The following is a 57,671-nucleotide window of genomic DNA, read 5'->3' as shown; positions in this document are numbered from 1 at the left end:
TAAATGACGCAAAGATAGTGATACCGTTTTCTGTCGAAAGCACCTCTTCCCGTCTGCTATCTATTTTTCGTTCGAAGTCAGCGGCGGTGATCCCTGAGGTACCAAACATTTTTTCGATATTCGTCGACTGGCTGCGCATTACTTCTGGTTTATTTTCGACAGACTTCAGTGCTGAGTCGTTCAGCTGAATATTTCCCTGAATTTCATCACGTCTGCGAATAATGTCATTAACTGCTTCAGAATTATTATTCTGAGCGCGTATAGCCTGAGTATGATCGATAACCGCCTGCACACTGTCAGCATTCATACCCGGTACATAGCCCCGATTCGTTGGCTGACTGATGTCCCTGTTTTGCTTCAAAGCTTCAGCCTGGCGGACGTACTTCTGGACATCCGGAGAATCCAGAGAGCCTGACGAGAGCGGGCCTTCTGCTGTTTCCGGCGGCGTTGACTGAGCGCCCAATACTTGAGCTTGCCTAGCAATGTCGTCAGCAACCTGTTGATACTGGGGGCTAGCCGTAGCGGTGGACATCAAGGCGTAAAACGCCAGGCAGGTGGCCAGAGGCTTAATCGTTGTTTTTAATTCAATAGATCGCATATGTTTTCCCAATAACTGAAGTCAACTTAACCGGCCCCCAAAATCGTGAGTCCCATGAGTGATCCGTTTGGCCAATTAAAAAAACTTCTCCTTTCGGAATAGTTAATTCTCTTTCAATAGACTCAGCAGGTATGTTGTATTTCATTGAAATACGTCTGGCATTAGCTTTATAAAACTTGCTCCCGTTATAAACGCCATCCATTGTGACTCTTAGGCGATCTCCGCCTACCCCCGCCACAATTTTAATAACCTTCTCATTTTCACGTATAAATCGGACTGATTTTGGCATATGAAATGCAATGATGTTTCCTGCCTTGACAGATTTATCCTTCAAGTCAATCATGTAAAAATCAGCAGGTAAACAACCATTTAATAGCCCATGTCCAAATGTAAATCGAGTAAAGAAGATGGCCAGTACCAGTATCAGAATTGCCAAATTGATCGGCACGTACCAATCAAAACTCAGTAACCCACGCTTCTTAGGTATGTATTCGCTCATAACCTGCTTCTCTCAGATACCGGAACCAAAGGACTAATTTTTACATTACCTTAATACCTATTATCCATGTTTTGGACCGTCATTATTTCTACAAAGCCAGTTATTTCTGATAATTTACGCCCCTCTTTTTCTTTCATTATTGCCATTGATTGGTGATTCATGAGACTTGTATCACCGTTCATGCAAAGTAACTTTTCCGACGAAATCAATTCAAAAGACCAAAGACAAAAAGCCGGGACATTACTGTCCCGGCTTCTATTTCAGTACATAAATTTGTCTTACTGCGATGTACCAGTTGTTTCTACAGCCTTTGATTTTTCCTCATCTGGGCCATATACGACCGTGCGCTGTGTTGCTGAATCTCCACTATCATCATATGCGACTACACGGATATCTTGCTTCCCACGATTAAGATTTTTCGATAGTGTCGCAGTGCTGCCAAAAACATTCCTTAGTTCATCATTGATATACCATTCATAACGAACCAGTTTGCCATCAGTATCGACACATTTATTTGTGAAACTCCAGCTCATATTGGATTCTGTATGGCTTAGCACACATTGCGGAGCGGCGTTTTTTACAACATCAAAATCTACTGATGCTGTACCACGCTGTCCCATTTTACTGACAACATCCAGCGTGATTTCATATTTTTTCTCAGTAAGACCGGGAATTCCCTGAGCCCAATAGTTTTTACTACCCTGGACAACCTCTCCATTTACTTTATACGTCACCGTATCAATACTGTCAGCAGAGTGCGCCAGTTTAATATTAGATCTTAGTGTGACATCAAGAGGAGCCCTCATGAACTTATTAGAGAATTTTGGGGTCATTTCAACAGTCATCGGAGTTTGCTCATCGACGACGAAGGTATTTTCAATACGCTGTTCGTTATTACGGTTATCGCGGAAAACGATCATCAACGTATATTTACCCGGCTTCGCAATTGCAAACTCTTTCGTATCTCCTTCATCTTTTGAAATGGAGATATTTTCCTTATCGTAGATCCACTCCCGTGAATAAGTTACTCCCGGATAGTCACCGTCTTTTATTCCGGTCAGGGCGACGTGTAAGGTCGACGGGGCCATAGTGTATTTTAGCTTCGTACTGACTTTCATTTCAGGGAACTTATACACCCAGGACTTAATCGATACTTTCCGCGTGGAAATGGTACTTTCCTTGCTGTCAGCGAGCCATGCACTGTATGTAAATGCCGCATAGCCTTGCTTATCCAGCATCTCCTCTGTCAGCGTCATCGACAACTTAGGCCCTCTGATTTTCTGTCCGTCAGGGGCAGTCCATTCTTCAATGACGTCATTTCCGTTCTGGTACCGACTGTTCGGGTTGGAGTATTTACCATCTAAAGTAACTTTACTTCCCACCTCTACCTTTGAAATGCTGCTCACTGAAACGGAAAGGCGCTTGGGTTTAGCGACCGTTAACCGCGCAGACGTCTCTTTCCAGGAGGACTCTTCAGCCAGGTCGTCTGAATCCAGATAGCGCATCCGGGCGTAGATAGTTGGCGGAAGCTTCTCAGCGGCAGTCACGGTATAGGTAGTGTCACCCGCGACCCAATTAATTTTATCTTCCGACCACATTACTTCAGCCGTACCCTGCGGAATCGGCTCATCATTATCCAGCAACGAGACTGGTAAATCATCGCCTTCAAGAATTTCCGCAACATCAATACTTAGCTTAGGCTGTTTGTACGTTACAACTGTCAGCACGTCGCTATAAGACACTTTTGACGTAAACTTGTTGGTCATCTTGGCCCTGTAGAGCCACTTACCGACGTCAGTTTTTCTGATTGAAATACTTCTCTTCCCAGTCATGTCCGAAAGCATCGTCCATGTCTGCCCATTGTCTGACGACTCCTGCCACTCGGTAGGAGCAAGCGCATCAGAGTTAGCTGTGCTGGCCGATTTGAAGTTCACAAGCGTACTGAGCGGGATACGGCCGATAATCAGGCTCTTTGAGAGATTACCCTCCAGCTCTTCACCCTTATACACACGTATGCCGACCGCACTTGTTTCCCGGGTCAATTCAAAATCAGCGAAAGGCGAACGGACTTTAGCTATCCCGACAAGACGCATGTTCCCAAGGTCCATATTCTCGATTTTGATTTTTGTTTCGACTACCCCGGCATCATTCACCGGCAATGCCTCGGTTAATGGGGTACGTTCATACGTCGTTTTAAAACGGCCTGTTTCTGGATCTTTACCATAGATACTTTTCTGAGCGTAAATGGTTACATCCCAGTCACCCATTGTCGTCCGGCTAAATGAGCTTTTGCGAGTTGAATTGTTATAGCGCCCAACTGACACCTTCAACGGTAATTCCATTGTAGTAGCCGTCTTTTTGTCTTCGACTTCCATCGTAGCCCGAATGCTGAAGTCGGGGACCGTATACACGTTAAGTGTATCGGCGGTCCGCATTGTCGGGTCCTTCGAGTACTCTACAGCAATGTCGAATACATTTTTCGTCCACAGTGGGGCTGCGGCTACTTTCAGACGCTGAACGAATGTAGTTGCATCGTTGTTTGATGAACGGTTTTTAAACGTCGTTTTTGTGTTCTCACCCCCGTTTTGCGAAACATAGACTGTCACATCAGCAGGTACCACTTTTGCCAAGAGGCGAGCAGCTTCCCCACCTGTCGTGTACGCTAGTGCAGTGTTAGGGTTGATCCCAGTTACCAACTTATTTTTCTTGTAAGTAAGGATTGGGTTATATGGCAGTTGAGTTGTCAATACGCGGCGGTATTTGGCCGACACAGCTTTAGAGCCTCTACCGTTTATCATATAGACTTGGTAATCGAGCAGGTTTTCGCCAGTTTTATTGAAGAACCCCGTAAGTCCTGGCGTCCTGCCTTTAAAGTAAAATTCAAGCCCGTCCGGTACATTGTTCCACTGAGGGTAACAGGCAGTGATATCAGATTTGCCGCCATACCACTCAAGATAAGCCTGCGCGTTCTCTTCCGTAGTAAAGAGAGTGCATTTATCACCGGCTGTCTGACTCATCAGATCGGTATATTGCCGAACGCGAGAATACAAGGTGACGTCTTTTTCTAAGTTTTTAAGCGCAAACCCTGTCGGTTGATACGTGAAAGTGGTATTGAATGTCACAATCTTGCCATACAGGTTTTCCGCCACGACTGTGATTTCGTGGTCAGCATTCACATCTAGATCATCCCCCACCGGCAGATAATAAATGCCTTTGTAGTTCGTTGGGGTGAGTTCAACAACTTTGTTATCGATAGTAACGGCTTTAATATCCGCAACCCCGGCCTGCCCCTGGAATGCGGCAACAATAATTTCATTTAAGAAATAAACAGGTGCTCGTTTTGCCAGCGCTGCCCCATCCTTAAGTACCATGAGTGTGGGGTTATCAGAAAGCATCAGTTTGCTTTCGGGCTCATTGTACGTAGACGTATTCTTGCTAGTATTCTCTATAGTGAACGTGGCGGCATAAGAGCCATTCGTCAGGTCTGTTAAGTCAAAGATATACAGATACTCATCGCCGACCTTCTGGGGTCCGCTCACGGGCTGGAGGGTACGCCGTATCGGTGTTACCCAGGATTGCTTAAAGTCGATAACCGTACCGTCATCCAAAGTTACTTTTGTTGTCGGCTTGAAAACCCCGTCCGGCACCATCGTCAGCGTCATAGCTGTTGGTAGCCACCACTCGCCTTCAGTCTCTTCCTGGGGCACTTTGACGGCTACAGCTACCGTTTTAGCGCCGGTATAGATTTGCTGACCGCCAATACTGATAGTTTTAGCTTCATCAGTGAAATTCCAGAGAGTATGGTCAACAACAGGAGGACGGTAGTCCCAGGTCAGCGTAAGCTTTTGCGCTTCAGGAGGGGCAAAGTAATTATTTTTCGAATTAGCGGTGACAGTTATTTCCCGTGAACCTATCAATAAATCCGAATCACTTACTTTAATACTTCCTACATCGATCGTGCAACTGGTCCCACCAATAGGGACTTCACAGGCAGAACCCGATCCGATAGAAATATATTGCACAAAATTGCGGGGTTCTACTGAGACGGCAAAACTCCTGATCACTTCATCCTTAATATAAGATTTAAGTGTGTAACCCTCTTGAACCAGCCCATTCATAGACGACTTTAGGCCGGTGATCGTCGGTTTAACCGGTACGAGAGCATTAACTGTATACTCCCCTTTCACTACTTCTACTTTTTGCCTTTCTGTACCGGAAAAATAGGAAATTTTGTAAGGGAGTTTTAGGTCTCCTGAGCTGTTTGGAATCCCGGTTAACGTGAACCCGTTAGCAGTAAATCCAGAGCTATTTGGAAGCCACTCAAAGAAGCAGACAAGATTATCCACCGTTGATGTCGCACGATCATCAACCGTCACATTACATGCGGTTCCAGAGCCTGAGGCAGTAATTATATTATTGTTTACGAATGCAACAAAATCGCCCGGGCCGGGATTAAACGTGACGGCAGGCATATCAGCCTGGAGTTTTCCGGAAATCATAATTGCCTCGGCATGTACCGACTTAATCGAGGCAATTAAAGAAAACAACAGGGTTAAACATAAACCTGATTTTCTCATGACGAACACCTGTTTTTTTTACGCAGAATTAAAATTACTCTACGATAAAAAAATCTGAAATCTTGTTCGTTAAGAGGAAAAAAAAATATTAATTTTTTGCTAAAAATTGAAGATTTTTAACTCACTGACAGCTTTTCGACTCCGAAAGGCGCAGAGCAGTTATTATCGATTCTGAGGATACCCATGGCATCTTAAGCGTCAAGAATCCAAGCAAAAAAAGTCCTGTTGAAACACAATCCATTTGCGTTACGGGAAGATTATAATTTATGGGTTTAAATGAACCCCTTTCGACCGGAACAATGCCTGACGTGACTAACAAGCCCCCACGGTCATTTGGGCCGATAGTGATATTTTTGTAAGCCTGGTGTGTGCGATGCGTGGTTTTTCTCTTTTCAATTTTAAGTGTAGGTTTAATTCTCAGGAAGACAGAAGCCAGCGCCATGGCTTCGTTTTGGGATAGTTTCATGAGAATACTTCCCTCTGAATTCCACCCATATTCTCTATTGTCAGCCGGAGGGGCGAATTGGAGAGTAAGGTAATATTTTTCAGCCTCGCTTATGAAGGCTGAATTATCAGCAGACCGACTTATGTCGACGTTCACTTCAAATGCCATCGCCACTGACTGGCTGAAGACCCTAGCCCGTAGAGCCTTCGTTCCAATAGCTTCCAGTTCTTTCATTGCTATGCTCTCTTCTTAAAGAACCATATACCGGAGATGACTTCATTATCCTGGATGCGTATCAAATCCGAAATAACAAAACCACCTTTTCCTTCCGAAATTATCATGGTGTAAGAGCTCGTATGCACAAGCCGAGCATTTTTGATTGGTAACCCAGCACACTTAACAGAAATTTCATCAGGCGAAACTTTTTCAACAAAAGTAACTTTTGATGCAACACCATTGATATGTATGTTTCCGTTATCTGCAATTTTAACGTTTAACGAAGGTGTGGATTCTTTATCACAGGGTTGGAAAACAGACGTGGCTTTAAGAACTTTGCCAGTAAAATCGTACAAGTCGGGCTCCGCCGGTCTTGCGTTGAAAAGCGAGTAAGCCCCCGCAATTGTTAAACCGAGCACTACAAGAGGTAATAGTTTCTTGTAATTAACTTTCATCCTCCAGTTCCTCTCCAATCAGGTGTAAAGCACTCACGCACATAAGCCTAAGCTGATACAGCAAATTGTCGGCGGTGATACCACCAACAAATGTCACTGTACGGCGTATCGATACACCACCAGGCTCGCATTGAATATGGCCAATACCCGCATCGCGAAGAAAATCATTCTCGGCGCTTACGAGGTCTGCTTCCGCAGGTGGAATGACCACTTCGATGAGTATTGTATCAATTGGAGCCCATTCCCAGTCGTACTTAAGGGAGGAAATTGGAGCGATAGAAACATGAAATTCATCAATATTAAAAATTACAGGTTTTTTGCCCGTTGATTCAGGCTGAATGAAGGGATTCTCGACCAGGACAACTGGGAATTCAGAAATAGACAGAACTTCGATTAACTGATCTCGACGTAAACCATGTATTAGTGAGTTGCGTGATAACATTCAGTCAGCCTTCATTATAATAATCAAACAGTTACACATGATGCCGTTAGTTTCTTTACGCTCATCCAGATTGCACGGCAGAAACTCTTAGGATCATAGGGTGCTAGGGTAACAAAAAAACCTAACTTGACCAGTAAAGCATAGAGATTTTTTACATAAAATAATAAATAAGTACCAATTTTAGTAAGATATTTCTTACTTCAACCAATACTTTAGGACAAATCTGTACCCGTTTTAACACCTGTTCTTAAATCGTGCAAACGAACAACCATAAACAGGAGCTAAACCACCTTTTTTTTAGTAGTATACATAACTAAAATTAGGTTTCATAAAACAAACTGGTTAGACCTGAAACAACCAAAGAGGTTCATAATGAGTTTTTGAGTTGGATCTATAATTCTACGAAATTATTTAACTTGCTATGCAGCATTGAGTGTTCCATTAACTACATGTAACCGGTTCACCATCCAACCTCATCTACTAATAATATACCAACAAAAAAGCCAGCTGGTAAGCTGACTTTTTTGAGAGATTACAAATTTTAATCAATTGATACTTCTATATTTACTTTGCAAGATTTGCGAGGTTTGCATTTGCCCTTTTCTTCTGCTTTGTTGTCACACCCTGCACTTGCGCTTGTTCACTGAGCGCCATGGTTTCGGTTTGAGCTAAGTTAACGTCCGGAGAACCATGATTAGTTTTTAGAACTGAATCATTCTGATTTGCGATCGCAACAGGCGGCAAGGTCTCTACAGTCACAGGCATGGAGTTTTTGGCCAGTTCTGTAGACATTAATTCCAACCGCTGTTCCTTTGCTGTCTCAGGCTTTACTGCATCACTGACATCAGTTTGACAATTAGTTGAAAATACAGCAGCAGGATTCTTGCAATTATTAATCTTTAAAATTAAATCGTTGAATTTCGAATCAAGCATAAGACTTATTTGTTCTTTCAACTGTTCATTACTTAAATCACTCTTTTTAAATTCATCATTAAAAAACCGATTTAGATCAGCAGCCGTTAATCTCTCATTCAGTCCATTAATAAAACTTGATAGCTCGGGGAAGAGGTTATTTAGCACTAACCCCGTAGTGATTGCAGACCTTATTATGGAAAGCTGTTCGCCACGATGTGTTAAGTCACTTTTTTTTAGAAAATTATAGGCATACGGAGATTGCCTTTCCGATAACCAAAACGCGCTAATCTGGATGCGATCGTTTTCCTTCTCAGTTTTTTTTGTCATACCCCCCCCCCTTTACAAAACCATCATCACGCAAAAACAGTATCTGCAATAGCCAGTGAGAGAGCGAATTGCGGATTATCTACCATGATGATTTTCGATTTATCAAAATGTTCACGCACTGCCGGTTCAATCAGGTAAGAACCCCCACCGACTAGGAATACATTGTGCGGACGTTCTTCCACCTGAGTGACTGCTTTGATCACTTTTTCTTGAAGTTGCGCTACGGCACTATTTACGGCTTGGAAGACACCATCAAGATCATCGGAAGAAACCTTTAGTGAGGCTTTGTTATCACGATTGTCGACCAAGTGTTGAATATACGCGTAGCTTGCGTTCAGCTTTGAAGAATCCAGATAACGACGGACTTCATCATATACGATAGAACAACCAATACGGTCAAAACCCTTGACTCGGGAGATCTGTTCCAGCTGACCAGTAATGCTTGCTACATCAAGTGTTGTCCCACCTAAATCGATAACCAGGCTTGATTCAAAAGATTCAATTAACTCAATTTCATCTGCACGAGTTACCGCCGGAAGTGACTCAGGAAACACGGTAACTGAAACAACATTAAATGAAACACGCTTACCATCAATATAACGTTCAACCGGCTTCATCAGGTTGTCTTTTTTCCGTTGGATGTTTTCGTCATTGGTTTCACCCAAAGCGGTATAAAACTGACTAAGTGGCAATGTTACATAGAGATGAACATCCTGCGGCTCTAAACCAGAGGAATGAAGAGCATGGTGAACATTCAGACGACTGATCTCATCGTACTGATGCGCAACGTCGGTAGTTTCAAGGGCATTACTAGATTCACTGTGATGAGAGAATCGTTGAAGGCCATCAATAAGGTAATTAAACGGAATAAGCCCGTCATGGCTTACCCGGAAATCTGCAACGAAACTATTTTGAGTCAATAAGGGAACAAGGTCACCTTGATTGTTAACACAAACCAGTTTTGCCGCTTTACTACCATCATCAATAACAACTTTAAGTGTCTCTAATTCAGTAGAGTTTGATTCAGCTACAGCCAGTTTTGTTTTTACTAATTCAGTCATGCAGAACCCCTCGAATTGGTTTAATTAACCCACCACTTTTGATATGGGATTTATACACTAATGGTTGCTTTAGGTCAACAAAAACGAGGCAAGAAACACACGTAAGTTATTGTTAAAAAAGAATCCTTCGTTTTTAAAAATTGTCTTGCTCTACTTTATGTACACTTGATAAAAACACACATAAATGACGTTTTCTTCAGCTTTACGACACTAAAAAATCCTATCCAAAGACGGCACTTAAAAGTCTCTCTGTGCGGATACTACAGATGAATTCAACTTCTATTTTGCCTAAGCGCAGAAATTAGCCCTCTTAACGAAAATATTGCCGACACTCATCCGGTATTATTACTGTACTTTCTAGAAGAGGCATTTATGGCATCTGAGCACGTCCAGACAATTGACCTGACTAATTATTCCGGAAGGGTTTTCTTTCTGGCAGACCCCCATGGACATTATTCGACGCTTTGTAATCTTATCCATTCGATATCGAGCCCAGATGAGGAACTAATCATTTTCCCTACCGGGAATCTCTTTGATTATGGTCCTGAGCCCATGGAGTTAATGACAGCGATAAACACTGGTATTTTTGATGGACGTTCTGTGCGAGTGTTCTCAGCAGCCGGGGCTGGTGAAGAGATGATGAAGAAGCTCTTACCCACAAATAATGATCGTAGGACTTATTACCCAAGCACATTTCTTAACGAACGGTGGTGTGCAAGAGGCGGACGTTGGCATAAACAAATTAACCGCAGTTATCTTGAAGAGGAGATCAGCAAACTGCTCTCCACCCAGCTGGCCACGGTGATGAAGGTGCTTTTTAAAGGAAATATTACTATCGGTGTTTGTCCATCCGACTACACGGACATACGACAGGGTTTCGACAATACCTATAACGCTCTCCTCGCGTTTAATCAGGCAAACGTGAATATCTTTCAGAGTCAGTTTCTTTTTGGTATGGATCACGCAGTCAGCCCAATGAATATTAGCGATGTCAACCTCGTTGTACTGGGTCGGAATCCGGTCAATAGCATCAGAAAGGCTCATGGGTTACCTTTGACTAACTTACCTGTACTCGTCGGCAACTGTCTCCATATCAATACTGGCTCGCTGTTCATGTCAGCAATTAGCGATCCAGCACTACTAGCCCCAGGTATACCTCGTACTACAGTTCCGGCAATAACGCTGGTCGAGTTGATACTGGCCTCAACACCAACCCTAATTTGCCACCAAATGATCCTTAATAAGAACGGCATTTACACACAAAACACAACACCACTTGACCTGGATTTAAAAGATAACAACATAGAGGCTGCTTTATAATGCAGAAATTAAAACTGATAATTTTACCGGTGCTGGCATTTGTGTGGCCATCAATCAATGCAACCGCATCGACTAAAACACCAATGCCTACTTCTCAGCAGTCAGTTGCTAAATCTGAGGCTAACTATGAATTTATTTCTATTTCTGCAAAATATGTCGACGGTATGTGGCTTGTTAATGGTCAACAAAGACCTGTAATTAAAACAAGCATGACTAAGCGTAACTATCTCCAGATCGCAAATCAGTCAACACTTACGCCTTTGAACCTTGTGATACCCAAAATTGCATTTGACGTTATAGCCAAAAATGGCGTTTTGTTATCAAATATTGTATCCCTGGATGAAGATGCAGCCGGTAAAAAAATTCTATGGTTAGAGCCGGGTTCCAGCCTGACAATCTCTTTCGTCAATGACCTATCCAGTACCCCATTACAGGCGATAGTGTCCGTAAGTAAATTGAATAAAAGCGTTATTGCGATTTTTGGACCAGACCAGGGTAAAAAATTCACCCTCCCCCAAACTTCAAAATCACAGGATTTTTCAAAGGAGTATGACCCTTCACCAGAAGTCGCACTACGTCTCAATGTGCCCAAAAAAATTCACTCTTCCGTCACAATCCCAGATGTCGCGACTGCATCATTACCGTCCTCACATACCTACGAGATTATAGCGACTGATAAACTCAGGTCTTTTATGTTTTCAGAGTTTGTTTGGGTTGGTAAACGTAACAGCTTCCTCGTTGGTTCTAATTATTTCTCCAAAAATTTGACGGTTTACCCAGGTGAAGAATTCGATATCAGCACCATACAGAAAACGATTATGAGGGCTAGTAATGATTAAAGCAGCCGGAGTGATTTTTATCTGTCTTTTGACTGGCTGTCAGTCGGTTGGAAGCAAAATTGCAGACCTCCCCTCAGTAGGTTTCGACCCTGTGATGAGCAACAAAAGTGAATCCTATACCGACGGAAAAGTTACTTTTCTGATTGAGAGTTCAGGCACTGATGTCTGGCTGCTCGCCAAGAATGGTACCAAGGAATTTATTGAGTTATCGGATCTAAATCTAGCCGGAAGCCGTTGCACCTATTCATCGCGTGGGAAACTGTTATTAACACCTGGTTCAGTTTCATTGTTTACTGTTCCGACTGTTGGTTTACTCGGCCTTTGCTACGACAACACTGACCAATTAACGTTTATTAATAACGCATTTACCAAAATTTCACAAAAGTCGAGTGATGGACCCACATTGCCATTGTTGTTCAGTATTAGATATGAATTTCCCGGCTCGGGTGAAACAAACACAACGCTAGTTACGCAATCATTAAGTCTTGCATTTTTGGAACAGGAGCAATCATGAAATCTATATTGGCCGTCATCTGTATTTGCTGCTGCGAGGTGGCTTTTGCTTATCCTTATCGCATCTACACAGCACCTGATGGTGCCATTGTGAAAAATATACTGACCAATGAAGTGATCGGTAGGACACCGGTTGAAGTTGATGTCAGTAATACTGAAGCAGGCTCCACGTTCGGGATATCTATGTATCGGCATGAGAATGTTGCAATAAAAATATTCACAGTAATGCCAAGCGCGGAAAATAACTTTACTGTTTCAGGTCCCGACGTTGCAACAATGTCTTTACCAGGTAAAGCCCCTTTAAACGTAATTAATGACAGTAATGCAGCAGCAGTTCACATAGATCTCAGGCCTTTTCTTTCTGAACCTGTACATCAACCCATTCAATAGTTAATTTAGGTCCCTGTCATGGGGACCTGCAATCTCATTTATAAGGATATTTGTTCTAAAGATCATGCAGTTACACGCATCTAGAATGATTAAGGCTTTACAGTATTGATAATGGAGGGAATGAAATTAAGGTCAACATAGTAATAAATCCGCATCCTTGCGATGCGGATTAATGCAAAATTTAATTATTCTTTTTCTTTCAACTTCGATTTTATAAACTCCTCAATTTCTGCGATCAATTCGCTATTAATTCTATTAAATTCAAACCTAATTTTTCTTCCAGACGCATTTTTGCTAATCCTTGCATATTTATCTTTATTATCAAACACGGCTAATTCACGAGTTTCCCACCCCTTGCTAGGAGGTTTTATGTCAAGCTGTTCAACTACTGTAGTAATTTTATCTATTACTGTCTTCTGTGCTTCGGAAATATCGGTTACATCCAAGCTCCTTATTTCCTCCCGAACATTATCTACAACTTCCTCAAGAGAGAATAAATTCTTTTCGACGTACTTCTGTAGTCGGGATAAGCGATTGTAATACGAGTTAGGAATACCTTCATAGTCAGGAAAGAGAGCAATAAGAGAATTATCTATCTTCGCCGCCTGGATACGCTTAGAAACAGATACATGGCTGATTCCGAGATAATTAGCAAGCTCTTCATTAGTTGCAAATCCAAGGTCTTTCATTTTCTGTAAATACTGGAATCCAACTTCACGGTAAGAAAATCTCCGTGATGTCTGTGCTGCTGTAATGATGGAATTAATATCTTCCGGGGATAATTCATCCGGCAACACCCATAGTGGCAAATCCTTCGCAGATTGAATACAACAGAAACGCCTACGACTGCCCTCTATAAGCAGATACACCCCATTTCGTTTGACAGCAACGCCTTCTGTATCAACACCACGTACCTTAATTTGTTCCAGGATATCTCGAACTGCATTTACAGTGAGAGCTTCCTGGTTTCGTGGGTTCATAGGGTGTACTGCGGTTTCCAGTTCCACCTTCTCAGCCGGTACAATGATGTGTTCAGCTTCCAGCTTACGTCCATTATGTAAAGCAAACAGCTTCCTCAGTCGAGGCTGTGATTTCAGGCCTGGAAGCCCGGAGCGATGGCTGACTTCAGTACGCTTAGGTGCATTAATATAACGGGATTTGTCATTCCCGATATGCTGCTCATCACTCATGCGTTACTCCTTTCTTTCACAGAAAAACTCTTAATCTCATTTATAAATTGCTGGTAGACCGCCATTACAGATTCTTCAGCCACATCAAGCTGCTTAGGTGAGCAAAGCTCTTCAGACTTTTTAATATCCAATACGGTTCTGCCCCTTGATGCTGCGGCTTTAAACGCTTCGGAATTTTTAATATTTGCAGACATAAAGAGTTCCTGCACTGTTCTTACCAGTTTATCAAGAACAATTTTTTCATATGGACTCTTATCGTCTACGTTAACAGCCAGCACTTTGAACCACCTCAGATTTTCGCCCTTGCTCGGCGATTGTTTGAAACGCTCGCTGATGGTCAACATGAAATCAGTTGTGGAAGCATAATCGTATTCACGAGGTGATACGGCAACAAGAATGCCATCAGCGGCTTCATCAGCTGCCCAAGTGATTGGCGAATCCTCTGGTGGAGTATCGATGATAATCAGGCCGTATTTTTTCTTCAAAACAGGCAGAATAACTTCTTTGAATCGAAGTAATAGCTCTGTTCGTTCTTCTCTGGAACACTGCCAGTATTTATCTTTAAATCGCGCATCTGTAGGAAATGCTGTAATAACATCAAGATTCGGTAGGTGTGTCGAAAAAGGCATACTCTCAATGATTTCTTCTTCCGAATACCCTAAATCAAGGTATTTTTTGTAATCTGAGTCCTCTTCATAAACCCCTAAGATGGCGTCAATAGCAGTGAGGAAAACATCATCTTCCGCTACACTTTGTATCATCCCGCTACCAATTGAGCCTTGTGGGTCCCATTCGATCAAAAGTGTCCTTGCGTTTAGATGCATATCAAGCGCTGCGGCTACAGCAAGAGCCCCTGAAGTTGTACTCTTACCCGTGCCGCCCTTATGGTTCTGCGTTACGATTGCACGGCTATGGTAATAGTCGCTGTACCGAGGACAGCCCAGAGCATCCATGATTTTTTGGACGTCCCACCTGGTATAGAGATGGTTTTTGTTCTGAAAGATAGGAGCACCAACCAGACCTCTATCTTCAAGATCGGCAAGGATTTTATTAAAGGTGACGCGTGACTTGCCAAAAAAATCTGACAGATTTTTTTTATTCAAACAATGGTTATAGATGAGGCGATCTACACCTTCAACACTATCATCCGAGACCGAAACCCTTGAAGAGACCAATAATGACTCCTTCAGGGAAATCTGCTCGCTCTTCATTCGTTGACCGACAAGGGCGATCTTATCAATTAGATTCATTCTCTTCCGATCCCTTTTAACCTAAATAATGAAATTAAACGCATATATGTACACTTTACGCATAATGCGTACATTCGTGCCTTATGCGTTTAATTGTAACCGTAATTCTAACTATACGCTAACGTTCTGTTTCTTTTTCGTCGATTATGGGATATCAGCCTCATCGGTTTACTTTGTTATGTGTAAAAAGAGAGTTATAAGGAATGACTTTCAACATTGGCGATAGCAAACTACCGACTTAACAAGAGTCAGCTATGTGGCAACTAACGTCAATTCCCCTGTATTCAAAAGCATCTCTTTTTGGGCTGGCGATTAACGGGGTTAAATGTTCCGGCACTCAAACAGCATCCCGCCCTGGGCTGGCGATTAAGGGGGTTAAATGTTCCGACACCCGGACAGCGTCCCTCCCTTGGCTGGCGATTAAGGGGGTTAAATGTTCCCGCACCCAAACAGCATCCCGCCCTGGGCTGGCGATTAAGGAGGTTGAATGCTCCGGCACCCGGACAGAATTCGGCCTTGAGCTGGCGATTAAGAGGGTTCAATGTACCGCCGCTCCGACAGTATCCCGCGCTGGGCTGGCGATTAAAGGGGTTAAATGTTCCGGCACCTGGACAGTATCCGCCTTGAGCTGGCGATTAAGGGGGTTAAATATTCAGGCACCCGAACAGTATCCCGCCCTGAGCTGGCGATTAAGGGGGTTAAATATACAGGCACCCGAACAGCATCCCGCCCTGGGCTGGCGATTAAGGGGGTTAAATGTGTTCCGGCACCCGGACAGTATCCCGCCTAGAGCTGGCGATTAAGGGGTTATATGAATCAGTTCCCGGGAGGGATCTATACATGACCTACGATAAAAGCAAAACAACATTAAAGTTTGGTTGTAAGAACTGAAAAGTACAAAGTTGAAATATGAAACGCGGGTTGGACCTCTCTAACGTTAGTGGTAATGACTTATGGTGCAAACATAAATCTACATATTTATGGGAAGCTGGTTAGACGACGTCCGGTCTGAAGCGCACAGACTGAAAGAGTACCGTGTGGTTCGGCGTGAACCCAGACAATAATGTTAATTCTTCGCAGCAAAATAAGAGGGCGTTCTCACAAAAGTTGTGGAGACTTGTGCAGATTACTTCTTCTGAAATCTCGTAGGCCGTTCTAATTATCTCTATGTTACTAACATTTAATTTCCTTTACCTTTTCTAGTGTTTTCGAAATAAGGTTTCGGTGTGCTAGAACTTTGTTGGAATTTAAAGCCTGGACTCTAATACCGGGCAAAAGAGTAGAATATGCCAGGCCCCCGCAAAATTTTCGACGGCTAAGGCGCCATTCAGGAATGAACTAAATCCTTCCTGCTTACCTCGTGATCCAAAAGATGGCATTCAGAATACTAAGAAAGCACGCCGAATCTGAGCCTATAACCCTTTGGCTAAATTATGCAAAGCAATGTTACTCAACACCCGGGATAAACTTTAAGGTGTTTATATACCAATTTTGGAGATTAAGGCGCACATACCCGGCGGAGCGAATTGGTTGGATCGTCAGTAAATTGTTTTATTAGGAATAAACTTCCCCAATTTCAAGATGCGAATTTCAGGTTTTTTGGTAAATGGCACTACGCTTGTTTTACAGATAGCAACCAGTTACAACATCTCGATTAACCATATTCTAGTAATCACTTGAAGCTGAAAATGGTTGACTATACCAACCTAAATAGAAGGCATTTCATTTTAGTTCAAAACAAAACTGCAACTTAATAGTTATGGTTGGTTTAGATAACCACAAATACGAAAATTGACTAACAAAACAAAAAGAAACCAACTCACAAATATTATCTCTAACTTGTTAAACAAACCAACAAGACATGAGTTATTGTTTGTTTTTCAATGCCTTACCAAACTTTAAATCGATACATAAGAAATTATGGGTTGCTTAGCTAACCATAAAGATAGTGTTTATATCTAATATACAGTAGCGCGACAAATTTGGTTATCACTTGCAACCACAACATCCGTATCCAAGGCAGGAAATTTAGCTCAGCACAGGCCGAGCATGATTAAACATCAGCCGTATAAAAGCTACATCACCAATCAACTTAAGTAGAAGCCCCAGAGAAGCCAATCAACAGTATCTACAAATAAAATTTAGGGATATTTAGGGATATTTAGGGGAGTTAATTCGATCCAGAAATTCTGAACCTGAACAATTGTTGCGGGGGAGGGCAGTGTAACACAGTTAAAAACCTGTATTTTGAGTAAAGTACGGATACCTCATCCAGTAAAGATGAGGTATCCAGTACTACTTAAACGTTATGCAGCTGCATTGCTAGCAACTTCCTGTTCATACAGTATCTCAATTGCTTCGCCGTAAGAGCAATCAAGACGGCTTTGTATTTCCCATAGCTTTCCACGGTCGGTACTGTCAGTCGTAAAACAAAGCTCCATTTTCCTGTCTACATAGAGGCGACATATCTCCTGGAAATTCTCGAATCGGACGAGCATCTCAGAAAATGCACGCTTTATCGTTCGTATGTTTTTCATACGCTCATATTCAGCATCAGTCGTGGAGAAGTAGTTATTAGCCTTCATGGCTTCTATGCTCTCCTTTTCCTGCTTCATGATGATCTTCCACGGCGAGTTGGCCGTCAGGGCTCGACCTACCGAGGAGGTGAAGTAATCTTCAAAGGACTGGGTAATACAAATACCAGCACAGTTCGTTTTCCTGAATCGGCGCCAGGCAGCTTCAAGGAAAGATGAGAAAAACTGATTTGACTGATTACTGGAGCCTGAAGCATTATCCGGGCGAATATACTCCCATGCCTCATCAAGGATGAACAACCGGCGGCGACCGTCCTTTTTGATAAACATTGCATGCTGAGCAGCTTGAATGATCGACATGAGCACGACTGTCTGGAGGTGAGGGGTACCCTTCAACTCTTCAAGCTCAAGAACTATAAACCGACTACCGAAGTTTATTGGCGGGAGCTTTTCGGTAAATCGATTTCCGTAAATGCCTCCTTCACACCATTGCCCTAATTGCTCACCGATATCTTTAATACGCTTATCTTCATGGGCAGAACAGCGGCGTGCAAATCCTGTAATAGAGCCTGTACTTCCGACTTTACGTGATTCGTTATATTCATCACCAATCAGTTGAAGCATGACCGATTGTTGAAAGTCGTCAATATTTCCTTTTTCAGATGCCATTATTTTTAACTGATTCAGGACCATAATGGTCTGTGCAACTTTATCCTTTTCTTCATCGTTATTATTTGAGTCGTCATTGAAAACAGGCGCTTCATCAAAAACTCGGTCTGCAACAGTGACATCGGTCAAAAATGCGAACGGATTCAGAGTAAAATCAGGCTTTTTACCAAAATCTATAAACTGACTATTTGTATATTGCTCCGAAATACCCTGATACGAGCGACCAACGTCAACTACAAAAATCTGGGCTCCATCAGGGTCAAATGCATCATAAGCATTGTTTTTGAAACCTTCAAAAGTATCACGATAATGGATCAGATTATTAGAACGCGGCCCTGCACCAAGATAGTTATTAATGATGTATGCAACCCAGAACGATTTGCCTGCACCAGAAGTCGCCCCAACAACCATATTATAGCTGGCAGAAGTCTTGAAGATATCAAGCCCCAACAGCTGGCCCTCTCGTGAGACGAGGTTAAGTACAGGTCTGTCAGTATTACCTTTCCATGGGCCGAATAGAGGGGTCATATGCGCTGCACCAGTATTACTGACTACCTCAAAACGGTCCAGATCTAGTATCGTCTTGGGGTCATTACACATTGGAAGGCAAGAGACAAAAGATGGAAAGATGATGTATGAATCATCAGCCACTTTAACGCGACTTTCCAGATAAAATGATTTTAACTGGTCTGCGGCAGACTGGACATCTAATGCTGAATTCCCCATGACGGTAAATGTCAGATAACTGTGTAAAAGACGGGCCCCATCTTCCAGTTCACGTGTTACCGCCATGTAATCATTATCCATGTCCTTCAGTCTTGGACAAAACGTTAAGACGGTTGGGATACTAGCTTGTTTGTTAGTAATTGCCTTATATCTGACGTTATCTCTAGCTAATTTTAAGGGATCGGCGAAATGGACTGTTTGAGTTATCATAAATGGGCTAAATATAGTTTTACGCCCATTCATCCAATTCACTACAAGTTCATACATGCTTCCAAAATTTACATGTTCTGGGAACTTGACCACAGATAATTGTTTGAAATAACGATGTTCAGAAACATCAGTACTCTGCGTTGTAGATGAAAAATTATTTTCAGTTACTGTATATTTTCGCCCCGGAACATTTAGCTGTTCGTTAAGACGCCTCATAGTGTTGACTTCAACATGACCTTCAGCCCAACGTGATGTTTTTCCCGGATGCATTAATTTATCCATGCAATAAAGCCAGTTTTCGGCGCTAACTTTATGTGGAAAAAGGCCCAGTGTGTTCAACTTACTGATTAGGTCAGAGTACAGTGCATCGATGCGATTAATTTCAATTTCAGTAGGAAGCGCAGATTTCAACGGAATAGAAAATGACATCCAGATCTGAAAGTCACGAAGCATTAATTTATCATGATCCGGTTTTAAGGGTTCATTTAGACTTCTATCATAATAATCCAGCTGGTAGGCCGTGAGTAAGTCCCCCTTAAGCTTATCATGTCCTTCCATTCGACCACCACGAACTGCCGACCAGGCACTTAAATGCAAGGTCAGGTCCGGCAGTGCTGTTAATGAGGTCTGACAGATAGTGTCAGTAGGAAAATCCATTTTAAATAATTCAGCTAACACATCCTGCTGATTATCAAAAACACCAGGTGAGGGGTTACAAATAAACATAAACCCAAGCCGATTACCGTCTATTAGAAAATAATTCGTGCCAGGAATCTGGTCGTATACAGGAATAAACCCACCAAACTGGTGGCGACTTAATTCTTTATTATAGATGTTAGCAGATTTCATTCGCGACCTCAGAGTTGTCTGATAATACCGTTAGACGAAACTGCTTTCGTTGCTCGCTGTTGCTGTTGCATATTTTCACGAGCGGCATCCTGAACTTGCAAAGGAACTATTCGCGCCGGATTTGATGTCGAATTTTTACCCGCAATCCAAGTTTGGGGTTTGACATTCACATAGACAAAGCCAGGCAGGTTTAAAGCGTCATTATCGTCCGTGTATGGTGCAAAGGTGATTCTCATGACGCGGCCTTGCTGAAGTACAGCAAGCGGTTCTGGAGCTACCACAGCCTGTTTATACCCTTGTGTACGGTATTGCTGGATCTGGCCAGAGCTGAGCGTAGGGTTTACAGGCTGTCCATTATTAACGGAGTAAAGGTCTTTACTAGCACTGATATCGGAATTTGGCGCAACGTAGCGCGGTACAGGTGCCGGAGATACAACCTGTGTTGTTTGCTTCATGACATCAGCAGTCGGATGGATAAAAGGGTTACCGGATGCACCTGTTGAGCTGTAGCTCGTTGTCATCCTTACATTAGAATTAACTGGAACGCCGCTTATCGGCCGTGGCCCGATTGTTGATGTTGGCGCGCCCATTTTTAATGTCTCATCGTACATAACGGGGACTTGGCCAGCAGGTTTAATTTGCGTCGTCTTGTATGTCACAGGCTTATTTACCAAGACGGCAGACTTAGGGTATTGCACAGCGCCAGGCGGCGAAATTTGGGCAGGGTACTGGCTGTCATTGACAGCCGATTTCTCCTTTCCCGAATTAGCTTCTTCCTCCGCAAGGCCGGAAAGATCATCACGGTTATTCGTTAGTTCCATAACTTCACGAGGGCCTTTACAAACGACCCCTTTTTCAATTCCCGGACATTCTGATTCTGAGCTGCCGATAGTACAACCCGCTAGGTATGAAGATGAACCAACAACCAGAGCGCTGAAAATAACTTTTTTAATGTTCATTTCATTACCTTAATTAGTAGCAAATGGGTTTTTGAGTAAGGGTTCGACACTTTGTTTTAACCATGAATCAAAATCTTTCGGTATGCCATTACCGGCAAGTCCGTCTTGTCTCACAACTGAAGGTACGCCCTGTAATTTATAAATACCTGCCAGCATCAGAGATCCTACCAATGGCTCAGCCGGACATGTTTCTGCCTCTTTTTTTGTCAGGAGCCTTTGTTCTATATCGGTCTTATTTCCCATAAGCCAACGCAAGATATCAAGGTCATTCACTTTGCCTTTTTCTTTACTGCACCATAGTTGACGTAATTCTTGCTTTGGCTCACCGGGGGAGGGGATTAAAATGATGTCAACCCGGTATTTTTCTCTTTCGTCATAGAATTTTTTTATTAAATCTTGGCAACCATCACAATCAAGCGTGATAAAAATAGCGGCTTGTCTTTTTAGTTTTGGGTTTCCTAAAGGGATCAATGCCACAGTATCAAGAGGAAAGGGGGCGTCGTCTAAATTAATAAAGTAGGATTTTCGTACATCTTCTACGGATAAGACTGACTTTCTCTGAAGAATGTCCATGACGCTACCACCCGTTATTGTATAACGTCCATCAGTGGTCACAGCCATCAACTGCGAACGTTCATCCTGGAACAGATAAAGACCTCCAGTCGGGATGTAAATAACATCTTTAGGCTTATAGCTTTGCATTTTCGCCAGTACGCCCTCTAAAGGTTTCGTGGACACTCCACCTTCTTTTGCTTTTTCCATTAATGCAGCTGCATCAGTGTTGTTTAATACATTTTCAGCAGCATTTGTAAGGGGTGGACACACTGTGATCATAGAGACCAGCAGAGATAAAAGTAACTTTTTCAATTATCGTATCTCACTTTCTTTTGTTTCGCCTTGTAGAGATTGTACCTCACCAAAACTTCCACCAAGGTCGATATAAGAGACTATTTGAACATTATCTGGAATTGTTACTGCTAATGATGCATCAATAACCAAATAGCCACGAGAACGGTAAACTTTCATTAATGCTTTAAAGTAATTTTCAAAGTTGTTTTTAGACTGTACCAAATCCGGCTCAGGATTCTGCTTATTAAATTCTTTCCTTAAAGTTTGCATATCAAGTACTGCAATTTGGTAGGACGGATTCGACATTGCTTTGACGCTTTCATAAACAAAACTCGCCCCCTTGTATCCATAGATCACGAAAAGCACAGCTAGGCCAGCTAGCATCAAATACTTGAGGGTTTTCTCGATATCTATTTCCAAAGTTACTTTTTTGGTTGTACGTATACCCCCAACAGGTTTAGCCGCCTCAAGCTTCACGTTTTCAGCAGAATCACTTTTTGTTCCTGGTTCAATGTTATTTTCCATAATTAACCTCAGCGACTCGTCAGGTTTGTAGGTATTGTTGCGCCTGATTGAACGATAAACGTAATTGGGCGCCCTGGGCTAACTTCGACTATTGGCCACTGCTGCTCAGCAATTGATGTGTAGTAGTCCACAAGACGGTTTAGACCGCCCTGAGCTGCTCCGGCTCCGGCCAACGCTCCTAATGCCCCGATGTTCGGCGATTGGTATTCAGCCGTTGAGTTAGGATCGATATTTAACGAAGACACCTTAGATGGGCTCAGACTACCAGCCAGTGCTGACAGGCCTCCTGCAAAAGCAGAACCTGCGATCGCATTTCCATTTCTACTTATCAGATTTCCACGAATACCATTTTTCCCGTCATTTTCACTAACTGCGTATGCTTCCAGTTTGACGTCGAAAGCTTTTCCTTTCGAGTTCACACAAGATATTGATGTTGCCCGAATGTATGCTCGCTGTGACGCCAGATCACCCACAGCTGAACCCAACAAATTACAATCCCGCAAATCCATCGTGAAATTGTTTGGCATGATGATGTCTTTTTTAATACGCATAGTGACTGGCATGGGTTCAGCTTTAGACGACAGACTCGTTGGGGCTTCCAGACCATTAATTAGCACCCCTGTGATAATTGACGTCGCTGGGAGAAACATTTCGTCTTTACGTGCCGCATGCCGAGCTTTACTGTCTACAGGAGCGGTCCCGTCGCCGCGAATAGTTCGTGTCGGGGCTTTGTCACCGCCAGCAACGACCTCACGCCCCTCTCTTATCCGGCTTTCGGATATCGGCATAACCTGAATGACACCATCAGAACCATTTGTCTTAATTGAACTCTGCGTGATAGTCCGCATTGGGCTATTTCGGGTCGGTGTGATCGGAGCGTATCCGGAACTAGCCCCATTCACCGCAGCATTTGGATTTAGCTGGTATGGCGTTGCTGGGGCCTGCTCATTGACGTTTTTGCGTGACCCACCTGCGTCGAGATTACGATTACCGTTTCGTGAGGTCTGCATGTCAGTCAACTGCGTCGAGAGCTGCTGGACTTGTGAAGCAAGGTTGGCAATCTGTACTTTGCTTTCTTGCTGGGCCTTTTCAGCTTTATCACGATCTGCCTTTGCCGCATTCTGATCAATGCGGTTCTGCCTGACCATTTCGTTATAAGTCTTCTGGCTTTCCTCGTTACTCAGCTTAGTCATTTGTGAATCATCAATCAGGAACCCAGTTTGCATATCTTTTTTCTGGGTTTTCTTCTCTTTTTTAACCGGAGTGGAAAAAATTGATTGACTAATAACGATAATCAATACAATCAACGCAGCACCAATTACTGAGATTCTGACAGTTTTATTTTCCCAGGCATTTTTAATGTCCATTATTAACTCCACTCTTTGGTTGCTGGAAGCGCTTAACTTTCAAATTTCGTTCGTTTTCTGTCATCTGAGGCACGATATAAGGTTCACCCGCCCTGGGCCATTTATCTTTAAAATTCAATCCTGAATTATCGGATTCAACAGGGGCAAAATCCTTACCATTATTAAGCGAACCAACTTCTTTAATTTCCTTAACTCCGCGCCGACTTTCAAACTCGGTTGAGCTTCCAACGAATTTTTGCGCAAGGGTAGGGTCGCTTATAATTATCGTATGTTCTTCAAACGCATCGTCAACTGTCTCACCCGGTCGGTGGTCATCGGGAACTATATTCACTGTTCCTTTTGGAATGTACTCAGTTTGGTAGTAATAACTGGTACCCAAAAAAACGACTAGTCCAAATGAGACCCCTGTAAGAAAAGTAGCTTTTCTCATTTTATCTTTTAATCAGGCTTGGTCGTGTGGTTACACGAGTCTGGCGCTCTTTAAATAATTTATCCCGCACAATGTAAAGCTCGGTTTCCTCTCCAGGCTGAAGAAATGCTTTATCGAACAAAGCACTTGCAATTACTCCTTCAGTTATACATTGCTGATCAGCGACAACTTGTCCGTAAGGCTTGTCATTTTTAACAAGAATGACATCTATCAATTCCCTAGATCCCACAAGTCTTTGCCCTAACTTTGAATACATATTGAAATTACACGGGGACTGCTCTGAGCTCGGTATACGTGACAAGCGGTCTTCTTGTAAACTAAAACCAGAAGGAACCTCACCTAGCGCAACCGGAGTCAGTAAATCAATGATCCGCTGTTTATGGTCATCCTGACGAGGGTCAGATGGTGCCAACTCTTCTGACTGGGATCGTGCCAGCATCTCATCATAATTATGTTTATCCAAAGATGTCTCACGTTTCGCCTGCATTGTCGGGCTCAAAGAAGTTGTGACCGAAATCATTGCACCAGGAACATCCAGTGGAACCAGTGTCAGGTTATAAGTCGATTCAGGCACTGAATCTTCTGAAAGCATTATTCCAATTGGCTTATCCGTGTTTGTTGAAATAAATACATCGCCGCCGTTAACGAAAATACTGGCTTCATCACCTGGCGTTGAAGTACTTACAGATGCGTTTTTAAATGAAGTTGAAATTCTGTTTTGCAGACCCCGTGAAACTGGCAGTACAATATTCCCACCCGGTGGGACGTTTACTCGCTGCACTTCTTTGTAGCGATTACGAGCCTCTACATATAACTCATCTGCTTTTGAAGGGGCCCCGGTGCTTTGTGCATTTTGTTGAGGCTCTTTCCCTGCCGGTCTTCCGTAACTATCAAAATTTCCGGATTTAACCTGTTGCTGATAACCGACAAGCGTAGGGTTTTTTGACAATGCGCCAGTTATCTCATTGACAGCTGGGGAGGCACTACTTGCAGGTGAAAGACTTGGTAGTTCAGTGGTCGGTTTTGTTGCTTGTGACGTCTCAGGCGCGGGGCCGGTGCCAGATTCTTTAATAATCGCATTTTTCACACCATTCTGAAATTCATCTGCCCCGACAGGCATAACAACCGGGTTATTTACTGTCGCCGGTAACTGATAGTCTTCAGCAAAGACTACATTCGAAGTTGCCAGCAAGATCATTGCTGTAATCGCGTGACAGCGAAAGCCCTTTTTAGAAGTCATAATTAGTTACCTGTAGACGGCGGGGGATTATCGAGTGTTGCCAGTTGTTCTTTGCCGTTGATTGTAATTTTCTTAATATTTGGTGTACCAGAATACTGATTTACATAGGCTATGCGTGGTCGTCCGTTTTTCATACCCAGCACCCATTCAAACGTCCATTTTGATGATTCTGTTTTGTCCGGAACATTAATCAAACGCGTTGATTTCGTTCCCCAGACATAGACCATGTCATTTTTGGTGTCATAATACATATCGATCGGTTTAAATGACTGTTCAACACCACGAGCTTGCATAATATTGGTCTGCTGCTGTAATGACTCACGGGTTTTCGCCTGTAAATCCGGAGAAAGCGCATCCAATATGGTTGTTGTTACAAAGCCTATGTTTGTTGGGTTTATGTTCCCAATTAAAGTACTGAAGAATAAGGCCCATTGAGTTTTATATGACTCTGAGGCTTTATTTCCCACAACTTTAACTTCTTCCGTCATATTAGGCGGAAGCACAATAGTCACAGGATCGGTAAGAAATTGATTTTTTACCACTAAAACTGCGATGACTAATATAGCAATTGAATTCACACGTAAGAGTTTTTCGTCACGTTTAATCAATGCACTATAAGTAATTCCAATTTCAGAAGCTTCAATCTCTTTACTAAAGCGAGCTTTAGAATCCCGAAAGCGTCCTTTTGAGTCTTCGCCTCCATTTTGCGAAGTCTCGTCCTTTTTATCAAAATCGCCATTACTGGCACTTTTAATGAATGGAATTTTAAGCTTGCTGAGAAGTTTCATTCTTAGCTCCATCAAGAATAGAGGTTTCTGATAAATGGATCGGTAAAGTAACGACTACTAAACACTGATTTCCCTGGAAACAAGCCGAACCACCACAGTTTGTGTTTGAGTTTTCCTCTAACTCCTTCTTCAGCTGCTTTTTTATATGCAAACCAAAACACAACCGCAACAACTACAGAAGTTATAAAGAAATCAAAAATATTACCACTCGCGATAGTCACGAATGTTATACCCAATTGCTTTGCATCCCAGAATAGAATCAACAAAGGCATATTAATTCTGTAAGGGAAACGATAGGTATGTGGAGGTACCTCGTACTGACTTGTCATAAAAACTCCAGAGAGGGGGAATATCCCCCTCATCGTTATTGTTCTAACAAATCACAGCGGGATACCAGCATCCAGGAACGTGCTGATAATTTTTTCACCGTTTGCCATAATCAGCATCATTAATGCTGAAACCAGCGCCAAACCAAGGTTAGGTTTTACAACGCCGAAATAAGCTACGGAGAACAACATGCCGCAAGCGATGATTTTACCCGGCGCACCAGTTAATGCTTCGCTCATGTAGGCCCAGATATCGCCGAAGGCTCCGTCGTCGGAACCCGCGTACGCTAAACCGCAACTTGCTAAAAACAGGAGAATAAACAAAGGCACTTTTGCATGTTTAGACTTCAGAAATGCAAAAGCGTTAGTTTGTTCTCTTTCAACGTTAGTATTCAATGTCAGTTCCATAATTACTCCGTGTTGATTTGAGTTCACGTAAACGCATTTGCATAATACTTTTTATTTTTCTTTCATTTTTCTGTTAACCACCCTTTTTTTCCCTTAATTGCGCCTGGTGTTTTTTTAGCCTATGAATGTCACATGTGAATACCGTGTGTATATCGGATTGAAGAAGGTGAGGCAGGTTATTTTTTCTTTATAGGGAAGAAGTTCATCGTCTATCTCTTCACCATTTTTGTGATAACCATCCAGTCCGATATTTGAGAAAGCTCTGTGTAAGGATGTCATTCTAAAAAAGTCACTTTTCCCATTGATACAAGTGCTTTTCAGCCACATCCTGTGTGTCGCCCCATTCATGCAAATGCTTTTCAAACAATGCGCCTTTTCCAGCCTCATTCATGCAAATGCCTTTGTAGCAAAGACACATATCCGAAACCCATTCATGCAAATGCTTTTCGACCAAAGGAACCTTTTCCGGGCTCATTCATGCAGTTGCTTTTCGACCAAGGGCAACTTTTACTATTCCATTCATGTAAATGCTTTTTGGTGAAATTCAGCTATCGAATCCCATTAAGAGAGGTACTTTCAGTCCAAAGGCACCTTTTCAGGTCGATTCATCCAAATGCTTTCCGGTCAAAGACACCGTTACGGCGCCATTCATGCAAATGCCTGTCAACCAAAAGCACCTTTTACTATCCCATTCATGCAAATGCTTTTCGACCAATGCCCCGTTTGCTGCACCATTCATGCAAATGCTTTTCGACCAATGCCACCGTTTGCGGCCCCATTCATGCAAATGCTTTCAGCTAAAGGCACCTTTTTACTGTCCCATTCATGCAAATGCTTTTCAGCTAAAGGCATCTTCCCGCCTCATTCATGCCAGGGGTTTCCAACGTAGGCACCTTACACAAACTCATTCAAGCAAATGCTTTTATACAAAAGGCACTTTTCTGTCGCCATTGAAGCAAGTGCTTTTCACAAAGGTCACTTTTCTCCCCCCATTGAAGCAAATGCTTTTCACCACCACTATGGGATTTTTAAACGATTTGCTTTTATTTTCATGAGGTTATGTTTACTTATGGGACCTCTGTTTTGAACTGGATATTTATCAAAACGCCTCTGTTCTAATCATGTCCCAGACAATTACAGGCTTTAATTTTCTGTGCAAATCTCAGTGTGACATGAGAAGGACAGGGATTTTTCACGTATAGCCACTATGCACAAACGTTGATGGGTAGTTTTATCTAAAGGCATCTGGATGAATGACTTCTGATTAAATCATTCAAAATCAATTGCTTAGTATTCGTTATCTAACTCAGTGAAAATTAGTTAAATAAAGCATTCGATCGAATGCTCAAAATTCCCAGGGTGCTTAAGCAAAAGTAAGAAAGGAAGCAGGGAAGCAGGGAAGCAGGGAAGCAGGGAAGCAGGGAAGGGTATTCATATCAGCAGAGGCGTCCAAAAAAGCATTTGGATGAATGCCCGTACGCCTCATTACATCCAAAGTTACTTTTCTGCGAACTGAACCAGAGGATCAGCTTTGTTTTGCCAGAGCAAGCTTTGGACTTCTCTTAAAAATCTGGAACTGAATATCTCTACCTTTCTTAACCTCTTGATATTCAAGGTATCCTATTGATTTTAACTCCAGCATAGCCTTTCTGATGATCTGGTTTTGAGTACGTACTGGAGTCGTCAAAAGAAGCCGCTCACGCAAACGCTTCATGTTAACGAATAACGTTCCGGCAGGCATTGCCTCAAAATAGATGTACAGGCTCTGTGCAGCTTCTTTTTTGGCGAGAACCGACAGTACCTGTAAGCTTAATAGGGTTTTATGATCATACCGGTAAAGCTCCCACATCGAGGGATCACCCACGAGCTCTACTGTGTCCTTCTTAGGGTCAATCATAGCTTTCTGCACAAGGTGTGTGACAGTGAAGCGTTCAGTTTTAGAATCACGGAAAGAAATAACAACGGACGCGAGGTTTGCCAGCGCTTCCTGAAATCGTGAACGGGTTCGCTTGTTGATATTTGTAGAACTGATACCACACATTTTTGCAAACTCATTGAACGACAATGTTATTTTCTCGGAGGCGAATCCATATTTACTGAACGCCATAATGCACCCAAGCCAACACTTGAAGTCCGTGGACATCGAAAGCTTAAGGCCAGTGATCCGGATGTCATCGTATCCTTCTGACCGGGCCAGTTCCATGCTCGACAACTCATCAGAAGCATCAACCTCAAAATTTCTGAATCGCTTCTCTTTAGTTCCCACCGGGGTAAAAACACTTAAGCGCAGTAAAGCAATGGGTTGGACCGATTTCGAAGAGTTTGGACTCAGTTGATAAGTCCTCCCTGTATCCGTGTTGGTCACATCAAACGGATGTGCTAACTCATTGTTATCACTCATTTAAACTTACCCACCATGTTTTTCCCTTTCTACATTTAGCTGTGAATAGATTATTCGTCCAAATGCTTTTCACGCATTAAACTAAATGCCTTTTCAATTCAAGTAAATGCTTTTCTTATTCGATCAAATGCTTTTCGCATGCACCTGAATGCCGGATCATTGCTATTTCTTTTAAAAATCATCACGTTACAATGGTCGTGATCTTTATTGTTCTCTATTGATCTCTATTGATCTAAAGAATTGATCTATCTTGTGGAAAACGGGGATAAATTCCCTCTGAGAAAGAGCTCTGGCCCTACAAATTTAGGATTGGATACAAACCCTGTATAGAATGCAGCCGGGAAAAATATCAGTTAGCATGAAGTTATTAAGAAAGATAAATTCAAACTATTCAGATTTTCTTTTTAATTTAATTTTTAAAACAGCCTATTTTTGAATTAGTAAGATACCTAACCACTAAAAGAAATTTTGTTTTTTATGCCTTCAGAGTTGTTTGAATCTGAGAGCATTAATGTATCATGTAATAAAAAAAGGTGCTTATATGAATCATTGCGACTATCAGATTATTGAAATCAGCCCAAAAGATCTTATTATCGAGCCTGGATTTAATCCACGGGAAGCGGTAATCGGTGATCTTTGTTACGAACAGGAGCCAGTAAAATCGGCAATTATTTCTCTCAAGCAAGCCTATAAAGAGGGGCGACGTGTTGATTTAATTAAGGTAGTAAAGAAGGACTCCAAGTACGTTGTCCGGCAAGGGCATTGTCGTTACAGAGCATTATTGCTTGCTCTCGCGGAAGGAGCTGACATCCAGCTCTTTTCAGTCGTACTTATGCACTACAAGGATAAAATCGAAGAATACCTAGAGAACCTTGATGGGAACAGGAATAACAGTCTCAATCCCGTTGCACTAGCTTACGCACTCGCAGAGACCCTGAAGCTTGGCTCTACCGTTGAATCCCTTGCTATGCGCTATCAGCGGTCTGGCACAGCGATTCGCAATCAGCTTAAAATCCTTGATATGCCTTTAGAACTGCAACGTTTAATCAGCCTAAACCTTATTAAAAAAACACTCGCGATTGAAATCATGTTGAAGTATTCCAATGATCATGCAAAAGTCCTTGCACACTTGGAGTCCTGTTCTTTTTTAGTGCCATCTTCTGGCGTACTTGATTTATCGAAACCAACAACCGTTGAAACAGCAACAAACAGTGAGCCACTCGAAGAACAGGAAAAACCTCCTGTACATATTAACCCTAAAGACATTAAAACAAAGTCTATCACTCGCAGTTCGTTAGGTATTAAACGTCTTTCACATAAAAAAACTGAACGGTTAAAAAATGAATTTATTGGTTTGATTGATAATGTAGGGTCAACAATGTCAGACAATAATAAACTGACAGAATTAATTTTAGACGGACAGCATTCTAATTTATTTATGAACGTCAGTAACACTTTAATCACAAAAACAAATGAAAGTGTAAAGATCACTTTAGATGAAGCAAAACTTCAACTTGTATTAAGTCTTCTAAATGATGAAAATACTGCAATCATCATTCCAAAATCTAAGGTTACAGAACTGAACGAAATTCGTGACCTTTTGACAAATGAGTAGATAGCTGAGGATAATTTATGGACAAGATTGTACATTTTACCGTCATTAATACTTTTAACGATTTACTTATTGCGAAAGCCTCGCTCGACCGTAACATTGTTGAGATCAACGCTGGTAAGCGCTTTGATCATTTTGAAGAAGGACATGATCAGTATGTACAGAAAGTGACTGACGCTTTACTTATCGTGGAGGGACGTCTGGAGAACCTTAAAAAATGAAACATTCAATTTTTTTTACTCACGATGGTTATTTATTGCCAGCGGTCGTAAAGCCTTTCCACGGTAACGATGGGCACTATTATGCCATGATCACACGTGAATGCTTTGCCTGCGGAGGGACAGGAGAAATCGCAAACGCCGTCTGCGTGACATGTAATGGAAGCAAAACGTCACCGGCCACAGAGGAAAAACTGGTACTGAAAGAGGGCATCGAATTTCTTGAAACTATCCCGGAATTTCGCTGCAATCCCGATCTAGACGCTTGGAAACGTAGGCACAGCGGGCACCTGGCATTGTTACAAGCCGATAATTCTAAGTTTGCAGTAAGCATTTCACAGCAGTTAAACAACAATCTCTTTTTAACAGTTCGTCAGTTAGAATCTTTCTACTCAACTTACCAACCCGTTTCTAAAGATTTGCCAGAAAACGCTGATGTACCTGTTGAGCATTCTTTCAGCATTGGTGATGTAGTGAGTATTGATATCATTTTTACAGAAGTGCGAGCTGCTTTTTCAAAAGGCTCCCACAGCTACTTTTTTACTTTTACAGGCAAAAAGCAGAATGATGGATTCGCATTAACAGGTAATGTGCAGGATCATGTTTTATTGGGGCATAGCTATCATCTTTCCGGAAGGGTGAGAAAGATCCACTATTTTGACTCTGTGCCCTACGCATTACTGACGGTGTTTAAATTAACCACAAAGCCTAGTGCGTAGTGAACAGAACTCCCAAATACAGGGTGTTTATTCATTAGCCACAGGCTTTCTGCACTGTCGTGCCGACTCACTCACGTCAAATTTGTTGCTCACGCATCGGGTTTTTACCCGGTTTTAAACTCCGAAAAATATGCCTATTTCTTTAAATTCAACACCCGTTATTAACTAATCTTTTAAATTAAAAATGATAATCTTATTAATTATATATTTAATTTTATTCTCCTTAACATTCAGGTTAAGGCGATTTTGTTAAAACGGAGTGATGTATGCAAAATGATCTTGGACTTGGGTTCATCTGCAAGTCAGCAAGAGCGTCAGCAAAAATTATATCCCGGAAAGTTACTTTTCCGCTAAATGGCTCGAGTACTACAAAACTTACCCTAACGGGACTACAGTGTCATCCATCCTGCCGGTTTCCGTTTTACCAGCTGTCTATGCTAATCCACAACCAGCTCGCTGATCATGCCGCCAACGTTGTCGATGAAAATGCTCCGTTCACTGTATCCATTAACATACATGAATGGCTGAGTCGTGCCAGAGTGGCATTTATTGATTATCACGGTCTGCGTAATACCGATAAAACAGCAATGATCACATTGGATCATCTGGAAGAATTACTTACTCACTTGTCGACTACATTGGCCGTATATATCCCGTATTCAAAGAAGCGCCTGAACTTTAGCTTTCTGACGTCCTTTACACTGATCAAAACATCACAGTCTTATACTTTGATGTTCCCTGGTGTGCTGCGGCCGATCTTGGTGTTACTTGGGGGGTTAATTCAGGAATTTATGACCGAGAAGTTATTGAAGAGACGTAATACCCAACTTGTCATTTTTGAATATTTGCGAAAGTCTCGGCGCCATTCCCATAAAATTACCGATATTGCTAACGCTCTTCAGTTGCAGACGGTGAACGTACGAATCATGCATGTTCTTACCCAACTTGCAGATCTGGGGCTTATATCGTTTATTTGTGAAGGTAAGAGAGGGGAGCGGTCCATCGAAGAGCTTCAGTTTATTCCTTATGCCAGTCGGGACCATTCCGAAGTTTTGAGCTTTGAGGAATGGATAAGCCCGATCGACTAACCACTGACTGTCACTTAACGAAGGACAGCCAGGATCTCTTTTTCCTTTTTTCGCGATTTTGATTGACTGCCGACAGAACGGTAAGCATTGAGAGTATGAATTTCAAAACCGCGTTCTTCATAGAGCTCCAGCGTAAAGGGAGTCAAGCTGTTGGATATGGCCACTGAAGCCCCTTTACGATGAGCTGCCACCAGCATATCCGCCAGTTTAACATGTGCGCTCTTATTGAACGGTATGCCGTCATAACTGACAAAGCTGGTTTTGCTGATTTTATCATAAGGCGGATCGCAATAAATTTGGTCACAACCACCAGCACTCTCCAACGTCAGACCAAAATCTGCGGTTGTCAGCTCAACGCCAGAAAGTCTGAATGAGAGATAATCGACTTTCTGGGGGTCCAGAGTTAACTTGGATCGATTCCCCCACGGAACTGAGTACTTACGTTTCAGATTGTAACGACACAGGCCGTTATATCCGAGTCGGTTCATTGCGTAGAAAAGGACTGCTCGTTGCAGCGGGGCATCATCCAAACTGGTGCTGTTAAACGTGTTCCTCAGCTTTAAGTAATCCTCTTTATCAAATTCCCTTTCCGCCAGAAGATTCACTTCTCTGATGAATGCCGATTTATTCCGCTGGATGTTGCGGTACAGATTGATTAGATCCGGATTACTGTCTGCCAAGAGTGCATCGGTGGCAAACATGTTAAGGAACACAGCGCCCCCGCCGATAAATGGTTCGACCCACCGACGGCTCTGATCATGTGGGAAATGCTGACTGATGAATGGCATCAGTTTGGTTTTACCCCCCGCCCATTTGATGATTGGTGTATGTTTTCGCAACGCGTATTCTCCTTTAAGCATTATCGGTATGTCACCCTTATGGTACCGAAAGCCGGATTACAACCAACAAGGTTTAAGCAGGGAAAATCGCGGGTGTTGTGAAAGAAATTTTCATTCCGACACATTTTTTTATTTTTTTTCACTTTTTGGCAAAAAAGTTAACTACCTTCTTAGCTCGCATAAACATTTGTTTTTAATTGTTTATTTAATCTTTTAGGTCTGAGCATCAGAACGTTTTGCTTCGCGAAATTCGGAATAAACCCCAAAAGTACCTTTTTAACGAAAAAGTGAGATTTTTTTTTCCGGTAGTATTCACGCACAGATGAAAGGTATGGCAAAAAAGAATACAACGGAGTATCTATGAGTGATCTGATGACTGATTCCCAGCAAACTAACTCACGGGTCTTTAAATCACCCCTCGTGTCATTTTCAACAGTGACAGGTTCCGGCCGATTCGTCAGTGGCATGAAGCAGTTCCGCGACGCGAACCCTGACCTTTGTAATGAAGTCACTGAACAAAAAGCTTGGGCTATCAACCCTTCAGTGGTTCAAATCTCGCCAGGCTTCAACTCCCGTGAGATGGGGATGGGGGAGGCATATTACCAGCTGCCGGAAGTCGTAGATCATCTCAATAACATCAAGTGTGCATTCATCCGGGGTGATTACGTTGACCCTATACGCGTTCTGATCAAAGACGGTATTCCGTACGTTTGCCAGGGCCATTGCCGTTTAAAAGCGGCTTTAATGGCTCAGGCAGAAGGACATACTGACCTCACCATTCTTTGCATCGAGATGAAAGCCGATGAGATCAGCTGCGAACTGACGACAATTGACGGGAACCGTGGTCTGGCTCTTTCTCCAGTGGCACTGGGTGAATCCTACAGACGTCTTCAGGCGCTGGGCGGATGGTCGCTTGATCGTATTGCCGAACGTGAGGGCAAGAGTAGTACAACCATTGCTGCTCTCATTCGTCTGACCGGATGCTCTGTCTACATCAAAAAATTAATCCATGCCGATGCTATTTCCTATGTTGCAGTCCTATCCCTTATTGATGAGTTCGGTGAAACGGAAGCCATCTCTCGTATCGAAAAAATGATCGCCGAGCTTGAGAAAGCTGATTCAAGCGGTATCAAGATTAAGAAGACGCCACGTGGCAGTATTCGTGTTGTCCCTTCCGATTTTAAACCGGCACGTGTTCCACCTGTTCTCGCCACAAAAGCCGTAGAAGGGGTCAAACTCATCACTACGAGTTTGTTGCAGAAACTCGGTGATATCCAACTTCCCGAAGTGACCGACTCCAGCGAAGATGAAGAAATTTCCTTTACGTTGAACCGAAGCATGCTGGAGATGCTCAAGAACCTGCAAAGTGAGATCACTGAAGCAGAAAACAAGCAGCTTCGCCGGGTCGAAAATCGGCAAGCTCGATTGAAAGGGGAGAAAGTGACTTACAAATCCGCGAAAAACACAAATACTGGCGGAGAACCACAATCTGAAGCACCACCAGCACAGGCTTGAATTAAGCATTTCAACTTATGAGTAGCACATAATTAGAAGTACGATATTCAAGAACGAGCCACCCAGGCTCTCGCCCATTGCCCCTACTAAGTAGGGGCTTTTTTTTGTCCTGTCTCCGGCACGCTTTCTCTTCATTAAAACGACATCTGTCTGTCCTACCTCCCGCAGCGCAACTTTCGAGATTTTTATGTCGCCCAACCTATTAGCTTTTTGAACGAGGTTGATATCCTGGTAATAGATAATTCCTACATAAAGGACTGATACTATGTCTGCTGTTGAATCTAATTTCCCCCAAATTGGCGCCCCAGGGAACTCTCTGGTCGCTTGTATGCCCCTAACTGGCCTCAGTGTTAACGAGGATAACTTTCTGCCCGAAATGCGGGAAGAGCTTGGCATCATTGCCAGCCAGGTCGAATCCTATAACGAAGAGCTTAGTTTACTGAGGTCCATGTCCACTCAGTTTATGAAATACGGAAATCAGAAGCTCTATTCCTACCTCTCGGGCTATAACCATCTCATTTCAGAAACAGATGCCCTGTACGCAGAAAATGCACTTCGTTCTGAGTACTGGAAGCGGGTAATGGCCCTTACCGATGTGCTGTCCGTGATGTCTGACGAAAAAAAGAACGAATGGGACAAGCAATTTACTGCTGACCGGTATCACCGGCCTCCGCAAGAGATCCCTGAGTTTACACTCGACGCAGTAGTTGCCACGGTTGTCACATTGCTCAATGACCGGCATCAGTTCATTAAAGAGCGCGTCTATGCCGTTTTTCAATCATTAAGCCGTCACCACAAAACCAATAAAGCTTTTGGTTTCTCAACCCGCATGATCACCGTCGGTGTCTGTGAAGGGGTGAAAGACAAGTGGGTAAAACTTAAAGTTGAATTCAAAGAATCAGGACTCATGCCACTGTCGGAACTGCGGGTGATCTGTTCTTATTTCCGGGGAGAAACAGTTAAACCGGTCTATGACACGAAAAAAATGGTTGAGAATATGGTTGGTCATGCTGGGTTCAGAAATTGGATCAGCCTGGATGGCAACAGTATTCGTTTTCGGGTTTACAAGAATGGTTCGATGCACATTGATGTACATCCTGATATTGCAGAACGGCTTAACAACATTCTTGCTGCCATTGTCCCTCTGGCGCTGCCTACTGAACGCTTAGCCCATTACAAAGCCACGTTGCAGGAGTTCCCGGCACTGAAACGCTGCATCGATTTTCATTCACGGATGCAGCTCGCAGAGCTGGAATTCACTCGGAATGAAAAGGAATGGTCCAGCTGGACATCGCTCGGTTATGCCGGTGAGTTCGCTGATAAAACGCGGCAGGTGAACGCGGAGGTTCTGCGGTTCCTCGGTGCCCGGATTACTAGCTACCATGTGACATTTGATTATGACCCGACCGAAGTGATGCGCTTCATCGGTCATATGGGTGCCATGCCCGATATTGTATCCCACCAGTTTTACCCTTCATCGCTGCGACTCAGTGAATACGTCGCATCCATTATTGCGACCGGGGAGGGGGAGCGACTGCTAGAGCCAAGCATCGGGCACGGGGATTTGCTGCAATGTTTTCCTAAGAGCGTCAACGTTACCGGCATCGAACTGGATACACTAAATTGTCTGGTCTCCCGAGCTAAAGGTTACGATACAACGGAGGCCGATTTTCTGGCATGGTCAGCAGCGAACCCAAATCAGAAATTCGACTGCGTGGTGATGAACCCACCTTTTGCTGACAACCGGGCTAAACTCCATCTACTGGCCGCTGCGTCTCATCTCGTTTCCGGCGGGCGTTTAGCGGCCGTCCTGCCGCTATCCCTTCAGGGGATCGATAACCTGCTGGGCGAGGGATACCGTGCTGAATGGATGGACACCTTCGATAACGAGTTTGACAACACTGCCGTCTCCGTCCGTGTTCTGTATGTAGAATGCCTTTAACTGAAGGAAAGACCATGTCTGAAATCTCACCTGGCCTGCCAGAGGACCAAAATGATGTTGAATTTATGATGGATGATTTCCAGCAGAGCCTGGGGAAAAGTAAACCGGTACATGAAGTGCAATTTCTGGGAGAGTCACCGCAAAGTGAAGACTCCGCCAACGCTGCCGATTCGCCCTGGTTTGAAAACTAACCTGTTAAAGGAGTTGGTACAGATTGCTCCCTTTATGGGCTCCCTACAAGATAGCGGGGAGCCCGAGCAGTGGTTATTACTCAGGATGAGATAAACTGTGATTAATAGTGCATGTTAAGCACTTCGCATTCCTGCTTTTATTGGCGAACATTTCACTCTTTTTTTCTTGTTTTTTATATCCCCTTCCCAGAAAAGTTAGCCTTGCTCACTTGGTATTATTGATACCTGACTGGGGGAGGATAATCATGAAATGCAGGGCGATACTTTTAGCACCACTCATAGCTTTTTCGTTTACGGCACAAGCTGAGATTGCAGAGTTAAGATTCAATGACACTCAGAATCAACCAAAGATTGTTGTTCCATCTGTGCAGTGGATTAATCCAGCAACCTCATTCGAGGCTGATGTAATCTCCGGCTTAGACCGGTACGTCCAGTTGTCGTTACTTAATGTCAACGGTGCAAGCTTGTGGAGCACGAAAAGTAGCAAAGTTACGGTTGATGACCGTATGACCTCCAGTAGCGGGTATGACTATTATGGAAAAAGGTTAAGTGTCCCTGCGTTTGGTGAAGATAATTACACCCTGAGGGAAGTGATCACAGATCTCCAAAATAATGAAATTTCTCGCCGGGACTACGTTATATCTATCGACCGCACTCCCCCTAAAACTAGCACAATTGGATATACGCGAAATGGATGGCAATATGGTAGCGAAGCCATCTTTACCAGCGTTCCTTCAGGTATGCAGTATGCCTCTGTTCAGGCTCTCGTCTTTTCAGGCCTTTCAGACAGTCGCTCTGGTCTCGACCGGGCTGAGTACTTTCTTGTCGATTCGAACGGCGTTGAACGAAAGAGAGGGGCTGTAATTAACCTGGTCGATAATTCAGTAACCGTCCAAAATACTACTGCGAGCGATCCAGCCCTGGCGCCAGCTTCTCAGTCTGAATACCGTATGGGCCTTTATGTTTATGACAAGGCAGGAAATAAAGCATCAGTAAGCAGACAAAGTGTGATTGATCGGGTCAACCCTCCTTCTGTTCTACAGGTGCTTAATACCAGGACAAATACCTGGGAAAACTACTCAGCTGGGATAACTGTTTACAGTAATCCAATATCATTGCGGGTACTCAGGAATAAAAGTAACTTTACTGCTGCTAATAAAACAAGCTTTGGGTGGGCAGATGCCAATTATCAAAGTTCTGACAGCACATATAATATTTATTCGTTCAATTTTGTTTTCCCCAGTACCGGTGATATTTATCACGAATTCCAGACACTTGCGGGAGGCGTTCGTCGGTACCATCACTCTGAGTTATCTTTCACTCCTTCCCCAACCATGGAACTTGCACCAAAGGTCACAAGCAAAGAAATTTTTCGTAGTGATACCGGTAAATGGAGCAGTGCTACTGGGAATGTAAGAACTGCCAAATTTACCCAAATACGCGTGACTACCGAACCTCGTAACTATGTACAACGGGTTGCAGCTAATTCGAACCGTAACTGGTACTGCCTTATCCCGGTAGGAAGCACTGGTTGTACCATGAACGTGGATTATACCTTTACTTCCGATAAGGGGATGCAATACATCCATCTGGTCTCAGGTAAAGACGGTACTGCTATTTATGATAATCTGGCTGGGGCATTCGTAGTGATTTGGGATAACAACCCACCGGTTATTAACGCCGTAAAAATTAACCGTATGGATAAAAATGTAACCATGACGGTTACTGATGATGACCGGATAAATGGATGGCAAATAGGAGCATGGGATACCCGAGAATTTGGCGTGGTGCTTAAAACCGAAACGGGGAATGTGATTGACCTACCCGCCAGGACATGGACAGAGAGTGATTTTAAAACAAAAAACGCGGTCATTTCCTATGCTGATCTGCCGGACGGCAAATATACCGTTCTGTCCGCCTATGCAAGAGATCTTGTGGGCAACACGGCAAACTACGTGATAAATGATTTGCTTACCATTGACTCCACTGCCCCTCTAATTTCCTACCGGTATCTGAATGATGATCCTGAAGGCAAACTGGTTAAGGGACTAGAAAACCTCAGAATTAGTGTAGCTGACCCTTCAGGTGACGCCTCGCTTGAATCACTGGTGTTGAGCGGTGGACCAAACAGTGAACAGGTGACATTAGCTTATTCCAGTCAGGGCTCAGGAGTTTATACGCCAGAGTACCCGCGTATCTTTCCCGTAATAGCAAAAGAGGATGGCATTTATACAATTGAAGCTCACGCAGTCGATGCCTCTGGAAACCGGTCCTCGAAAAAGCTCAATTTCCTCTATCAACCAGCAAACATGATCACTCTGGACAGGCTACGTACCCTTGCTACTGCGGCTGCACTAAAGACCACGGATAACCAGCCACTGGCTTTTATCCGGACAAGCGTACTTCGCCGAAAGGATGGTTCTGTCATTACTGGGCAGTTAAACGGTACGCTGTCCGTGCGGAAAGATGCTGACTTCCCGGTAAGTGTAGCTGGCGTAACCGTTGCGCCAGGAGAGACAAAGGCAATCATTTTTGATATGGGGCAGGGTGAAGAACGTATTTATTCTGTCACACCAGGAAAGAGTGGCGTTTCTGGTACATCTGAGTTTGCCGTGGAATTCCCGCAGTTCTGAATAATTTTGGGGTGTCGTTAAGTCGGCACCTTGCTGAAATATAGCCAAACCTCCACCCATATCTTTCAGTTCCCGCACTGTGGCATTTACATCAAAACATGAATTCTTGCTTACTTGTTCGTGTACGAAAAGTCACTTTTTCTCGTCCTGGTGAAGATCCATCTCAATAGTCAATCCGTTGCCAATTTTTACCTCGCCAAAGTTGTTATAACGGACATTTTCAAAAGTTTAAAGCTATGAAATACCTCTGATAACCAGCAAGGTCAGAAGAAATGATTTTGTAAAATAGGGACAAATACATCCCGGGAGCATCACATGCGTAAAATACTGACAGGCTGTATCATTGCCACGGCCATCTCTTCAACTTATCCGGCGGCGGCTCAGATTTTCAGTTATTCCTATACCGACACCAATCAGCTGGCAATGACGCTTAAGCCTGCAACGCAGAGCTATCTCAATCCGGCTGGCGCCCTGACCCTAAACTTAATTTCCGGTCTAGACCGGTACGAACGTGTGACTGTAACCAGGGACAGTGATAAAAAGGTTATGTATTCGGGACTAACGGCCAAGATAAGTGTTGCAGACCGCATTGTTGCTGCCGACGGCACAGAGTATTACGGAAAGGACATGGGGTTACCTGCACTTGGTGAAGGGTCTTTCACGGTAATCAATGACACGCTAGATCTCCAGCAAGCCGTCGTAAGTTCCACAACGTATCGTTTCACCATCGATACTACAGCGCCGAAGTACACCAGCATATACCCAAGCCAGAACGCAGGCTATGACATGGTCCTGAGTGGACCACTTTGGGAGCTCGGTCGCGGAGGTTCTGGCCAGTTTTCCATCTTTGCTGACGGCGTTGATGATGCGTATGGCATAGACAAGATCCGGTTGGTCATCAAGCGCAGCAATGGAACAGTCGTTTCCGATAATACACTCAGCTACGACACGGCGGCAAAACGTGCCTTTTACCCCTGGATAAAGGAAGCGGTCACTCAACCTGGCATGCCCACCAGCGATCTCAATGAAGAATTCACCTTCAATTTTATCATCACTGATAAGGCCGGAAACACGCTGAATATTCCTCCGCAGCGCTTTTTATTTGATGACCAGATAGGTGAATATACGCCCTTTGCGGTCCATGACTCACGAGTCAGTACGAGTGTGGTTCCAGGGATCTCTTCAGGGTACGTACCGTTTGTGCGGGGGCTCTCTGTACTCGAAAACCCGTACCGGATGGTCATTCGTATTCCCCGAACTAACTGGCAGCCATACCGTAACGGCGGCATCACCATTCTTAACAATTATGGCGGCTCTAAGGTTATTTCAGAAGACACGACCTATGTGTACGTAGAAGTGAAGCTCCCACAGGGTACTCTGGATGGAAACTACTATCGCCCTGTGAACAGGTACCAATGGGCCGGTGGCGGTCTGACTCAGTACGCCTCCTGGCTGAACTGGGACCCGGCGGCGGTAAAAAGTCCTGCGTGGGGGAGTCCTGCGATTGAGCGACAGAAGTCTGACGGCACTTGGTTCAATAGCGTCGACTGGAAAAATTTTCTGGCTTCAGATATGCCGGTGAACCTAACCAAGATCCGTTTCACTGTGCAAGCACGCCCCTACGAACAAGCAATTACCGGCAGTGCCACCTGCAAGATCCCTGCCGGGTCAACGTCGTGTACTGTCGACCTGACACAGGCGATTACAAACGGTACCACCGGCTATATACATACTGCCTATGAAGTGCGTTCGACAACCGAGTCCACCTTCTTCATGCCGCTCTGGGAAAACATCGCCTGGCATACAAAGGGGCCCACAGTTACTGGCTACAACTACAATGATGCGACCAACATTCTTCAGGTATTCGTCAACGAGCCAGGAGACGGATGGTATTTCGATGCCGTTAAACTGAGCCGGGTGTGGTTGTCTGACAAATCCCGCAATAACGCGGATATCAACGTGACAGGAAAACAAACGGGGCGTAACACAGCAACCGGGAATTATACTTACGACTTCAACCTGAAACAGATCCCGGAGGGCAGCTATAACGTGCAGCTCAACGCCCAGGATTCTTTCAGCAACACGGGAAGCTTAGCCTACAAAACCGTGACGGTCGATAACTCGCCGCCGTCCATCAGTATCAACTACGAAAACAAACCTATCACCAGCAACGTGACAGTGTTCGGCTTGGAAAACGTCCGAATTCAGCTCGCAGATACTCTGACCAAACCCTCGTTAACTCGCATGACGCTTCGAGGTGGACCGGTATCTGATGCTGTTGAGTTGTCCTGGGTAAATCTCGGAAATGATCTCTATACACCGAATTACCCGAAGATCTTCCCGTCACTTAATGACGGTGAAACCTACACGTTGACCGTGTATGCCAAAGACGAGATGAACAACGTTAAAGAAAGCGCCGTCGAATTTAACTACCTGCCGAACAACCTGGTACGTCTGGAGAACCTTAAGACCATCTCCGTCAGTACCGCCCTGAAAACGTCCGACAACACGCCGCTGGCTGTACTGTATGCCAGCCAGCTGCGCAAGAAGGACGGTTCTATCGCAACAGGGAAACAGGACGCGATACTGACGGTACGTAAGGATGCGGCCTTCGGCGTTACGGTGAATGGGGTTTCCGCAGCACCAGGGGAGAGCAAAAACGTTCAGCTGGATCTGGGTCTGGGTGACAGCCGCAGCTTCCCGATTTTCCCATCGATTTCCGGCGTCAGCGGAACGTCAGAATTTATGCTGAATATCGAGGAACTGAAGTAAAAGCGAGGCAGGGTGACCCGGTACCGGGTCACCCTTTCAAGGTAATGGCACCGCGATGATGATTATCCCATCTTATCCAGATTCCGGTCACAGGTTTATGCACCGTTTTTGTGGATAACCTGATGTCCCATCACTAAAACCGCAAATGAAACTGGCCTGCCGCTCTCTGCGGATCTGCCCATACACCTACCCGTCAGCATGGATCAACACATCATTCACCCGGCATAGTGGATTTGGGCAACTCTCCTAACCGGGAAGCGTGTTGCTTTTCATCTTTAGCCACGAAAACCCATCCTTAAGAGGCGCCTAAACGGGAGGCTTTTTTATTTCACCATGACTCCAGCACCGAAATTCGCTGGACTACGCTACAGCCCGATACAGCAGGTTTATCAATGACTTAAGCGAGTTCAACATATGCCGGTGCTTTCCGAAACCTGACCTGACTTCCGACCGCCTGACTCCTATCCGGCCCTTGGAATCCAGGTCTTTCCAAGGAGTCATCATGGCTAAGATCAAACTCACTAAGTCCGCTGTCGATGCGGCGCAACCCCAGGCAGAGGCCGTCGAACTCCGGGACACGCTGGTCCCCGGCTTCCTGTGCAAGATTACCCCGGCGGGTCGCAAGGTGTTCATGCTCCAGTACCGGACGAACGCTGGCGAGCGCCGCAAGCCCTCGCTAGGACTGTACGGGGAGCTGACCGTCGAACAGGCGCGGTCGCTGGCGCAGGAATGGCTGGCCCAAGTCCGCCGAGGCGGAGATCCCGCCGCAGAGAAGGCGGAGGCGCGCCAGGCACCTACGATCAAGGAGCTATGCACGAAGTTCATGGAGGACTACTCCAAGAAGCGCAACAAGCTCAGCACCCAAGCCGGCTATCAGGCTGTCATCAATCGCAACATTATTCCGCTGCTGGGACGCAAGAAAGTTCAGGACGTGAAGCGTCCTGAAATCGCCGGACTGATGGAAAAGCTTTCGTACAAGCAGACCGAGGCGAACAAGGTATTCAGCGTCTTGCGCAAGATGTTCAACATGGCCGAGGTATGGGGCTATCGGCCCGACGGTACCAACCCTTGCCGTCACGTCCCGATGTTCCCTGCCGGCAAATCGACTCACCTCATCAGCGACGAAGAAATGGGCAACCTGTTCCGACAGCTCGACAAGATCGAGTCGGAGGGGCTGGAGAACTACGTCATCCCTTTGGGAATCCGCCTGCAGTTCGAGTTCGCCGGCCGCCGCTCGGAAATCATCGCGCTGGAATGGAACTGGGTTGACTTGCAGAACCGGCGCGTCGTCTGGCCTGACAGCAAGACAGGCGGCATGTCTAAGCCCATGAGCGAGGAAGCCTATCGGCTACTCTCGACGGCACCCCGGCAGGAGGGTAGCCGCTATGTGCTGCCTTCTCCTAGCCACGCTGGCAAGCATCTAACCACGGGCGAGTATTACGGTGGCTGGAGCCGTGCGCTCAAGGCGGCTGGCGCTACGCACGTGGGCACGCACGGCATCCGCCACCGTTCGGCGACCGACATTGCCAATTCGGGCATCCCGGTCAAGGTCGGCATGGCGCTAACGGCGCACAAGACCGTCGTCATGTTCATGCGCTACGTCCACACCGAGGATAAGCCGGTGCGAGAGGCGGCCGAACTGGTGGCGAATCGGCGTAAGACGATCACCGGGATGCAGGGAGCCAAGGAGGTGGCCGCATGACCCGGCGCAAGGCATCCGTCTCAGCGCCAGCAGCGCCGCCCGCGCTGCTGGGCGACATCCGGGCACTGATCGAAGCGTCGCGCCAGCGCGTCGCCTCGGCGGTCAATGCCGAGCTGACATTGCTGTTCTGGCGCATTGGCCAGCGCATCCATACGGAAGTGCTTGCCGGGCAGCGGGCCGGGTACGGCGACGAAATCCTGCCGACCCTGGCGGCGCAGCTTGTCCGCGACTACGGACGTAGCTTCGCGGACAAGAACCTGCGCCGGATGGTGCAGTTCGCCGCCACCTTCTCGGACGAGCCAATTGTCGTGACGCTGTCACGACAATTGAGCTGGTCGCATTTCGTGGCGCTGCTGCCGCTAAAAGACCCGCTCCAGCGGGACTACTACGTGCAAATGGCCAGCGCCGAACGCTGGAGCGTGCGGACGCTACGCGAGCGCATCGACTCGATGCTATACGAGCGCACGGCGCTGTCCAAGAAGCCGGACGAGACGATCACGCAAGAGCTGGCGGCGATGCGCGATGCGCAGCGCATGTCGCCGGCGCTGGTCATGCGCGACCCGTACATCCTCGACTTCCTGGGCCTGCGCGATACCTGGCAGGAAGGCGACCTGGAAGCCGCGATCATCCGCGAAATGGAGTCTTTTTTGCTGGAGTTGGGCGCGGGCTTCTCTTTCCTAGCCCGGCAGAAACGCATCCAGATCGACGACGAGGATTTCCACCTGGACCTGCTGTTCTATAACCGCAAGCTGCGGCGGCTGGTGGCGGTGGAGTTGAAGATCGGCGAGTTCAAGGCAGCATACAAGGGGCAGATGGAGCTTTATTTGCGTTGGCTCGACAAGCACGAACGCGAACCGGAGGAAGCCTCGCCGCTGGGCATCATTCTTTGTACCGGCAAGAAGTCAGAGCAGATCGAGTTGCTGGAGCTGGACAAGTCGGGCATCCACGTAGCCGAATACCTGACGACCCTGCCGCCGCGTGCGGTGCTGGGGGAGCGGTTGCAGCAGGCGACCGAACGGGCGCGGTTGCAGATCGAGCAGCGGCAGCCTGGCGAGAAGTCCTGACAGCAGCATCTGTCCAACCGTACACCCAAACCACAGCACGAGCATGTGGCAACGGATCTCTTGCTCTATCGAGGCTCCATGCTAGTGTGGAATCGCCATAGGCCGATAAGGAACTGGCCTGCGGCTCAAGGATGCGCTGGGGCTAGTGGGCGCGAGCGCCCAATCACATGATTATCGCGGGCAGCAGCGCCATGTTCTATGCCGATCGCTGTTTTAATTAAATATCTCAAACTATAAAGTCAGTTAATTTTTTCAAAATATTCACGAATCAAGTCATCATTTTTTAAATACGAATCGAGAACCTGAAACAGAAAAAGATCCCCGCTAATATTTATATCAAACGGGATCATTGAGTTATCTATTTTGAATGTCTTTATTTTTCTATGCCCCTTGATGTTGGCATTGCTCAATCTTTCTTGATAGCTATCCAACGTATATACGATAAATTCGTGATCCAAGTGAGTTATAAAAAAATCATCGCCTTTTGAACTGTATTCAAGATGGATGACTTGCGTTACGACGTCGTCGCCTGCCACCTCAAAGTCCTCCATCAATTCTTCAAAAGTCAAACTTAGCTTCTCTGCGTCATGGTGAATCCATAGATTGTTCTCATATTTATCGGTGGAGTAGAACTTTGACAATCTAGGAAGGGAAGATATTTTCAATCGCAACGGAGCGCCAAACTCCATCTCCTCCATTGCAGGGACATAATCGGAGACGTAATCAATCCTGAATGCTATTTCGGACAGCATTCCTTTTTCAATGAGTTCCTCGATAGAGGTAAGCAGCTTCCTCGGAACTTTTATCCAGAAGTGTCGCCCTATGCGTTCATCGCGTATTGTCTGACTATCCTTGTCGTTGAATATCTGAATATTCTCGTTCAGGCTGACAAGACTATATTTAGAGAACTGAGCATCTTCCTTTCTTATGTCAATTCCAATTTTCTCGTACTCACGTTCAACTACCTTGGAATATTTTAGCTCCAGCATCTCAGCCCTCCCCATGATTGATTGGTGCTTGGAATAAAAAATGCAGCCAATGCGATAATTTGCGTAATTTTCTTTTATGTACGAAACACCATCTTCGTCATGGATATGCTTGTAGGAATTGTTGAGAATTTCTAGCGATCCCGGATACTCGTTGAGATAATTATTTAAGTAGTCCATTAAATGCTGGATTGTCTTTATAGCCAATCGCTTGTCCACTAGATCAAGCTGTGGCCCATAAAACTTGGCTGCGTTTGGATGGTCGCGTTTGGCTTCAAATTCTTTCAGAATGGCCGCCTTTTCATTCATGCAGCCCTCCGTATAAGCACGCATTACGTCTGCCTGAAAGCTCTCATTTGCCAGAGAGGTTTGGATGAGGGGAAGCAATTTCTTGACAAAGATCGGGTCTTTATTAAGAAAGACGTAGCAAAATTTCCCAAAGCTGAATAACGCGATTTTTTCCGAAGAAAATTCATTGATTTCTTCAAAGATATTTTTCATATTTTTTACTCAACTCGCCGTAGTCCAAATAGTAAGCGACGGAACCTTGAGCGTCTCCACTTTGTGGATCGCGCTGCTCCACGTTCGCTATTCGCTCATCCCTGACGGGACTGGCATTCGCCAGCCCTCCACGGCCCGACACTGTGATCCGGGCCTGCGCGCTCCGCTTGCATGTTGAGCTGGCGACAGCAGGGCATGCAGAGCGAGCCGCGCGCAGATGATTCAGCCAAACGCTAAACAAAGCTGTAGGGCATCCCATAGAGAGCGCGGTTGCGCTACTCGTGATTTCTATGGAATTTGATCGTATCCAAAACTGCATGAGGCAAGCTTGCGAGTTACTTGATACTCTTCGCCAGAATACTGGCGAACTCGACCTCGTTCCGAAACAAGGTGCAGGTTCTTCCTTGCCCGCGAACCAATGACATACAGCAATTTCATCGCGCTTTCTTGACCGTTCGGATCATTGAAATGCGGCACCATATCTTCTAATAATGCATAAGCGATCACTGCATCGAACTCGGCTCCCTTGACGCCGTGTATCGTCGAGATGGTGATTCCAGTCCTATGCTGAAATACCTTCCTGAATGTCTCAATATCGCCTATAAATTCGCTACCTTCACTCTTCAATCGATTTACCCGGGCTTGCGAACTATCGAAGAAGGCAACGTGATGCTCTTGAAGCAGCGTGAAAAGGCGAAAGTCGATTGCTAAGTTTGCAAACAGACGCTCGAAAAATGCGCTCAAGTAGGTAAGACCATCTGTTTCATCGATCTTAATTGCATTGCACTCCCTCAACAAGGACCTCCGCGTGAGCTTCGACACGCTAGCCCCGGCCGCCTCTAGGTCATTCAGAATCTCCCCGGCCCACCGCAGTCTGCGCACATACATTCCCGGCGATGCCTGAGTAAGTGCAATCTTAGAAAGCCTGTACCAGAAATTCTCTGTGTCCCGTGCAAAGGGAACCATACCGGGGCCATCGAATGAGTACTCCGGCATGCTGGCGACCAAACGACGTGTCATGCTTGCAAGATGCGTCCACTGTGGCGCGAGAATGCACACCTCGTGAGGTGAGATGCCCATAGTCTCAATGTTGAAACGGATGAGCCGGATGAGCTCAGCGTCCAGATCATTTTTGCTCACTGTGTCGTCGAATGAAATAAGGCTTGGGTACGCCTTGTCCTCGGATGCGGCTTCGATGCGTGTGTTGTGAACGTTGTAGTTTCCGAAGTACTCAATGATGCGCTCAGAAGAACGGTAGTTCCGCGACAGTTCGAGTTCGTCCAAATCGATATTGGCCATCGCCTTGAAATCCTCGAAGGCAATCGGATATCCGCCAAGCGATTGATAAATCGCCTGGTTAGGATCTCCGACAATAAAGGCCTTGGTCGCACCTTGACCAGCTTTCAGAATGGCGGTGATGATCGAATACTGAATTCGTTTGGTGTCCTGATACTCGTCGATCAGCACGAAAGAGAACAACTGTGCCAGAAGAGTGCTGATCGCAGGATGACGTGCGATCAGTTGGTACGCATAGTAAAGAATGAGCTCAAAGTCTAGCTGCCGACTTTCGTGCAGAATCTCAAAATACTTGCCCAATATGACGTGAAGACCCGAATGCTTCCAATCTTGTGGGCAGGAGAGCACATATCCAGTTTCGGTGTAATAAAACTCACAATCCCAGAATGTTATTTTTGGCTTCTGGTAAGGCTTGCACAATGCCTCCAGGATTTTCTCGCGCTCATGCTGATCGATCACACGGAAGCCTCGATCCAACGCTTCGTGATAGATGCCGTACGGTTTCAATATCCATTCAAGACAGAACGAATGTATCGTTCCTATCCATAATCGGGATGTATCCACCCCAAGGCTCTCAATGCGCTCGTGGATTTCGTCGGCGGCACGGTGCGTATAAGTGATGGCAACGACAAACTGCTTGTTCGATTTCAGCCTGGACAACTCATAGGCGATTTTGTAGGTGAGCGTGCGCGTTTTCCCGCTGCCCGGGCAAGCGATGAGAAAGACGCTCCCTGGCTTCAGAATGGCTGCTTCCTGCTCGGGATTCAGATCATCTTTGTTCCACATGAACATGATCAGAACACCGCGAGTACATCGTTGATGCGATCATCTGGGAACGTGGCAAGCATCTCGTTTCGGATGCCGACGAAGTCGATGTCTCCATTTCGGAAGGCCAGCAGCTTGGCCCTAAAGTCGTCGAATACGGCAGACGCAGTGAAGATATCTTCTGCATCGATGTAGTTCACGCGGTAGCTCAGCACGTTAAACCAGACTTCCTTAGTGACCACCGGATGCGCAAAAGCGATGGCGTCCAAGATGTACTTCGGAATGGCGGTCTGCGGATCGATCTTCTTTCCCAGCAAGATGGCAAACCATCCCTTGCCGTAGTTGTCCGCCATGGTCAATGCGCGCTGACCGAACAACGCGATGTCCGCTGATTCGAGCTCCGCCTTGGCCGTCGCGATGGTTGGTGCATCCTTGTAGACATCAGGAAGGATGCCGACCACCTTACGCGCATTGCCGGCGGCAATGAAGTCGACCTCGAAGGTATGGGGGGCAAAGAATGGAGAAACCCACCCGTTATCTTTGAAGGTGTCTTCCAATAACGCTTTCCTGGCGACCCCTTTTTCCTGGGATGCCTGATACTTGCCCTTGCGCCGGAGCAGCCCTTCGGAGTCTCCCGCCGCCGGCGTTGTGTCAATGATGGACTTGTCAAGGTCGGTGACGATGCTGCACCGCTTCCGGATTCGGGCATCATCGAAAAGAACCGCGACGTTCTGAAATCCAGTGCTGCGGATATTAATTAAACTGATGCCGAGTTCATCAAGGCTGACGCCTAGCACGTTCTTGATCAGGATCGGAACGAGAATTTCTTCTGCATCGCCCTCCACTAAGAGGACGCTCTTGGCAAACAACAAGTTGCTACGGACAGCATCCAGGTAGCGTTGAATGTTGCCGATCTCTTCTGGGTTTAGGCCAATTGCAGGCTGGTATGCCTCGCAACGATCACCTTCTCTGCCGAGGATGTTCACGTTCTGAACATTGCTGACCTCAGAGATGTGCGTCGAATGGGTCGAATAAATGATCTGTGTGTCGTCGTATTTGAGCTTGTCGAACAGTGTTTTCTGGATATGTGTGTGAATGTGAGCTTCCGGCTCTTCGATAAGCAGAAAGTTGGCGATCGACTGTTTAGCCTTTTGATACTTGAATTCAAGCAGTTTCAACGTGAGGAATATCAGGTTTGCTCCACCAAGGCTCAGCTCGTGGATCGGTCCTTCGTGGCTCTCCCCCGATTCGCCAACGAACAGCTTGAGCGACTGGAACAACTTGTCAGCTTCGTCTGGCAGATCCGACTTGATAGAAAGAGAAGACGGCGAATACGCCTCACCCGCCGCATCCTTGATGGTGTCTCTGATATCCGTCCGGACGACCTGCACGTCTGGCAACGCTTCGATGGAGTCATTCAATGCCTTTACCCCGTCGGTGATAGCCTGGAACGCCACGGGGTCGATATCGCCGCTCTTGCCCTTCAGAAGCGAAAAGAGCGGATTTGTCCGGTTGTTGTGAAATTCGGAGACGACGTCCCGTAGCGCCTGGACGAAAGTGAACGAAATTTCTTTGGAGACGGACAGCACGTTCGGAATCTTCGCGCCGATAACACGAAATTCAACCTCTTCATTGAATCGAACATTCGCGAAGTCGCCGACCACATCCTTATAGAAGGCCTCGTCGTTGAAGTCGGCTTCACTCCGACCTGTGAAAATCGTTTCATAGTCGTCGATGGTGACCGGGTTCAGGATAGCGTCGAGGCCTGCCTGATCACCATCGTTCAATTGAGAAAGTCGCAGCCTGATTTCCTTCTTCGGACGAAAGATCAGGTTGTAAGTGGCCTTGCCGTTCGCCTCTTCCTCAATTACGCCCGTCCCATGTCGGAAGAGCGCCTGCACTGATTCATCCGCAGAGATTTCCTCAAACTCAAGACTGATGATGATCCAATGTCCCTGCCAGCGCCCTAGGCCGCGATGAAAGTCGGTATGCTCCAGCCGGTAGGCAGAGCGAATCATGTTGTCATCAAGCAGCAATCTGATTGCGCGAAAGAGATTGGTTTTGCCAGATCCATTTTCGCCGATGACAGTGTTGATACCCTTCTGGAACAGCAGCTTCGTGTTGGGAAAGTTCCGGTAGTTGACCAGGCTGAGCTTGGATATATGCATTTGATTCAATCTTGTTGTTGAAATCCACATGCCGATCGGCCGATGGATTGGTTGAACACTGCAGCCATTGATCCCAACTACGGAATGGCCAACTGTCAGTTGGTTTTAGAACGGCACCGTGTCTAAGGTAGGAATCGGTTGGAGCGCATTTTTAATCTCGGTTAGCCTTGCAAGTAGTTCATCGAAAGTCACGATCACGATCTCTGCGAACGCATTTCGAACGAGCTCGAATGACTTTCTTTGCTGATGCTCTTGTGGCGTCATGCCAGCGACAACTATGCAGCGAACCGCATAGCTGTGGAGGTCGTATCGGTTCATGTTATTTTTTATGACGGGTAGTTCACTCTGCAATTTGAAACGCTGATCTAGAATTTGAGCAATCGCTCCACCCAATTCTGTCGATGGGCCAAAAACATCATCTCCACGATAGGGAGATTTTCCTAGCAGTTCGGTTTGCGGCTTTTTTATCTCAATGAGGCCAAGATTGCCCGTGGAAGCGGATGCGTATAGAAAATCTGAAAATTTTCCGCCGGACCCGTTAAGTCGCTTGCCACCTGCATAAGCTTGCCCCTGAACCAGCATGGCTGGAACGGCAAATGCAAGACTAAGTATGAAAGGATTTTCCAGAAAGAAGCTTTGCCACTTGCTTTCCGTCAGTCCTTTTCCAAGCATTTCCTGGTATCGCTCAATCAGTTGATTCAGTGTGATGAGCTCAATATCATTCTTTAATGCCAGCAGCGAGCGCGGCTCAGATTCCGCCAGTGCTTCTATATTGTCTTGAACCATGCGAACAGCGGCGCGCCGATCACGCTTGGAAAGCGTCACATGCTGCCGCCCACCATCGGTCATTTCCGTTAGTGCATCAGGTCTTACGCTCTTCTTTAGAGCGGGAAATTGTGCTGAATCGGCAGCATGTAATAAGGTCTGGTAGACATGAAATTGCTTGTCCTTGCGCGCGTCTCTCTGGTGGCGAGAGGCTATGCGATTTAATTCTTTTCTTAATTCATGAAATCTTCTTATTCCGAGAATAAAGAATGGCGAATCAATTTTCGCGTCATTTCCTTTGTGGACAATGAGTATGCTTACGTTTTCTAAGCTGGCGGCTGTTTCGCAAATTTGCCGATATTCCCACAGAAGCCCCAAACCGAATCGAAAATCTTTGGCAAACCCATCCGGCAACTGCTCAAGAAGCCCAACGACATCGTCAGTAGTCTCTGGCAGTATGTAGGGCTCGATAACAGGCCGAGCGACGACGATGCGTTCAAGGGTGCCGTATTTAGGTTGCAGGTAATCGTCGCGATCTTCTCGAATATTAAGAGGCCAAATGGTCAATCTGTCTGGACACACATTGAGCAGTCTCGCTATTGGCGAATCCGGCTTGCGCTCCGCTGCGGGAATATCAGTGAAGAAAACGTTAATGCCTTCCTCTTCCGGTTCGGCTGCTTCAATGACAAGGAAGGGGCCGCCGTCCAAACGCTCACGTTGATTGAATGCTGAAGGTCTGATAGATGCCATGAACTATTCTTGATCCCTACTGTTCAGAGAAACGATTTGCGGGCCTTGCCTCAGCGCAACCTTATGGTGCCTTCCGATCAGAATCGGACGACACACGATTGATGTCAAAGGGGAGTGCCTTATCTGCCGCGATTCGGGTCAGCAGCATCCGAATCGCATCCGAAATTGATAACCCCATTTCAGCCAGAACAACAGTTGCGGCTTCTTTAATCTGCCCGTCAATCCGGGCACGAACGACGTCGTTACTTGCCATTGTTGCGCTCACAATAGATGTAGCTACATTGTGGCTCATAAGTACTATTGCGTCACTTACATTTTGTTGTGAACAGTAGAGCATCCCGGCGTGCCGCCGTCGGGCTCGCGGGCGTTGCCCCGCGCCTCGTGCCGAGTCGCGGCCATGCGGCTTTGATCCCTGATGCCTCCGGCCGTCTCTTCGCTCCTGGCCTGCGCGCGGCGCTTGCCCTCCAGGGGATCGGCTGGACAGCCCATCCCCGCCGCGCCTTGCTTGGCGCCCCTCGCATGCACCGAACAGGTTGCACCTGATCGACCAACAGCCATCCAGCTAGGCGTGCCGCTGGCACGCAGGGGCGCTCGCCGCGCGGCGTTGGTTTCAGCGCACCCCCTGGCCCATTGGCCGCTGTTCGTCTTTCCCCAAGTTCATCGCTTTTTCCCGCGACCGTAGCCCGCGGTGCCTGGCCGTCAAGGCGCGCAGGGCCGAGTCCTCGCTGCGCTGCGGGCCGCACCAACCCTGCGCTTCTCCCTTGACGGCCAGTCCCTCGCTGGCCCGGTTTTTCGCGGGCGATGAACTCAGGAAAGACGGCGGCAAACAGGACCGGCCCAGGTCTCTGCGCCGAACCAACCGAAGCCACAACGGGCTCCGAATCTTGGAATCCGGTCAGCTTTGAAACCACAGCAACTCATTGGAGAAAACCATGCAACTCGCATCTCGATTCGCTTCCCATTCCCCGACGCTGCGCAGTGACTACCCGCTGTCCGACGACCAAATCCGCCGCGTAGCCCCGTCCATCTTCGCGGAGGCCCCGCACGATAGCCGCTCCGAACGGTACGCCTACATTCCCACCGCCGCCGTGCTGGCGGAACTGCGCAAGGAAGGGTTTGAACCCTTCATGGCAGCGCAAACCCGCGTGCGGCACGACGACCGCCGCGACTACACCAAACACATGATTCGCCTGCGCCATGCCAGTCAGATCAACGGCGCGGAAGCCAATGAAATCGTGCTGCTGAACTCGCACGACGGCACCAGCAGCTATCAGATGCTGGCCGGAATGTTCCGGTTCGTTTGCAGCAATGGCCTTGTGTGCGGCGATACCGTGGCCGATGTGCGCGTGCCGCACAAGGGCGACGTGGCCGGTTCTGTCATCGAAGGCGCTTTCGAGGTGTTGAGCGGCTTCGAACGCGTGAAGGAATCCCGCGACCTGATGCGCGCTATCACGCTGGACGAAGGCGAAGCCGAAGTGTTCGCCCGTTCCGCGCTGGCCCTCAAGTACGACCCCACCGATAACAAGCCCGCGCCCATCACGGAAAGCCAAATCCTGATGCCGCGCCGGTTCGACGACCGCCGCCCGGACTTGTGGAGCGTGTTCAACCGCACCCAAGAAAACCTGACCAAAGGCGGATTGCATGGCCGCAGCGCCAACGGACGCCGCCAGCAGACCCGCCCCGTGCAGGGCATTGATTCCGATGTGCGCCTCAATCGCGCCCTCTGGATGTTGGCCGATGGCCTGCGCCAGTTGAAGGCCTGATTCCCCACGCGGCAGGGGCAGGCAGCAGCCCTTGCCGCTTTCTTCGCTGCTGCATCCCTGAACCGATAGGAGTTATCACCATGAACGCCATTACCCAAACCGAAGCCCGCGCCCTCAACACCGCCGCCGCTATCCCGCTGGAAGCCGCCGACCCGACCAAGAACCTGATTTTGGTTCCGCTGTCGCGGCTGGTGTCGCGTCCTGCTGGCCGCAACGTGCGCAAGACCCCGCGCATGTCCATTCCCGAACTCGCCGCGAGCATTCAGCGTGTCGGCCTGCTGCAAAACCTCATCGTCATTGCCGCCGCCGATGGCGAGCATTACGAAGTCGTGGCCGGTGGCCGCAGGCTGGCCGCGTTGAAGCTGCTGGCGAAGAAGCGCCGCATCAGCAAGGAATGGGAAGTGCCTTGCCTGTTGGTGGCCGATGGCACCGCCCGCACGGCCAGCCTCACCGAGAACGTGCAGCGCGAAGCCATGCACCCCGCCGACCAGTTCGAGGCATTCGCCGCGCTGGTGGCCGAAGGCCGACCCATCGAGGACATAGCCGCCGATTTCAGCGTCACGCCGCTGGTGGTGCAGCGCCGCTTGAAGCTGGCGAACGTCTCGCCCCGGCTGCTGGCCGACTACCGCGCCGAAGCCGTGACGCTCGATCAGTTGATGGCCCTTGCCATCACCGACGACCACGCCGCGCAGGAAACCGCGTTCTACGACGCGCCGACGTGGCAGCGCAACCCTTCCCAATTGCGCGACCGCCTCACCGAGCGCGAGATTGACGCATACCGGCATCCGCTGGTGCGTTTCGTGGGGCTGGATACCTACGGAGCCGCAGGCGGTGGTGTGCGCCGTGACCTGTTCGCGGAAGGTGACGCGGGCGTGTATCTGACCGATGCCGCGCTGCTGGAACGGCTGGCGCAAGACAAGCTGGCAGGTATCGCCGCCGAGGTGAAGGACGAAGGCTGGGCGTGGGTGGATGCCACCCCCGCCGTGACCCATGCCGACCTGCACGCCTTCCAGCGTGCGCCGAGGGAGCGCCGCGAACCGAACAAGCGCGAAGCGCAGCGCATCGAGAAGCTGCAAACCAAGATGCACGAACTGGCCGCCGCCGTGGATGACGCGCTTGATACCGAAGACGAGGAAAAGGCCGATGCCTTGCAGGAAGAAGGCGAAGCCGTGGGCGAGCAGTTGCAGGCGCTGGAAGATGGCTTGCAGGACTACGGCACGACCGTGAAGGCCGCAGCCGGTGCCATCGTCACCATCGACCGCAACGGGCAGGCAGTGATTCATCGCGGGTTGATGCGCGAGGCCGAGGCCAAGGCGCTGCGCACACTGGAACGCCTGCGCCAAGGTTTCGGCAGCGAAAGCGAAGCCGGGAACGACGACGAAGGCGAGGACGACGAGCAGCCCAAGACCGCCGCCATGTCCGACAAGCTGGCGCAGCGGTTGAGCGCCCACCGCACCGCCGCGCTGCAAATCGAAGTCGCCCGGCATCCGCAAGTGGCGCTGGCCGCGCTGGTGCATGGCATGGTGCAGACCGTCTTGCAGGGCAGCCACTACGGCCACGACTTGCCGCTGGGCGTGAGCCTGAAAGCGCAAGACCGGCTGGAAGGCATCGCCCCGGATATACCGGATTCGCCCGCCGCCGTGGCGCTGCGCGAGTTGCAGCAGGTAGCAGGCGAAGGCTTGCCGGAGGACAGCGCCGAACTGTTCGCCGTGCTGCTAGCGAAGTCGCAAGATGAACTGGTGCGGCTGCTGGCGATATCCGTGGCCGTCACGGTGGACGTGGTGACACCCCGCGCCACGCCGCAGCAACCGGGCGCGGAACTGGCGCAGGCTGTCGGCTTGGACATGGCCGCATGGTGGAAGCCCACCAATGAGGGTTATTTCCGGCATGTGCCGAAGGCCGCGATTCTGGAAGCCGTGGAGCAGTACGCCCCGGCGCACGTCACCCGGCTGGCGAAGTTGAAGAAGGCCGACATTGCCAGCGAAGCCGAGCGGCTGGCCGATGGCACCGGCTGGATGCCTGCCATCTTCAAGGCCGAAGGCACCGACGACACCACGGCGCAGGATGCGCCGCAGGCGGTGACGAACGACGAGCCGGAAGCCATCGACAACGACGACGAGCAGCAGGCCCACGCACTCGCCGCCTGACCTTCACCACCACCGAGCGCCCCGGTTTCGGCCGGGGCGCTTCGCTGTTCCATCAGCATCGGCCCCAGGCCGTTCCGCCCTGGTGCCGATGGTCAAAAATCCGGGCGCGGCGGTGGCCGCGCCCGGTTTCCAAGCCCAAAGCCAGAACGCCCCTTCGCCGCCTTCGGGCGGACGGCGAAGGGGCGGCGCACAAGTGACCTTGTGCGCGGGAAACCCTCGAAGCCCATAAGTGCGTCGGCGCACAGCGCCGACGACATTCCGAACGCGCCCCACCGCAATGGACGGGCGTGTGGGGCTACGCCCCGGCTTGCTGCCGCAGGTTGCACGAAAGCGTGCCGTCCTCGACGCTGGCGGTTCGTCGCCTGTACGTCACGAAGGACGGTTCACCGACACGCCGCCCGGCCTTGCAATGGAGCTTCCACGCCACGCCTCACGCAAAGGGCCGCAAGCAGCAGTAGGGACGCTTTCACCTTGTCGCTGGGCATTGTCCTTGCCCGTGTCAGGGCGCAGGCCGGTGAAGCCGTCGCGCGGGGATGCCGAGTCGGCCATGCCTCCATTCGGGAGCGGGCGGCCAGTACGTCCTTGTGTTGTTGTGAATCCTGGCGGTGGCTGGGCTTCATGGCCGCAACCTTCCAGCGAAAACAATTCCCCCTGCGCTGCGCGCATTCCTCGCGGGACAAATTCTTTTCGCTTCCAGGTTCTCCACGGTGTTGCGACCGCTGCGCGGTGCGGCCAGCCCATCCCCCGCCGGACGGATCACAACAAGGACGCACTGGCGCGACCTTGTTCAACCCGAAAGGAGAAATCATCATGGCTAACATCGGCACCTTCACCGCAGAGAAAGACGGCTTCACCGGCCAGCTCCGCACCCTGACCCTCAACTTCAAGGTCAAGCTGGTTCCCAACGACAAGGGCGA

At 46.8% G+C, this 57,671-nt stretch carries 47 protein-coding genes (1 of these 47 running past the window's edge); 18 read left to right on the top strand and 29 right to left on the bottom strand.

The features are described 5' to 3' along the window. The 8 genes from trhW to parM form a co-directional block, all read right to left on the bottom strand. Positions 1-598, bottom strand: partial view of an IncHI-type conjugal transfer protein TrhW gene (gene trhW, locus SK39_RS23225; protein ID WP_015063123.1) — the beginning only. The gene continues 911 nt to the left of window position 1, outside the view; the window shows 598 of its 1,509 coding nt (coding positions 1-598); the start codon lies at positions 596-598; its stop codon lies beyond the left edge, outside the window. Beyond that, positions 585-1,097, bottom strand: a complete 513-nt coding sequence (trhF, locus tag SK39_RS23220) for an IncHI-type conjugal transfer protein TrhF (protein WP_015063122.1) — start codon at positions 1,095-1,097, stop codon at positions 585-587. The genes trhW and trhF overlap by 14 nt, the downstream gene beginning before the upstream one ends. Positions 1,098-1,375: 278 nt before the next feature. Beyond that, on the bottom strand, positions 1,376-5,674 hold the full coding sequence (gene rsp / locus SK39_RS23215; RefSeq protein ID WP_040113304.1) for an IncHI-type conjugal transfer protein RSP: 4,299 nt from the start codon (positions 5,672-5,674) through the stop codon (positions 1,376-1,378). 121 nt (positions 5,675-5,795) lie between these two features. Beyond that, positions 5,796-6,353, bottom strand: coding sequence for a hypothetical protein (locus tag SK39_RS23210; protein ID WP_022652167.1), 558 nt, complete (start codon positions 6,351-6,353; stop codon positions 5,796-5,798). A 2-nt stretch (positions 6,354-6,355) separates the two neighbouring features. Continuing rightward, positions 6,356-6,790: a hypothetical protein gene (locus SK39_RS23205; RefSeq protein WP_022652166.1), complete on the bottom strand. Its 435-nt coding sequence runs from the start codon at positions 6,788-6,790 to the stop codon at positions 6,356-6,358. Further along, positions 6,780-7,232, bottom strand: coding sequence for a hypothetical protein (locus SK39_RS23200; RefSeq protein WP_015063118.1), 453 nt, complete (start codon positions 7,230-7,232; stop codon positions 6,780-6,782). The genes SK39_RS23205 and SK39_RS23200 overlap by 11 nt, the downstream gene beginning before the upstream one ends. A 564-nt stretch (positions 7,233-7,796) precedes the next feature. Further along, positions 7,797-8,474 carry a hypothetical protein gene (locus tag SK39_RS23195; RefSeq protein WP_015063117.1) on the bottom strand — a complete coding sequence of 226 codons (678 nt, stop codon included), beginning with the start codon at positions 8,472-8,474 and terminating at the stop codon, positions 7,797-7,799. Positions 8,475-8,500: 26 nt separating this feature from the next. Then, on the bottom strand, positions 8,501-9,535 hold the full coding sequence (gene parM / locus SK39_RS23190; protein ID WP_015063116.1) for a plasmid segregation protein ParM domain-containing protein: 1,035 nt from the start codon (positions 9,533-9,535) through the stop codon (positions 8,501-8,503). 372 nt (positions 9,536-9,907) lie between these two features. Between parM and SK39_RS23185 the strand changes: the two genes are divergently transcribed. Genes SK39_RS23185 through SK39_RS23170 form a run of 4 tightly spaced genes read left to right on the top strand, consistent with a single transcriptional unit; the run spans position 9,908 to position 12,597 of the window. Beyond that, positions 9,908-10,855, top strand: a complete 948-nt coding sequence (locus tag SK39_RS23185; protein ID WP_015063115.1) for a metallophosphoesterase — start codon at positions 9,908-9,910, stop codon at positions 10,853-10,855. Continuing rightward, positions 10,855-11,694 (top strand): hypothetical protein, encoded by an 840-nt coding sequence (locus SK39_RS23180; protein ID WP_015063114.1) that lies wholly within the window; start codon positions 10,855-10,857, stop codon positions 11,692-11,694. Before SK39_RS23185 ends, SK39_RS23180 begins: the two co-directional genes overlap by 1 nt. Next, a complete protein-coding gene (locus SK39_RS23175; RefSeq protein ID WP_015063113.1) occupies positions 11,687-12,208 on the top strand; it encodes a hypothetical protein in 522 nt (173 codons plus the stop codon). Before SK39_RS23180 ends, SK39_RS23175 begins: the two co-directional genes overlap by 8 nt. Further along, a complete protein-coding gene (locus tag SK39_RS23170; RefSeq protein WP_022652165.1) occupies positions 12,205-12,597 on the top strand; it encodes a hypothetical protein in 393 nt (130 codons plus the stop codon). Before SK39_RS23175 ends, SK39_RS23170 begins: the two co-directional genes overlap by 4 nt. A 185-nt stretch (positions 12,598-12,782) precedes the next feature. Here the strand turns inward: SK39_RS23170 and SK39_RS23165 are convergent, their stop codons facing one another. The 14 genes from SK39_RS23165 to SK39_RS23095 form a co-directional block, all read right to left on the bottom strand. Continuing rightward, positions 12,783-13,787 carry a ParB family protein gene (locus SK39_RS23165; protein ID WP_022652164.1) on the bottom strand — a complete coding sequence of 335 codons (1,005 nt, stop codon included), beginning with the start codon at positions 13,785-13,787 and terminating at the stop codon, positions 12,783-12,785. Continuing rightward, entirely contained in the window at positions 13,784-15,037 is a 1,254-nt protein-coding gene (locus SK39_RS23160; protein ID WP_015063110.1) for a ParA family protein, read from the bottom strand. The genes SK39_RS23165 and SK39_RS23160 overlap by 4 nt, the downstream gene beginning before the upstream one ends. Before the next feature lie 2,306 nt (positions 15,038-17,343). Continuing rightward, positions 17,344-20,025 carry an IncHI-type conjugal transfer ATPase TrhC gene (gene trhC / locus SK39_RS23150; protein WP_015063109.1) on the bottom strand — a complete coding sequence of 894 codons (2,682 nt, stop codon included), beginning with the start codon at positions 20,023-20,025 and terminating at the stop codon, positions 17,344-17,346. A gap of 8 nt (positions 20,026-20,033) precedes the next feature. Continuing rightward, positions 20,034-20,984, bottom strand: a complete 951-nt coding sequence (locus SK39_RS23145; protein WP_015063108.1) for a TraV family lipoprotein — start codon at positions 20,982-20,984, stop codon at positions 20,034-20,036. Positions 20,985-20,993: 9 nt separating this feature from the next. Then, on the bottom strand, positions 20,994-21,746 hold the full coding sequence (gene htdT / locus SK39_RS23140; protein ID WP_185757620.1) for a protein-disulfide isomerase HtdT: 753 nt from the start codon (positions 21,744-21,746) through the stop codon (positions 20,994-20,996). 105 nt (positions 21,747-21,851) lie between these two features. After that, positions 21,852-22,358, bottom strand: coding sequence for a hypothetical protein (locus tag SK39_RS23135; RefSeq protein ID WP_015063106.1), 507 nt, complete (start codon positions 22,356-22,358; stop codon positions 21,852-21,854). Between the two features lie 8 nt (positions 22,359-22,366). Next, on the bottom strand, positions 22,367-23,725 hold the full coding sequence (gene trhB, locus SK39_RS23130) for an IncHI-type conjugal transfer protein TrhB (protein ID WP_022652153.1): 1,359 nt from the start codon (positions 23,723-23,725) through the stop codon (positions 22,367-22,369). Further along, positions 23,715-24,155 carry a plasmid transfer protein HtdO gene (gene htdO, locus SK39_RS23125; protein ID WP_015063104.1) on the bottom strand — a complete coding sequence of 147 codons (441 nt, stop codon included), beginning with the start codon at positions 24,153-24,155 and terminating at the stop codon, positions 23,715-23,717. The genes trhB and htdO overlap by 11 nt, the downstream gene beginning before the upstream one ends. 1 nt (position 24,156) lies before the next feature. Then, positions 24,157-25,395, bottom strand: coding sequence for a TraK domain-containing protein (locus tag SK39_RS23120; protein WP_015063103.1), 1,239 nt, complete (start codon positions 25,393-25,395; stop codon positions 24,157-24,159). 2 nt (positions 25,396-25,397) lie between these two features. Further along, entirely contained in the window at positions 25,398-26,183 is a 786-nt protein-coding gene (locus SK39_RS23115) for a TraE/TraK family type IV conjugative transfer system protein (RefSeq protein WP_022652152.1), read from the bottom strand. Between the two features lie 11 nt (positions 26,184-26,194). Beyond that, positions 26,195-26,512 (bottom strand): type IV conjugative transfer system protein TraL, encoded by a 318-nt coding sequence (locus SK39_RS23110; RefSeq protein ID WP_022652151.1) that lies wholly within the window; start codon positions 26,510-26,512, stop codon positions 26,195-26,197. A 51-nt stretch (positions 26,513-26,563) separates the two neighbouring features. Continuing rightward, positions 26,564-26,917 (bottom strand): hypothetical protein, encoded by a 354-nt coding sequence (locus SK39_RS23105; RefSeq protein WP_015063100.1) that lies wholly within the window; start codon positions 26,915-26,917, stop codon positions 26,564-26,566. Between the two features lie 289 nt (positions 26,918-27,206). Next, positions 27,207-27,392, bottom strand: a complete 186-nt coding sequence (locus SK39_RS23100; RefSeq protein ID WP_032610388.1) for a hypothetical protein — start codon at positions 27,390-27,392, stop codon at positions 27,207-27,209. 1,050 nt (positions 27,393-28,442) lie between these two features. Continuing rightward, entirely contained in the window at positions 28,443-29,318 is an 876-nt protein-coding gene (locus SK39_RS23095) for a RepB family plasmid replication initiator protein (protein WP_015063098.1), read from the bottom strand. 541 nt (positions 29,319-29,859) lie between these two features. Between SK39_RS23095 and SK39_RS23090 the strand changes: the two genes are divergently transcribed. The 4 genes from SK39_RS23090 to SK39_RS23075 all read left to right on the top strand — a co-directional run bounded on the left by SK39_RS23090 (position 29,860) and on the right by SK39_RS23075 (position 32,955). Beyond that, entirely contained in the window at positions 29,860-30,933 is a 1,074-nt protein-coding gene (locus SK39_RS23090) for a hypothetical protein (protein ID WP_022652149.1), read from the top strand. A gap of 17 nt (positions 30,934-30,950) precedes the next feature. After that, positions 30,951-31,151 carry a hypothetical protein gene (locus tag SK39_RS23085; protein ID WP_022652148.1) on the top strand — a complete coding sequence of 67 codons (201 nt, stop codon included), beginning with the start codon at positions 30,951-30,953 and terminating at the stop codon, positions 31,149-31,151. After that, complete coding sequence (locus SK39_RS23080) at positions 31,148-31,867, top strand: DnaJ-like cysteine-rich domain-containing protein (protein ID WP_015063095.1); 720 nt, start codon at positions 31,148-31,150, stop codon at positions 31,865-31,867. Before SK39_RS23085 ends, SK39_RS23080 begins: the two co-directional genes overlap by 4 nt. A gap of 266 nt (positions 31,868-32,133) precedes the next feature. Next, a complete protein-coding gene (locus tag SK39_RS23075; protein WP_015063094.1) occupies positions 32,134-32,955 on the top strand; it encodes a hypothetical protein in 822 nt (273 codons plus the stop codon). Between the two features lie 14 nt (positions 32,956-32,969). On the opposite strand, the gene SK39_RS23070 is transcribed toward SK39_RS23075, so the two are convergent. Beyond that, positions 32,970-33,815 carry a DNA adenine methylase gene (locus SK39_RS23070; protein WP_015063093.1) on the bottom strand — a complete coding sequence of 282 codons (846 nt, stop codon included), beginning with the start codon at positions 33,813-33,815 and terminating at the stop codon, positions 32,970-32,972. 339 nt (positions 33,816-34,154) lie between these two features. On the opposite strand from SK39_RS23070, the gene SK39_RS23065 reads away from it, so the two are divergent. From SK39_RS23065 to SK39_RS23040, 7 genes are all read left to right on the top strand, one after another. Next, positions 34,155-35,309 carry a ParB/RepB/Spo0J family partition protein gene (locus tag SK39_RS23065; protein ID WP_022652146.1) on the top strand — a complete coding sequence of 385 codons (1,155 nt, stop codon included), beginning with the start codon at positions 34,155-34,157 and terminating at the stop codon, positions 35,307-35,309. 265 nt (positions 35,310-35,574) lie between these two features. Then, positions 35,575-37,251, top strand: coding sequence for a DUF4942 domain-containing protein (locus SK39_RS23060; RefSeq protein ID WP_015063091.1), 1,677 nt, complete (start codon positions 35,575-35,577; stop codon positions 37,249-37,251). Between the two features lie 14 nt (positions 37,252-37,265). Beyond that, a complete protein-coding gene (locus tag SK39_RS27240; protein WP_022652145.1) occupies positions 37,266-37,442 on the top strand; it encodes a hypothetical protein in 177 nt (58 codons plus the stop codon). A 245-nt stretch (positions 37,443-37,687) separates the two neighbouring features. Beyond that, positions 37,688-40,075, top strand: a complete 2,388-nt coding sequence (locus tag SK39_RS23055) for an Ig-like domain-containing protein (RefSeq protein ID WP_022652144.1) — start codon at positions 37,688-37,690, stop codon at positions 40,073-40,075. A gap of 315 nt (positions 40,076-40,390) precedes the next feature. Next, positions 40,391-42,847: an Ig-like domain-containing protein gene (locus SK39_RS23050; protein ID WP_022652143.1), complete on the top strand. Its 2,457-nt coding sequence runs from the start codon at positions 40,391-40,393 to the stop codon at positions 42,845-42,847. A 502-nt stretch (positions 42,848-43,349) separates the two neighbouring features. Next, the gene (locus SK39_RS23045) at positions 43,350-44,549 is read left to right on the top strand and encodes a tyrosine-type recombinase/integrase (RefSeq protein ID WP_022652142.1); all 1,200 of its coding nucleotides are present in this window, start codon (positions 43,350-43,352) and stop codon (positions 44,547-44,549) included. Further along, on the top strand, positions 44,546-45,613 hold the full coding sequence (locus tag SK39_RS23040) for a PDDEXK nuclease domain-containing protein (RefSeq protein WP_004883035.1): 1,068 nt from the start codon (positions 44,546-44,548) through the stop codon (positions 45,611-45,613). The genes SK39_RS23045 and SK39_RS23040 overlap by 4 nt, the downstream gene beginning before the upstream one ends. A 239-nt stretch (positions 45,614-45,852) precedes the next feature. Here SK39_RS23040 and SK39_RS23035 read toward each other — a convergent pair whose 3' ends face one another. The 5 genes from SK39_RS23035 to SK39_RS23015 form a co-directional block, all read right to left on the bottom strand. Continuing rightward, positions 45,853-47,100 (bottom strand): hypothetical protein, encoded by a 1,248-nt coding sequence (locus SK39_RS23035; protein ID WP_004883036.1) that lies wholly within the window; start codon positions 47,098-47,100, stop codon positions 45,853-45,855. 288 nt (positions 47,101-47,388) lie between these two features. Next, the gene (locus SK39_RS23030) at positions 47,389-49,188 is read right to left on the bottom strand and encodes a UvrD-helicase domain-containing protein (protein ID WP_004883039.1); all 1,800 of its coding nucleotides are present in this window, start codon (positions 49,186-49,188) and stop codon (positions 47,389-47,391) included. A gap of 2 nt (positions 49,189-49,190) precedes the next feature. Further along, positions 49,191-51,329: an AAA family ATPase gene (locus tag SK39_RS23025; protein WP_004883041.1), complete on the bottom strand. Its 2,139-nt coding sequence runs from the start codon at positions 51,327-51,329 to the stop codon at positions 49,191-49,193. Positions 51,330-51,434: 105 nt separating this feature from the next. Next, positions 51,435-52,844, bottom strand: coding sequence for a Shedu immune nuclease family protein (locus SK39_RS23020; protein WP_004883043.1), 1,410 nt, complete (start codon positions 52,842-52,844; stop codon positions 51,435-51,437). 61 nt (positions 52,845-52,905) lie between these two features. Then, positions 52,906-53,097, bottom strand: a complete 192-nt coding sequence (locus tag SK39_RS23015; protein WP_004883046.1) for a type II toxin-antitoxin system RelB/DinJ family antitoxin — start codon at positions 53,095-53,097, stop codon at positions 52,906-52,908. 679 nt (positions 53,098-53,776) lie between these two features. Here SK39_RS23015 and SK39_RS23005 point away from each other — a divergent pair. Continuing rightward, complete coding sequence (locus tag SK39_RS23005) at positions 53,777-54,607, top strand: DUF932 domain-containing protein (RefSeq protein WP_004883049.1); 831 nt, start codon at positions 53,777-53,779, stop codon at positions 54,605-54,607. An 80-nt stretch (positions 54,608-54,687) separates the two neighbouring features. Then, positions 54,688-56,754, top strand: coding sequence for a ParB/RepB/Spo0J family partition protein (locus SK39_RS23000; RefSeq protein WP_004883050.1), 2,067 nt, complete (start codon positions 54,688-54,690; stop codon positions 56,752-56,754). Positions 56,755-57,123: 369 nt separating this feature from the next. Here the strand turns inward: SK39_RS23000 and SK39_RS22995 are convergent, their stop codons facing one another. Next, positions 57,124-57,495, bottom strand: a complete 372-nt coding sequence (locus SK39_RS22995; RefSeq protein WP_174330000.1) for a hypothetical protein — start codon at positions 57,493-57,495, stop codon at positions 57,124-57,126. Positions 57,496-57,564: 69 nt separating this feature from the next. Here SK39_RS22995 and SK39_RS26495 point away from each other — a divergent pair. Beyond that, positions 57,565-57,671 (top strand): DUF736 family protein (locus tag SK39_RS26495; RefSeq protein ID WP_156182983.1); only part of this gene is annotated, 107 nt, incomplete at its 3' end.

It is taken from the genome of Citrobacter sp. BIDMC107 (genome assembly GCF_001037575.1).
GTDB classification, from domain to species: domain Bacteria; phylum Pseudomonadota; class Gammaproteobacteria; order Enterobacterales; family Enterobacteriaceae; genus Citrobacter; species Citrobacter freundii.
The sequence above is the reverse complement of the archived record's forward strand: the minus strand, read 5'-3'. Positions and strand labels throughout refer to the sequence as shown.

Excerpts from the sequence above, each read along its gene's own strand:
- trhF (WP_015063122.1), bottom strand. The coding sequence starts at position 1,097 with ATGAGCGAATACATACCTAAGAAGCGTGGGTTACTGAGTTTTGATTGG.
- rsp (WP_040113304.1), bottom strand. The coding sequence starts at position 5,674 with ATGAGAAAATCAGGTTTATGTTTAACCCTGTTGTTTTCTTTAATTGCC.
- SK39_RS23210 (WP_022652167.1), bottom strand. The coding sequence starts at position 6,353 with ATGAAAGAACTGGAAGCTATTGGAACGAAGGCTCTACGGGCTAGGGTC.
- SK39_RS23205 (WP_022652166.1), bottom strand. The coding sequence starts at position 6,790 with ATGAAAGTTAATTACAAGAAACTATTACCTCTTGTAGTGCTCGGTTTA.
- SK39_RS23200 (WP_015063118.1), bottom strand. The coding sequence starts at position 7,232 with ATGTTATCACGCAACTCACTAATACATGGTTTACGTCGAGATCAGTTA.
- SK39_RS23195 (WP_015063117.1), bottom strand. The coding sequence starts at position 8,474 with ATGACAAAAAAAACTGAGAAGGAAAACGATCGCATCCAGATTAGCGCG.
- parM (WP_015063116.1), bottom strand. The coding sequence starts at position 9,535 with ATGACTGAATTAGTAAAAACAAAACTGGCTGTAGCTGAATCAAACTCT.
- SK39_RS23185 (WP_015063115.1), top strand. The coding sequence starts at position 9,908 with ATGGCATCTGAGCACGTCCAGACAATTGACCTGACTAATTATTCCGGA.
- SK39_RS23180 (WP_015063114.1), top strand. The coding sequence starts at position 10,855 with ATGCAGAAATTAAAACTGATAATTTTACCGGTGCTGGCATTTGTGTGG.
- SK39_RS23175 (WP_015063113.1), top strand. The coding sequence starts at position 11,687 with ATGATTAAAGCAGCCGGAGTGATTTTTATCTGTCTTTTGACTGGCTGT.
- SK39_RS23170 (WP_022652165.1), top strand. The coding sequence starts at position 12,205 with ATGAAATCTATATTGGCCGTCATCTGTATTTGCTGCTGCGAGGTGGCT.
- SK39_RS23165 (WP_022652164.1), bottom strand. The coding sequence starts at position 13,787 with ATGAGTGATGAGCAGCATATCGGGAATGACAAATCCCGTTATATTAAT.
- SK39_RS23160 (WP_015063110.1), bottom strand. The coding sequence starts at position 15,037 with ATGAATCTAATTGATAAGATCGCCCTTGTCGGTCAACGAATGAAGAGC.
- trhC (WP_015063109.1), bottom strand. The coding sequence starts at position 20,025 with ATGAAATCTGCTAACATCTATAATAAAGAATTAAGTCGCCACCAGTTT.
- SK39_RS23145 (WP_015063108.1), bottom strand. The coding sequence starts at position 20,984 with ATGAACATTAAAAAAGTTATTTTCAGCGCTCTGGTTGTTGGTTCATCT.
- htdT (WP_185757620.1), bottom strand. The coding sequence starts at position 21,746 with ATGGAAAAAGCAAAAGAAGGTGGAGTGTCCACGAAACCTTTAGAGGGC.
- SK39_RS23135 (WP_015063106.1), bottom strand. The coding sequence starts at position 22,358 with ATGGAAAATAACATTGAACCAGGAACAAAAAGTGATTCTGCTGAAAAC.
- trhB (WP_022652153.1), bottom strand. The coding sequence starts at position 23,725 with ATGGACATTAAAAATGCCTGGGAAAATAAAACTGTCAGAATCTCAGTA.
- htdO (WP_015063104.1), bottom strand. The coding sequence starts at position 24,155 with ATGAGAAAAGCTACTTTTCTTACAGGGGTCTCATTTGGACTAGTCGTT.
- SK39_RS23120 (WP_015063103.1), bottom strand. The coding sequence starts at position 25,395 with ATGACTTCTAAAAAGGGCTTTCGCTGTCACGCGATTACAGCAATGATC.
- SK39_RS23115 (WP_022652152.1), bottom strand. The coding sequence starts at position 26,183 with ATGAAACTTCTCAGCAAGCTTAAAATTCCATTCATTAAAAGTGCCAGT.
- SK39_RS23110 (WP_022652151.1), bottom strand. The coding sequence starts at position 26,512 with ATGACAAGTCAGTACGAGGTACCTCCACATACCTATCGTTTCCCTTAC.
- SK39_RS23105 (WP_015063100.1), bottom strand. The coding sequence starts at position 26,917 with ATGGAACTGACATTGAATACTAACGTTGAAAGAGAACAAACTAACGCT.
- SK39_RS23100 (WP_032610388.1), bottom strand. The coding sequence starts at position 27,392 with ATGAGCCCGGAAAAGGTTCCTTTGGTCGAAAAGCATTTGCATGAATGG.
- SK39_RS23095 (WP_015063098.1), bottom strand. The coding sequence starts at position 29,318 with ATGAGTGATAACAATGAGTTAGCACATCCGTTTGATGTGACCAACACG.
- SK39_RS23090 (WP_022652149.1), top strand. The coding sequence starts at position 29,860 with ATGAATCATTGCGACTATCAGATTATTGAAATCAGCCCAAAAGATCTT.
- SK39_RS23085 (WP_022652148.1), top strand. The coding sequence starts at position 30,951 with ATGGACAAGATTGTACATTTTACCGTCATTAATACTTTTAACGATTTA.
- SK39_RS23080 (WP_015063095.1), top strand. The coding sequence starts at position 31,148 with ATGAAACATTCAATTTTTTTTACTCACGATGGTTATTTATTGCCAGCG.
- SK39_RS23075 (WP_015063094.1), top strand. The coding sequence starts at position 32,134 with ATGCAAAATGATCTTGGACTTGGGTTCATCTGCAAGTCAGCAAGAGCG.
- SK39_RS23070 (WP_015063093.1), bottom strand. The coding sequence starts at position 33,815 with ATGCTTAAAGGAGAATACGCGTTGCGAAAACATACACCAATCATCAAA.
- SK39_RS23065 (WP_022652146.1), top strand. The coding sequence starts at position 34,155 with ATGAGTGATCTGATGACTGATTCCCAGCAAACTAACTCACGGGTCTTT.
- SK39_RS23060 (WP_015063091.1), top strand. The coding sequence starts at position 35,575 with ATGTCTGCTGTTGAATCTAATTTCCCCCAAATTGGCGCCCCAGGGAAC.
- SK39_RS27240 (WP_022652145.1), top strand. The coding sequence starts at position 37,266 with ATGTCTGAAATCTCACCTGGCCTGCCAGAGGACCAAAATGATGTTGAA.
- SK39_RS23055 (WP_022652144.1), top strand. The coding sequence starts at position 37,688 with ATGAAATGCAGGGCGATACTTTTAGCACCACTCATAGCTTTTTCGTTT.
- SK39_RS23050 (WP_022652143.1), top strand. The coding sequence starts at position 40,391 with ATGCGTAAAATACTGACAGGCTGTATCATTGCCACGGCCATCTCTTCA.
- SK39_RS23045 (WP_022652142.1), top strand. The coding sequence starts at position 43,350 with ATGGCTAAGATCAAACTCACTAAGTCCGCTGTCGATGCGGCGCAACCC.
- SK39_RS23040 (WP_004883035.1), top strand. The coding sequence starts at position 44,546 with ATGACCCGGCGCAAGGCATCCGTCTCAGCGCCAGCAGCGCCGCCCGCG.
- SK39_RS23035 (WP_004883036.1), bottom strand. The coding sequence starts at position 47,100 with ATGAAAAATATCTTTGAAGAAATCAATGAATTTTCTTCGGAAAAAATC.
- SK39_RS23030 (WP_004883039.1), bottom strand. The coding sequence starts at position 49,188 with ATGTTCATGTGGAACAAAGATGATCTGAATCCCGAGCAGGAAGCAGCC.
- SK39_RS23025 (WP_004883041.1), bottom strand. The coding sequence starts at position 51,329 with ATGCATATATCCAAGCTCAGCCTGGTCAACTACCGGAACTTTCCCAAC.
- SK39_RS23020 (WP_004883043.1), bottom strand. The coding sequence starts at position 52,844 with ATGGCATCTATCAGACCTTCAGCATTCAATCAACGTGAGCGTTTGGAC.
- SK39_RS23015 (WP_004883046.1), bottom strand. The coding sequence starts at position 53,097 with ATGGCAAGTAACGACGTCGTTCGTGCCCGGATTGACGGGCAGATTAAA.
- SK39_RS23005 (WP_004883049.1), top strand. The coding sequence starts at position 53,777 with ATGCAACTCGCATCTCGATTCGCTTCCCATTCCCCGACGCTGCGCAGT.
- SK39_RS23000 (WP_004883050.1), top strand. The coding sequence starts at position 54,688 with ATGAACGCCATTACCCAAACCGAAGCCCGCGCCCTCAACACCGCCGCC.
- SK39_RS22995 (WP_174330000.1), bottom strand. The coding sequence starts at position 57,495 with ATGGGCTGGCCGCACCGCGCAGCGGTCGCAACACCGTGGAGAACCTGG.